Source organism: Frigidibacter sp. ROC022 (genome assembly GCF_024723735.1).
GTDB lineage: Bacteria > Pseudomonadota > Alphaproteobacteria > Rhodobacterales > Rhodobacteraceae > SLM-1.
Map to the genome: position 1 here is coordinate 450,734 of NZ_JANQDU010000004.1, position 43,852 is coordinate 494,585.

General features: G+C 66.4%; 51 protein-coding genes (1 of these 51 only partly in view). 31 read left to right on the forward strand and 20 right to left on the reverse strand.

The genetic code is table 11. The features are described from left to right. The 3 genes in view from oppB to NUW50_RS18115 are tightly spaced (at most 13 nt apart) and all read left to right on the forward strand, a layout consistent with a single transcriptional unit that may run on beyond the window. Positions 1-57, forward strand: the 3' end of a protein-coding gene (gene oppB, locus NUW50_RS18105; protein WP_258290568.1) for an oligopeptide ABC transporter permease OppB. Its footprint begins 867 nt before the window's first position; the window shows 57 of its 924 coding nt (coding positions 868-924); its start codon lies beyond the left edge, outside the window; it ends in the stop codon at positions 55-57. Positions 58-70: 13 nt separating this feature from the next. Next, positions 71-1,018 carry an ABC transporter permease subunit gene (locus tag NUW50_RS18110; RefSeq protein ID WP_258290569.1) on the forward strand — a complete coding sequence of 316 codons (948 nt, stop codon included), beginning with the start codon at positions 71-73 and terminating at the stop codon, positions 1,016-1,018. Position 1,019: 1 nt separating this feature from the next. Further along, the gene (locus NUW50_RS18115; protein WP_258290570.1) at positions 1,020-2,834 is read left to right on the forward strand and encodes an ABC transporter ATP-binding protein; all 1,815 of its coding nucleotides are present in this window, start codon (positions 1,020-1,022) and stop codon (positions 2,832-2,834) included. Between the two features lie 139 nt (positions 2,835-2,973). On the opposite strand, the gene cobF is transcribed toward NUW50_RS18115, so the two are convergent. Continuing rightward, positions 2,974-3,753 (reverse strand): precorrin-6A synthase (deacetylating), encoded by a 780-nt coding sequence (cobF, locus tag NUW50_RS18120; RefSeq protein WP_258290632.1) that lies wholly within the window; start codon positions 3,751-3,753, stop codon positions 2,974-2,976. Positions 3,754-3,877: 124 nt separating this feature from the next. Between cobF and NUW50_RS18125 the strand changes: the two genes are divergently transcribed. The 3 genes from NUW50_RS18125 (at position 3,878) to NUW50_RS18135 (ending at position 5,297) form a co-directional block, all read left to right on the forward strand. Then, positions 3,878-4,453 (forward strand): nitroreductase family protein, encoded by a 576-nt coding sequence (locus NUW50_RS18125; RefSeq protein WP_258290571.1) that lies wholly within the window; start codon positions 3,878-3,880, stop codon positions 4,451-4,453. Between the two features lie 236 nt (positions 4,454-4,689). Continuing rightward, entirely contained in the window at positions 4,690-4,833 is a 144-nt protein-coding gene (locus NUW50_RS18130; RefSeq protein ID WP_258290572.1) for a hypothetical protein, read from the forward strand. Between the two features lie 77 nt (positions 4,834-4,910). Next, a complete protein-coding gene (locus NUW50_RS18135) occupies positions 4,911-5,297 on the forward strand; it encodes an IS66 family transposase (protein ID WP_258290573.1) in 387 nt (128 codons plus the stop codon). Positions 5,298-5,352: 55 nt separating this feature from the next. On the opposite strand, the gene NUW50_RS18140 is transcribed toward NUW50_RS18135, so the two are convergent. Beyond that, positions 5,353-6,237, reverse strand: a complete 885-nt coding sequence (locus NUW50_RS18140; protein WP_258290574.1) for an HAD-IIA family hydrolase — start codon at positions 6,235-6,237, stop codon at positions 5,353-5,355. A gap of 236 nt (positions 6,238-6,473) precedes the next feature. Between NUW50_RS18140 and NUW50_RS18145 the strand changes: the two genes are divergently transcribed. From NUW50_RS18145 to NUW50_RS18175, 7 genes are all read left to right on the forward strand, one after another. After that, positions 6,474-7,253: a DeoR/GlpR family DNA-binding transcription regulator gene (locus NUW50_RS18145; protein ID WP_258290575.1), complete on the forward strand. Its 780-nt coding sequence runs from the start codon at positions 6,474-6,476 to the stop codon at positions 7,251-7,253. After that, a complete protein-coding gene (locus NUW50_RS18150; protein ID WP_258290576.1) occupies positions 7,250-8,269 on the forward strand; it encodes an ABC transporter ATP-binding protein in 1,020 nt (339 codons plus the stop codon). Before NUW50_RS18145 ends, NUW50_RS18150 begins: the two co-directional genes overlap by 4 nt. A gap of 47 nt (positions 8,270-8,316) precedes the next feature. Continuing rightward, positions 8,317-9,588 (forward strand): ABC transporter substrate-binding protein, encoded by a 1,272-nt coding sequence (locus tag NUW50_RS18155; RefSeq protein WP_258290577.1) that lies wholly within the window; start codon positions 8,317-8,319, stop codon positions 9,586-9,588. Positions 9,589-9,651: 63 nt separating this feature from the next. Beyond that, positions 9,652-10,545, forward strand: coding sequence for a carbohydrate ABC transporter permease (locus NUW50_RS18160; RefSeq protein WP_258290578.1), 894 nt, complete (start codon positions 9,652-9,654; stop codon positions 10,543-10,545). Then, positions 10,542-11,351, forward strand: coding sequence for a carbohydrate ABC transporter permease (locus NUW50_RS18165; protein ID WP_258290579.1), 810 nt, complete (start codon positions 10,542-10,544; stop codon positions 11,349-11,351). The genes NUW50_RS18160 and NUW50_RS18165 overlap by 4 nt, the downstream gene beginning before the upstream one ends. Continuing rightward, positions 11,348-12,139 (forward strand): phosphodiesterase, encoded by a 792-nt coding sequence (locus NUW50_RS18170; protein WP_258290580.1) that lies wholly within the window; start codon positions 11,348-11,350, stop codon positions 12,137-12,139. The genes NUW50_RS18165 and NUW50_RS18170 overlap by 4 nt, the downstream gene beginning before the upstream one ends. A 27-nt stretch (positions 12,140-12,166) precedes the next feature. Further along, entirely contained in the window at positions 12,167-12,319 is a 153-nt protein-coding gene (locus NUW50_RS18175) for a hypothetical protein (protein ID WP_258290581.1), read from the forward strand. Positions 12,320-12,330: 11 nt separating this feature from the next. On the opposite strand, the gene NUW50_RS18180 is transcribed toward NUW50_RS18175, so the two are convergent. Both NUW50_RS18180 and mce read right to left on the reverse strand, forming a co-directional pair. Continuing rightward, positions 12,331-12,609 carry a DUF1467 family protein gene (locus NUW50_RS18180; RefSeq protein WP_258290582.1) on the reverse strand — a complete coding sequence of 93 codons (279 nt, stop codon included), beginning with the start codon at positions 12,607-12,609 and terminating at the stop codon, positions 12,331-12,333. Next, positions 12,606-13,010 (reverse strand): methylmalonyl-CoA epimerase, encoded by a 405-nt coding sequence (gene mce / locus NUW50_RS18185; RefSeq protein WP_258290583.1) that lies wholly within the window; start codon positions 13,008-13,010, stop codon positions 12,606-12,608. Before mce ends, NUW50_RS18180 begins: the two co-directional genes overlap by 4 nt. A gap of 166 nt (positions 13,011-13,176) precedes the next feature. On the opposite strand from mce, the gene NUW50_RS18190 reads away from it, so the two are divergent. Then, positions 13,177-13,893, forward strand: a complete 717-nt coding sequence (locus tag NUW50_RS18190) for a response regulator (protein WP_258290584.1) — start codon at positions 13,177-13,179, stop codon at positions 13,891-13,893. Between the two features lie 19 nt (positions 13,894-13,912). Here NUW50_RS18190 and NUW50_RS18195 read toward each other — a convergent pair whose 3' ends face one another. Continuing rightward, complete coding sequence (locus NUW50_RS18195) at positions 13,913-14,635, reverse strand: GNAT family N-acetyltransferase (protein WP_258290585.1); 723 nt, start codon at positions 14,633-14,635, stop codon at positions 13,913-13,915. 146 nt (positions 14,636-14,781) lie between these two features. On the opposite strand from NUW50_RS18195, the gene NUW50_RS18200 reads away from it, so the two are divergent. Both NUW50_RS18200 and NUW50_RS18205 read left to right on the forward strand, forming a co-directional pair. Beyond that, on the forward strand, positions 14,782-14,973 hold the full coding sequence (locus NUW50_RS18200) for a hypothetical protein (RefSeq protein WP_258290586.1): 192 nt from the start codon (positions 14,782-14,784) through the stop codon (positions 14,971-14,973). Between the two features lie 149 nt (positions 14,974-15,122). After that, positions 15,123-15,755 (forward strand): MT-A70 family methyltransferase, encoded by a 633-nt coding sequence (locus NUW50_RS18205; RefSeq protein WP_258290633.1) that lies wholly within the window; start codon positions 15,123-15,125, stop codon positions 15,753-15,755. On the opposite strand, the gene NUW50_RS18210 is transcribed toward NUW50_RS18205, so the two are convergent. Both NUW50_RS18210 and aspS read right to left on the reverse strand, forming a co-directional pair. Continuing rightward, positions 15,728-16,501 (reverse strand): BglII/BstYI family type II restriction endonuclease, encoded by a 774-nt coding sequence (locus tag NUW50_RS18210; protein ID WP_258290587.1) that lies wholly within the window; start codon positions 16,499-16,501, stop codon positions 15,728-15,730. The two genes, NUW50_RS18205 and NUW50_RS18210, sit on opposite strands and share 28 nt — an antisense overlap. Continuing rightward, on the reverse strand, positions 16,501-18,279 hold the full coding sequence (aspS, locus tag NUW50_RS18215; RefSeq protein WP_258290588.1) for an aspartate--tRNA ligase: 1,779 nt from the start codon (positions 18,277-18,279) through the stop codon (positions 16,501-16,503). Before aspS ends, NUW50_RS18210 begins: the two co-directional genes overlap by 1 nt. Before the next feature lie 252 nt (positions 18,280-18,531). Between aspS and NUW50_RS18220 the strand changes: the two genes are divergently transcribed. The 6 genes from NUW50_RS18220 (at position 18,532) to NUW50_RS18245 (ending at position 27,409) form a co-directional block, all read left to right on the forward strand. Further along, a complete protein-coding gene (locus tag NUW50_RS18220; protein ID WP_258290589.1) occupies positions 18,532-19,764 on the forward strand; it encodes an SAM-dependent methyltransferase in 1,233 nt (410 codons plus the stop codon). Between the two features lie 120 nt (positions 19,765-19,884). Further along, positions 19,885-21,207: a glycosyltransferase 87 family protein gene (locus NUW50_RS18225; RefSeq protein WP_258290590.1), complete on the forward strand. Its 1,323-nt coding sequence runs from the start codon at positions 19,885-19,887 to the stop codon at positions 21,205-21,207. A 30-nt stretch (positions 21,208-21,237) separates the two neighbouring features. Then, positions 21,238-24,582 (forward strand): carbamoyl-phosphate synthase large subunit, encoded by a 3,345-nt coding sequence (carB, locus tag NUW50_RS18230; protein WP_258290591.1) that lies wholly within the window; start codon positions 21,238-21,240, stop codon positions 24,580-24,582. 138 nt (positions 24,583-24,720) lie between these two features. Beyond that, complete coding sequence (locus NUW50_RS18235; protein ID WP_258290592.1) at positions 24,721-26,076, forward strand: sulfatase-like hydrolase/transferase; 1,356 nt, start codon at positions 24,721-24,723, stop codon at positions 26,074-26,076. Between the two features lie 290 nt (positions 26,077-26,366). After that, positions 26,367-26,726, forward strand: coding sequence for an LIC10280 family protein (gene lfb1, locus NUW50_RS18240; protein ID WP_258290593.1), 360 nt, complete (start codon positions 26,367-26,369; stop codon positions 26,724-26,726). Positions 26,727-26,830: 104 nt separating this feature from the next. Beyond that, positions 26,831-27,409 carry a thymidine kinase gene (locus tag NUW50_RS18245; protein WP_258290594.1) on the forward strand — a complete coding sequence of 193 codons (579 nt, stop codon included), beginning with the start codon at positions 26,831-26,833 and terminating at the stop codon, positions 27,407-27,409. Between the two features lie 6 nt (positions 27,410-27,415). On the opposite strand, the gene NUW50_RS18250 is transcribed toward NUW50_RS18245, so the two are convergent. The 4 genes from NUW50_RS18250 to NUW50_RS18265 all read right to left on the reverse strand — a co-directional run bounded on the left by NUW50_RS18250 (position 27,416) and on the right by NUW50_RS18265 (position 29,670). After that, entirely contained in the window at positions 27,416-27,766 is a 351-nt protein-coding gene (locus NUW50_RS18250) for a tRNA-binding protein (protein WP_258290595.1), read from the reverse strand. Further along, positions 27,763-28,575, reverse strand: a complete 813-nt coding sequence (gene proC / locus NUW50_RS18255; RefSeq protein ID WP_258290596.1) for a pyrroline-5-carboxylate reductase — start codon at positions 28,573-28,575, stop codon at positions 27,763-27,765. The genes NUW50_RS18250 and proC overlap by 4 nt, the downstream gene beginning before the upstream one ends. Before the next feature lie 78 nt (positions 28,576-28,653). Continuing rightward, entirely contained in the window at positions 28,654-29,157 is a 504-nt protein-coding gene (locus NUW50_RS18260; RefSeq protein ID WP_258290597.1) for a YbjN domain-containing protein, read from the reverse strand. 252 nt (positions 29,158-29,409) lie between these two features. After that, the gene (locus NUW50_RS18265) at positions 29,410-29,670 is read right to left on the reverse strand and encodes an accessory factor UbiK family protein (protein ID WP_258290598.1); all 261 of its coding nucleotides are present in this window, start codon (positions 29,668-29,670) and stop codon (positions 29,410-29,412) included. A 106-nt stretch (positions 29,671-29,776) separates the two neighbouring features. Between NUW50_RS18265 and lgt the strand changes: the two genes are divergently transcribed. From lgt to NUW50_RS18285, 4 genes are all read left to right on the forward strand, one after another. After that, positions 29,777-30,667, forward strand: coding sequence for a prolipoprotein diacylglyceryl transferase (lgt, locus tag NUW50_RS18270; RefSeq protein ID WP_258290599.1), 891 nt, complete (start codon positions 29,777-29,779; stop codon positions 30,665-30,667). Further along, positions 30,664-31,737, forward strand: a complete 1,074-nt coding sequence (locus NUW50_RS18275) for a class I SAM-dependent methyltransferase (protein WP_258290600.1) — start codon at positions 30,664-30,666, stop codon at positions 31,735-31,737. The genes lgt and NUW50_RS18275 overlap by 4 nt, the downstream gene beginning before the upstream one ends. Beyond that, on the forward strand, positions 31,727-32,485 hold the full coding sequence (gene pgeF, locus NUW50_RS18280) for a peptidoglycan editing factor PgeF (RefSeq protein WP_258290601.1): 759 nt from the start codon (positions 31,727-31,729) through the stop codon (positions 32,483-32,485). Before NUW50_RS18275 ends, pgeF begins: the two co-directional genes overlap by 11 nt. A 264-nt stretch (positions 32,486-32,749) precedes the next feature. Beyond that, positions 32,750-32,896: a hypothetical protein gene (locus tag NUW50_RS18285; RefSeq protein WP_258290602.1), complete on the forward strand. Its 147-nt coding sequence runs from the start codon at positions 32,750-32,752 to the stop codon at positions 32,894-32,896. Positions 32,897-32,968: 72 nt separating this feature from the next. On the opposite strand, the gene NUW50_RS18290 is transcribed toward NUW50_RS18285, so the two are convergent. Next, on the reverse strand, positions 32,969-33,202 hold the full coding sequence (locus NUW50_RS18290) for a hypothetical protein (RefSeq protein ID WP_258290603.1): 234 nt from the start codon (positions 33,200-33,202) through the stop codon (positions 32,969-32,971). A 169-nt stretch (positions 33,203-33,371) separates the two neighbouring features. On the opposite strand from NUW50_RS18290, the gene NUW50_RS18295 reads away from it, so the two are divergent. The 3 genes from NUW50_RS18295 to NUW50_RS18305 all read left to right on the forward strand — a co-directional run bounded on the left by NUW50_RS18295 (position 33,372) and on the right by NUW50_RS18305 (position 34,887). Next, on the forward strand, positions 33,372-34,103 hold the full coding sequence (locus NUW50_RS18295; protein ID WP_258290604.1) for a M48 family metallopeptidase: 732 nt from the start codon (positions 33,372-33,374) through the stop codon (positions 34,101-34,103). A 95-nt stretch (positions 34,104-34,198) separates the two neighbouring features. Continuing rightward, entirely contained in the window at positions 34,199-34,456 is a 258-nt protein-coding gene (locus NUW50_RS18300; RefSeq protein ID WP_258290605.1) for a DUF6455 family protein, read from the forward strand. Between the two features lie 68 nt (positions 34,457-34,524). Beyond that, positions 34,525-34,887 (forward strand): diacylglycerol kinase, encoded by a 363-nt coding sequence (locus NUW50_RS18305; protein WP_258290606.1) that lies wholly within the window; start codon positions 34,525-34,527, stop codon positions 34,885-34,887. 14 nt (positions 34,888-34,901) lie between these two features. Here the strand turns inward: NUW50_RS18305 and efp are convergent, their stop codons facing one another. Continuing rightward, on the reverse strand, positions 34,902-35,468 hold the full coding sequence (gene efp / locus NUW50_RS18310) for an elongation factor P (protein WP_258290607.1): 567 nt from the start codon (positions 35,466-35,468) through the stop codon (positions 34,902-34,904). Positions 35,469-35,564: 96 nt separating this feature from the next. Here efp and epmA point away from each other — a divergent pair, with 96 nt between their 5' ends. Beyond that, a complete protein-coding gene (epmA, locus tag NUW50_RS18315) occupies positions 35,565-36,608 on the forward strand; it encodes an EF-P lysine aminoacylase EpmA (protein WP_258290608.1) in 1,044 nt (347 codons plus the stop codon). A 3-nt stretch (positions 36,609-36,611) separates the two neighbouring features. Here the strand turns inward: epmA and NUW50_RS18320 are convergent, their stop codons facing one another. From NUW50_RS18320 to NUW50_RS18340, 5 genes are all read right to left on the reverse strand, one after another. After that, positions 36,612-36,854: a CDGSH iron-sulfur domain-containing protein gene (locus NUW50_RS18320; protein ID WP_258290609.1), complete on the reverse strand. Its 243-nt coding sequence runs from the start codon at positions 36,852-36,854 to the stop codon at positions 36,612-36,614. Between the two features lie 81 nt (positions 36,855-36,935). Then, on the reverse strand, positions 36,936-38,312 hold the full coding sequence (gene rimO, locus NUW50_RS18325) for a 30S ribosomal protein S12 methylthiotransferase RimO (RefSeq protein WP_258290634.1): 1,377 nt from the start codon (positions 38,310-38,312) through the stop codon (positions 36,936-36,938). 78 nt (positions 38,313-38,390) lie between these two features. Then, on the reverse strand, positions 38,391-39,803 hold the full coding sequence (gene gndA, locus NUW50_RS18330) for an NADP-dependent phosphogluconate dehydrogenase (RefSeq protein WP_258290610.1): 1,413 nt from the start codon (positions 39,801-39,803) through the stop codon (positions 38,391-38,393). 170 nt (positions 39,804-39,973) lie between these two features. Continuing rightward, entirely contained in the window at positions 39,974-40,903 is a 930-nt protein-coding gene (gene argF, locus NUW50_RS18335; RefSeq protein WP_258290611.1) for an ornithine carbamoyltransferase, read from the reverse strand. A gap of 73 nt (positions 40,904-40,976) precedes the next feature. Next, on the reverse strand, positions 40,977-42,158 hold the full coding sequence (locus NUW50_RS18340; RefSeq protein ID WP_258290612.1) for an aspartate aminotransferase family protein: 1,182 nt from the start codon (positions 42,156-42,158) through the stop codon (positions 40,977-40,979). Between the two features lie 369 nt (positions 42,159-42,527). Here NUW50_RS18340 and NUW50_RS18345 point away from each other — a divergent pair, with 369 nt between their 5' ends. After that, positions 42,528-43,094 (forward strand): GcrA family cell cycle regulator, encoded by a 567-nt coding sequence (locus tag NUW50_RS18345; RefSeq protein WP_258290613.1) that lies wholly within the window; start codon positions 42,528-42,530, stop codon positions 43,092-43,094. A gap of 21 nt (positions 43,095-43,115) precedes the next feature. On the opposite strand, the gene NUW50_RS18350 is transcribed toward NUW50_RS18345, so the two are convergent. Beyond that, a complete protein-coding gene (locus tag NUW50_RS18350) occupies positions 43,116-43,262 on the reverse strand; it encodes a hypothetical protein (protein WP_258290614.1) in 147 nt (48 codons plus the stop codon). 25 nt (positions 43,263-43,287) lie between these two features. Next, positions 43,288-43,773: an ureidoglycolate lyase gene (locus NUW50_RS18355; RefSeq protein WP_258290615.1), complete on the reverse strand. Its 486-nt coding sequence runs from the start codon at positions 43,771-43,773 to the stop codon at positions 43,288-43,290. Positions 43,774-43,852: the final 79 nt, after the last annotated feature.

Consider the following 43,852-nt stretch of genomic DNA (forward strand, 5'->3'; position numbering starts at 1 on the left):
TTCTCGCTGGTTGTCGACGTGGCCTATGCCTGGGTCGATCCGAAGATCCGGTATTGAGGGGAGCGGTCAGATGGCAGTCACGCAATATTCGAAATCGCTCGAGGATACCGCCGAGCGCCTGACCGAGAGGCTGAGCCAGGCCGAGGCGATCCGGGGCCGCTCGCTGTGGTTCGACGCAAGGGTCCGGTTCTTCGGCAACAAGGCCGCCGTCGGGGCGCTGGTGGTGCTGATACTGGTCATCGCCTTCGTGCTGATCGGCCCCAGCTTCGCGGTCTGGTCGAACGAGGAGATCGACTGGGGCCGGATGGGCGACATCGCCACCGCCGGCCGGCCCTCGATCGAGACCGGGCATTACTTCGGTCTGGACGATCTCGGCCGCGATCTCTATTCGCGGACCATCCAGGCCACCGGAACCTCGCTGCTGGTCGGGCTGGTCGGGGCCTTCGTCGCGGTGGTGATCGGCACGCTCTACGGCGCCGTGTCGGGCTATGTCGGCGGCTGGGTCGATGGCGCGATGATGCGCGCCGTCGATATCCTGATCGCGGTGCCCTACATGTTCATCATCATCCTTCTGATGGTGATGTTCGACCGCTCCTTCTACATGCTCTTCATCGGCATCGGGGCCACCTCGTGGCTGGCGATGTCGCGGATCGTGCGCGGCCAGACGCTGAGCCTGCGGCACCGCGAATTCGTCGAGGCGGCCCAGGCCGGCGGCGTCGGCGGCTTCACCATCATCATCCGCCACATCCTGCCCAACCTGCTGGGCGTGGTGGTGGTCTATGCCACCCTGCTGGTGCCCGAGATGATCCTGGTCGAAAGCTTCATCTCCTTCCTCGGTCTCGGCGTTCAGGAACCGGCCACCTCGCTGGGCCGGCTGATCTCGGAAGGTGCCGGCACCATCGCCTATGGCACGATCTGGCAGCTTCTGGTGCCGCTGACCTTCTTCCTTCTCACCATCATCTCGCTGTTCTTCATCGGCGACGGTCTGCGCGATGCGCTCGACCCCAAGGATCGCTGACATGGCCTTGCTTTCCATCCAGGACCTTCGGGTCGATTTCACCACCGCCGACGGGGTGATCCCCGCCGTCAAGGGACTGAACTGCGAGATCGCGGCGGGCGAATGCCTGGGCGTGGTCGGCGAAAGCGGCTCGGGCAAGTCGCAGAGCTTCCTGGCGGCGCTCGGCCTGCTGGCCGACAACGGCACCGCCCGGGGCCGGGTGCTGTTCGACGGGCAGGACCTGCTGACGCTGGGCCAGGCCGAACAGAACAGGATTCGCGGCAACGTGATCTCGATGATCTTTCAGGACCCGCTGACCGCGCTGACCCCGCATCTGCGGATCGGCGACCAGATGGCCGAGGTGCTGTCGCAGCATCGCGGCATCTCCGGGGCCGAGGCGCAGAAGGCCTGTCTCGACTGGCTCGACCGGGTCCGGATCCCCGAGGCGAAACGCCGGCTGCGGCAATATCCGCACGAGCTTTCGGGCGGGATGCGGCAAAGGGTGATGGTCGCCCAGGCGATGCTCCTGTCGCCGCGGCTGCTGATCGCCGACGAGCCGACGACGGCGCTGGACGTGACCGTGCAGGCCGAGATCCTCGACCTGATCGCCGGGCTGCAGAAGGAGGAAGGCACCGCGGTGGCGCTGATCACCCATGACATGGGCGTCGTGGCGCGGATGTGCGACCGGATGCTGGTGATGCGGCTGGGCGAGGTGGTGGAAGAGGGCGCCACCGACGCGATCTTCCACGCGCCGCAGCACGACTATACCCGGCTGCTGATCGACGCGATGCCGCGGCTCGACCGGCCCGACCGGACCCGGCCGCTGACCCCGGTGCCCGAGGCGGCGGAGGTGGTGCTGGAAGCCCGCGACGTGAAGGTCCATTTCGACATGCGGGTTCCGGGCGGGCTGTTCGGCCGCACGGTGGCGCTGCGCGCCGTCGATGGTGTCTCGCTGACGCTGCATCAGGGCGAGACCCTGGGGATCGTCGGGGAAAGCGGCTGCGGCAAGAGCACCCTGGCCCGGGCGGTGCTGGAACTGATCCCGCCGACCCATGGCTCGGTCGCCTGGCTGGGGCAATCGGTGGACGGGCTGAGCAAGCGCCAGCTGGTGCCGCGCCGCAAGGATCTGCAGATCGTCTTCCAGGACCCGCTGGCCAGCCTCAACCCGCGGATGACGATCTCGGCCTCGATCGCCGAACCGCTGAAGACCTTCCAGCCCGGCCTGACCTCGAAGGAGCGCAAGCTCCGGGTGGTCGAGATCATGGAGCGGGTCGGGCTGGAACCGGCGCTGTTCAACCGCTACCCGCACGAGCTGTCCGGCGGCCAGAACCAGCGGGTCGGCATCGCGCGGGCCATGGTCAACCGGCCCCGGCTGGTGATCTGCGACGAGGCGGTGAGCGCGCTGGACGTCTCGATCCAGGCCCAGGTGATCGGGCTGCTGAAGGACCTGCAGGCCGATCTGGGCATGGCGATGGTCTTCATCAGCCATGACCTCTCGGTGGTGCGCGAGATTTCGCACCGGATCATGGTGCTCTATCTGGGCCGGGTGGTTGAACTGGCCGACCGCGACGCGATCTACGGCGCGCCGCAGCATCCCTATACCAAGTCGCTGATCTCGGCGGTGCCGATCCCCGACCCGCGGCTGGAACGGACAAGGCAACGGCTGCGGCTGCCGGGCGAACTGCCCTCGCCGCTGGACCCCGGCGCCGGTCTGCGCTTCCTGCCGTCGCGGCTGGCCTCGGGCCAGCGCGACTATGTCCCCCGGCTCGACCAGGTGGCGCCGGGCCATTGGGTGGCCGAGCATGACCCGCTGGAGGCGATCCTCGCCGCCGGCTGAACCGGGCACGCCCGGCCTCGGGCCGGCCGGGGCCGGGCGTCGTCATGTGCATTCCGGGGAGTGAGACCGGGCCCGCGGCGCGGGTGGTGCCGGCGGGTGCCTCCGGCGGGAGTATTTGCCAGGCAAAGAGCCGGGGCGGTCAGTCGCCGGTCCGGCGCAGCAGGTAGAGATCCATGATCCAGCCGTGCCGGGCCCGGGCCGCGGCGCGGGCGCTGAGTATCCGCGGCCCGGCCTCGGCCAGCGGGCCATGGTCGAGCAGTTCCTGCGCCATGCCGACATAGGCGCCCCACCAGATCCGGATGCCCTCGGGCGGCAGGTGCCGGAAGGCGCCGTCGGCATCGACGAAGACCGCGACGCTGTCGGCCTCGCCGGGCCAGCCCCGTTCGCGCAGCCGGCGGCCGGTGGTGATGACCACCGGCTGGCCGGTGGTGTTGAGCGGGATCGCATGTGCCGCGGTCAGCGCATGCAGCGCCGAAATGCCGGGCAGGGCGCGAATCCTGGGCGCCGGGGTCAGGCGCCTGGCGACGCGCAGGCTGGAATCGAACAGCGACGGGTCGCCCCAGACCAGCAGCGCCACCCGGACCGGCACCCGCGGCGCCGGACCGGCCCCGCGCAGGGCCCCGGCCCAGGCCTCGGCGATCTGGTCGTGCCAGAGCCCGACGCCGCCGGCATAATCGGCATGGCCGGTGGCGCGCGCGGGCAGGTCGAATTCCACCACCCGGGTGGCCGGATTGGTCAGGCAGGCGCCCAGGATCACCCGGCGCAATTCGGCCAGATCGTCCTTGGCCGCGCCCTTGCGGGGCAGCAGGATCAGATCGGCCGCGTTGATCGCGGCGACGGCCTGCCGGGTGACATGATCGGGATTGCCCGAGCCGATGCCGATCAGGTCCAGTTCGATGGGAAAGGGCAGTGCGGTCATCCCGGCGATGTGCCCGCGCCGGGCGCCGAGGTCAAGCGCGGCGCGGGGGGCGGGCCCTTGCCGCCGTGCCATCTGGCATCGGCTCCGCGCTGGTATTAGGGTGCCGCGCGAACTGGAGGACCCCATGCCCGATCGGAACCGACCCGTGCTCGATTTCCTGGCCACGCGCCGCTCGACGCCGCCGAAACTGCTGACCGCCCCGGCGCCCGACCGCGCCGAGCTGACCGAGCTTCTGACCCTTGCCGCGCGGGTGCCCGACCACGGCATGCTGACGCCCTGGCGCTTCCTGGTGCTCGACGCCGCGGCGCTGCGGCATCTGGGCGCCGAGATCGCCCGGATCGGCGCCGCCGAGGGTCTGGAGTCCGAGCGCGTCGCCAAGGCCGGCGCCATCTATGCCACCAGCCCGCTGGCCGTTGCCGTCATCTGCGCCCCGAAAGCTTCCGAGAAAGCCCCGGAGATCGAGCAATCGCTCTCTGCCGGCGCCGTCTGCCTGGAACTGCTCCATGCCGCCCATGCCGCGGGCTGGAGCGCCGGCTGGGTGACCGGCTGGGCCGCGCATGATCGCCGCTTCTTGCCCGCGTTGCTGGACCTCGCCGAGACCGAGAGCATTGCCGGCCTGATCCATATCGGCACCGGCCCGATCCCGGCCGACCGGCCGCGCCCCGACGTCGCGGCGCTGACCAGTTGGCGCAGGGAGTGATCTTCGGCGCCTTGTTCCGCGCCCCGGGCCGGCTGGGCGACCCGCGCTTCGCCCGGGTGCCGGGGCTTGGCCTTGCCCTGACGGTGGCGCTGCTCTTCGCGGTCTGAGCCGGGGTCCTCTGGCGGACCGGCCTGCTGCAGCCCGAACAGCTGAGCCTGCCCGTCGTCGGCACCGTCACCCGGGTCGGAGACCCGCTGCACTGGGGCTCGATCCTGTTCCTGCTGGTGCTCTCGGCGGTGCTGATGGTGCCGGTCGCCTCGGCGATCACCTCGATGGTCCTCGACGATGTCGCCGATGCCGTCGCGGCGCGGCACTATCCCCGGCTGAAGCCGACGCCGCTGGTCGAGGCGGTGGCCGACAGGCTGCAAGGACGCGAATGATGGGTCTATCCCCGCGGGTGCGGGGGAACCGAGAACGCGCTTCTGAAGGCCCGCCTCGCCGGGGCCGAGGCTGCGCCGTGCATGCGCTTCGAGTCCTCGAGGGCTATCGCGGGCGGTGCGTGCAATGCGACGGCCATGAAGCCTATGACAAGCTCGCCAAGACCGTGCGGCCTGCGGGCCCATGGAGCCTCGTCCATTGCCGGCCCCATGTGCGTCGGCGGTTCGTGAAGCGCCAGGAAAAGGACGGCTCACCGATTGTCGGGGAAGCCCTGCGCCGGATTGCCGGGCACGAGGTCGGCGCAGAAAACCGGGCATTGCTCGCCAGCCTGATCGCGAACTGCAGGATGTGCGACGTCGATCGGGTCAGCTGCCTCTCCGACGCGTTGCGCGCGTTGCTCGACAATCATCCCGGAAGCCGCATCGACGATCTCATGCCCTGGAACTGCGCCGTCGCGCGGCGATGAGCGCTGTATGCGTCTCACGCCGGCCGACACGATCAACCGCACCGGCCGATGTCTTTCAGATCCGTTTGAGGCGCCAATCAGCGAAGAGCCGTGCCTGTTGCGAGAAAGGCTCGGGATCAAAGCCCGCGAACAATCCGTCCTGCGTGACAAGCACGGTTCGCCAACCGCGCGCGGCCGCGCCGAGGATATCGGTATGCAGCGTGTCCCCGCACATGGCGATACGGTCTGCGGGCACACCCGGCAGCGACGCTTCGACCAGATTATAGACCTCGGGAAAGGGCTTGCCGAAGAAACGGACATGCTCTGGGAAACGGTCAGCGATCTCGTGACCGAAATGGCCGGGTTCCAGCGAGAACCCTTCATCACGGGGCGCCGCCAGATCGGCATTCCCGACGAACAACTTGCGCGGCCGCCTCTGCATGGCTTCCATCAGCAGGCCCTGACGTGCCCGCGTCCAGTCGGCAGAGGACAGGAAAAGGAAGTGATCGACACGATCATAGGCGGCGGGGTCATCCTTCAGCCGCGTCGCAGGCACGGGCAGATCGTTCAGATCATCGGAATCCGCCGCGATGATGCCCCAATGCCCGCCCTCCACATGCAACAGCGCGGCCTCTCTGCTGGTGATGATTTCCTCATCCTCGACATGCAGGCCGAGGCGTTTGAACTTGGCAATGGCACCGCGGCGATCATAGCTCGCCGCATTCGTCAGAATACGAATGGCATGGCCGCGTTCCCGCAACTGGTCCAGCCGAATATCCGCGCCCGGAATCCGCGTCTCGCCCACGTTCAACACGCCAAAGGCATCGAAAACAAAGGCATCCACCTCGCCGGATATGTCCAGAAGCGATCCGATATCGGTCGAACCAACGCGGGGGGCGACTTTGGGAAAGCGAGCTCGAACTTCTTGGTACCGATCGAAAATCGATTGCGTGGTCAGCATGTGGTCTCGCTGCAACTCTGGTTCTCAACGGTCAGGCCTCTAGTGGCAAAACGCCTTTTGTGAAAGCCAAAACAACAAAACAACACAAACCGGCGCTGATCGTTCCGTTTACGCCCCGATTATGGCAATAACAGTGAGATCGAAGCGCGGTTTGTGTGCAAACTGGTGCAACTTGTGTTGTTTTTGGCGTTTTCCGTCGCTAATCTCACAAGGGAATCAACGCCTGGGGGAGGCGCATGGCATCGAGGAAACAGCAACGGCGCGACGCTATTGCTGCCCTTGTGATGGAACAGGGAGTTGTAACCGTCGGGGCGCTGGCCGAGCGCTTCAACGTCTCCATGCAGACGATCCGGCGCGATGTGGACGTTCTGTGCAAGGACAAGATGATGCGCCGCATGCATGGGCGTATCGAACTCAGCGAGGAATTCCTGAACATCCCCTTCGACCTGCGCGCAGGCACGAACCAGACCGGGAAACGCGCGATCGGAGAAGCGGCGGCCAAGCTGATCCCGAACGGCGCCACGCTGTTCATTTCCATCGGCTCGACACCTCTGAGCGTGGCGCAGGCGCTAGGTCGCCGCAAGGGATTGACCGTGATTACCAACAACCTGAGCGCGGCGATGGCGCTCAGCGAGGAGGTCTCGAACCGGATCATCCTGCCCGGCGGCGAGGTGCGGCTGCCGGATCGTGACATTCTGGGCAACGATGTTCTGGACTTCTTCGGCCGGTTTCGCGCCGATTTTGCTGTCTTTGGTGCCGCCGGCATCGCGGAGGACGGTGGCTTGCTCGAATTTCACACTTCTGAAGTTTGCGTGAGACAAAAGATTTGCAAGAACGCGCGACACTCTCTTCTCGTTGCCGACTGGTCCAAGTTCGGACGTATGGCGCCCGCCCTGGGCGACAATATTGCCAACATGGATCATGTCATCATCGACCGACGGCCGGATGATCGTTTTGCACCACTGCTGACCAGTATCGAAGAACGACTACTTGTGGCTGAAGGACAACCAAGATGACAACACCCCCCTTTGTGAAGCTCGACGGCGTTGCCAAGCGCTGGAACGGTCAGTTGGGTGTCGAAGGCATCACGCTGGATATTCCGGCCGGCAGCTTTACCGCGCTTCTGGGGCCGTCCGGCTGCGGCAAGTCCACGACGCTTCGGCTTCTGGCGGGGCTCGAAGAGCCCGACGAGGGAAGGATTGTCATAGACGGCAAGGATGTGACGACCGCCGCCGCCTCGGAACGGAACCTGTCGATGGTGTTCCAGTCCTACGCGTTGTTTCCGCATCTGTCCGTTGCCGAAAATGTCGTCTTTGGTCTCAAGGTTCGCCGTGTCCCCAAGGCGGAGCGGCAGGAGAAACTGGCGCGCGCCCTGGAAATTACCGGACTGCTGGGTCTCGAAAACCGCAAGCCCGGCGAATTGTCCGGTGGCCAGCGCCAGCGCGTAGCGCTCGCCCGCGCCATTATCGCGGGGCAAAAGCTGTGCCTGATGGACGAACCCCTGTCCAACCTCGACGCGAAGCTGCGCAACGCTGTGCGCAAGGACATCAAGAAGCTGCAACGGGATCTGGGGATCACGGTCATCTATGTCACCCATGACCAGACCGAAGCCATGAGCATGGCCGATACCGTCGTGCTGATGCGGGACGGCCATATCCAGCAGGTGGGCGCGCCCGACGACCTGTACAGCAAGCCTGCCAATACCTTCGTGGCCGAATTTGTCGGGGCGCCGCCGATGGCCTTGCTCCAATCGTCTGTCCTGGATGGCTTCGGCGACGACAGGACCATCGGGATCCGGGCCGAGGATATCCGCATCGTTCCAAAGGGCGAAGGGCGGCTGCGTTGCACTGTCAACGAAAGCGAATTCCTGGGCGCCGAAACACTGATCGGGCTGACCCATGAGGGCGCATCGGGGCTTTGCGTGCTCAAGCCGGGGCTTTCGCTCGTGCCCGAGGGCACGGAAATCGACATCACATTCGACGACGAAAACCTGCACGTCTTTGACGCTGCGGGACAGAGGCTGGCGGGATAGGTGATCGCCCGCCGCTACACCGGGACCCAACATCAAGGGAGAGAGAGATGAGACTTTATTCGACAACAGCAGGACTGGGACTCGCCGCCGCGATGGCGGTTGGCCTCGCGACTTCGGCGAGTGCCGAAACCGAACTGACCATGTACTACCCGATTGCCGTCGGGGGCGCATTGACCGAGGTGGTTGACGGGATCGTTGCCGATTTCGAAGCCGAGAACCCCGATATCAAGGTGAACGCCATCTATTCGGGCAACTATGACGACACGCGCGTGCGCGCCCTGTCCGCGCTGGCCTCGGGCGAGCCCGCTCAGCTGGCGGTGATGTTCTCGATCGACGCCTATGACCTGATCGAACAGGATATCATCATCCCGTTCGACGATGTCGCCACCACCGAGGCCGACAAGGAGTGGCTGGACAGCTTCTATCCGGCGCTGATGGCCAACGGCCGGATCGAAGGCAAGACATGGGGCATCCCGTTCCAGCGTTCGACGATCGTCGCCTATTACAACAAGGACATGTTCCGCGCCGCGGGTCTCGACCCGGAATCTCCGCCCAAGACGTGGGACGAATTGGTCGAAATGGGCAAGGCCCTGACGACCGACGACACCTATGGGCTGATGATCCCTTCGACGGGGTATCCCTACTGGATGTTCCAGGCGCTGGCGATCCAGAACGGCAAGGAGCTTATGTCGGGTGACGGTCTGACCACCTATTTCGACGATCCGGCTGTCGTGGAAGCGTTGGAATTCTGGAAATCGCTTTCGACCGAACACGGCATCATGCCCAAGGGCACGGTCGAATGGGGCACCCTGCGTCAGGCATTCCTCGAAGGCCAGACCGCGATGATGTGGCATTCCACCGGCAACCTCACGGCGGTCAAGAATGCCGCGACATTCGATTTCGGTGTCGCCATGCTGCCCGCGAATGTGCGCCCCGGCTCGCCGACGGGTGGCGGCAACTTCTACATCTTCAAGGACACGACCGACGAGGAACGCGCTGCCGCACTGAAGCTGATCCAGTTCATGACCTCGCCTGAACGGGCGGCCGAATGGTCGATCGCGACGGGTTACATGGGCGTGTCGCCCGCGGCATACGAGACCGAGGCGCTCAAGGCCTACACCGAGGAATTCCCGCCTGCCCTCGTGGCGCGCGACCAGCTTGAAGTCGCTGTCGCGGAATTCTCGACCTTTGAGACCGCCCGCGTGCGCGAAGGTCTGAACAACGCGATCCAGGCCGCGCTGACCGGCGCCAAGGAACCGGCCGAGGCGCTCGCCGAGGCTCAGGCAGCGGCAGAACGTCTGCTGCGCGCCTACCAGTAACCACATGAACGGGCCGGTGCGCACTCCGCGCCGGCCCGTCTGCCCACCCGCCGGAGACGCGCCATGTCAGCCAATGCCAAGCTCAAACGCCGCAGGCAGGCCATTTACGGATGGCTCATGCTGTCGCCCGCGGCCGTTTTGTTGACCTTGTTTGCGTTTTATCCGTCCGTCGCGACCCTGTGGTCGAGCCTGTTTTCCCGAGGCACGCGCCGCAACCCGTCCGAATTCGTCGGCTTCGAAAACTATTCCTATCTGTTCGAGGATCCGACCTTCTGGACCGTGGTGAAGAACAACCTTCTCTACGCAGGCGTCACGATCCCGGTGTCGATCTTCATCGCGCTGGCCATGGCTCTCTGGGCAAACGGAAAAATCCGCGCCCGCAGCTTCGTGCGCACGGCCTATTTCACGCCGACCGTTCTGCCGATGATCGCCGCCGCGAATCTGTGGCTGTTCTTCTACACTCCCGGTCTTGGCGTATTCGATCAGATCGGCAGCCTGTTCGGCCTGCCCTCGGTCAACTGGCTGGGCCAGCCGGAAACGGCGCTGTGGGCCATCATCATCGTGACCATCTGGAAGGAATCGGGCTTCTTCATGATCTTCTATCTCGCGGCACTGCAAACGATCCCCGAGGATCTGAAGGAAGCCGCGGATATCGAGGGCGCCAGCCGCTGGACCTATACCCGACGCATCGTGCTGCCCCTGTTGATGCCCACGACGCTGTTCATCGCCGTGAACGCGATGATCAACTCGGTCAAGCTGATCGACCACCTGTTCATCCTGACCAAGGGCGGACCTTCGGACGCCTCCAAGCTGATCCTCTACTACATCTGGGAATTGGCCTTCGCCTTCTTCGATTCGCCGAGCGCAGCTGCCCTGACGATCCTCGTGATCGCGGTCCTGGGCATCGTGGCCGCAATCCAGTTCCTCTACCTCGACAGAAGGACGCATTACCAATGAAGGGCCTGACCAAATTCCTGGACAGTTTCGGCGCGATCCTGCTGGCGATCATCTGGGTTGCACCGCTTCTGTTTGCCTTCTGGGCGGCCACGCATTCCACGTCCGATGCCGTCAATCTGAAACTGTTCTCGCCGTGGACCTTCGACAATTTCCGCGTTGCATGGGCCGGTGCGCCATGGCTGCAATATTTCGTCAACACGTTCCTGCTGGTAACAGTGATCCTGGTCGGGCAGTTCATCCTCACGACCCTCGCAGGCTTTGCCTTTGCGCAGATGGATTTTCCCGGCAAGGACTTCGTTTTCATTCTGGTCCTGATGCAGTTGTTCATCCTGCCGGAAGTGCTGATCGTGGAAAACTATGCCATGGTTTCGCGGCTGGGATTGTTCGACTCGATCCTCGGCGTCGGTATGCCCTACATGGCCAGTGCGTTCGGCATTTTCCTGATGCGACAATCGTTCAAGAGCGTGCCCATCGAATTGCATGAAGCCGCGCGGATCGAAGGCTGCGGCTTGCTCGGCATCCTGTGGCGGGTCTATGTGCCGCTGGCCAAGCCCACCTATATTGCCTATGGGCTGGTGTCGGTATCGACGCACTGGAACAACTTCCTTTGGCCGCTGATCGTCACCAATTCGCCCGATACGCGCCCCCTGACGGTTGGCCTGTCGATTTTCGGCGCGCCGGAAAACGGAGTTGATATCAGCATCATTTCGGCGGCAACGATGATGTCCATTGCGCCGCTGCTGATTGCCTTTCTGATCTTCCAGCGGCAGTTCGTGCAGGCGTTCCTGCGGGCAGGGATCAAGTGACCGCGATCCTTCAGCTATCCGACACCCATGTCGTGCCCCGGGGCGAACTGGTTTCGGGTCGGCTGGATACCGTTGCGGCGCTTTCGCGGCTAGTCGAGCGGATCACGGACATCCGCGACCAGATCGGGCCGGTTGACGCCTTGCTGGTGACAGGGGATCTGACCGATGACGGGCGCGACAAGAGCTACGAGCAATTCAAGTCGCTCGTCGCGCCGCTGGGCCTGCCAACCCATGTCCTGACCGGCAACCACGACGCGCGCGAACCAATGCGGGCCGCCTTTGCCGAGACGATGCCGGAATTCGGTCCGCTGAACTGGACGCACCGTGTCGGTGACGTCCAGATGATCGGGCTGGATACGCTGGTCGAAGGACAGGGCGCCGGACGGTTGGGCGAGGAGAGCCTCGACTTTCTCAGGGAAACACTGTCGCAGGCAGCTGGCGCTCCGGTTCTCTTGGGGCTGCATCATCCGCCCTTCTTCACCGGCATCGGCTTCATGGACAAGATCGGGCTGACCGACCGTGACGCCCTGTGTGAAATCCTCTCGGATTACCGCGGTCCGCTGCGCATCCTGTGCGGCCATATCCACCGGATGATGGTCAGCGACCTGGCGGGCCATGTTGCCATCTCGGCGCCGGCACCCGCCAGCTTGTTCGCCTTTGACCGGCGGCCAGAGGCGCCCGTGGGTTTCCTGCGGCAGGAAGGTGGCTGCCTGTTGCACCGATGGAACGGGCAATTCCAGACGGTCACGATCGAGCCGGTGGCCGGATCAGGGCCTTTCCCGTTCTGATCCCCGACCAACGGATAGACAACAACGTTGAGCGAACCACACGCGCTCCGGATCCTGATTCACATTGCCGGGGCCGCTGCCCTCCTCATCTGGGCTGTTCGCCTGGGCCGGGCCGGCGCCGCGACCTTCACCCATATCTACCACCGGCTCGACGCGGCCGACCGGGCAAGCCCCGGCTGACCGGCTGCGGCTCAGCCCTTCGGCGGGTCCATGCGGTGGAAGAAGTCGATGTCATGCACCGAGACATCGGTGAAGAGCAGCATGTAGACGATCAGCGCCCAGATCACCGTGGCGACGATGGTCACCCTCAGGAACATGCGGCGGAACCGGTAGTTGGCCGGGGCGCCGGCATGGGTGCCGGGCACGATGCTGCCGTCATCGCCCTGTGTGCGCAGGCCGATCGGCAGCACCACGAAGACGGTCAGGAACCAGATGCCCAGGTAGAGCAGGGTGGCGGTAAAGGGGTTCATGTTTGCTCCAGTTCGATCAGGCAGCCGTTGAAATCCTTCGGGTGCAGGAACAGCACCGGCTTGCCATGGGCGCCGATCTTCGGCTCTGCCGGGCCCAGCACCCGGGCGCCGCTGGCCAGAAGCCGGTCGCGCGCCGCCAGGATGTCATCGACCTCGTAGCAGATGTGGTGGATGCCGCCCGAGGGCTGCTTGTCCAGGAATCCCTGGATCGGCGAGGCATCGCCCAGCGGGTGCAGAAGCTCGATCTTGGTGTTGGGCAGTTCGATGAACACCACCGTCACCCCGTGCTCGGGCTCGTCCTGCGGTGCGCCCACCCTGGCGCCCAGCGTGTCGCGGTATTGCGCCGCGGCGGCCTGAAGATCGGGCACGGCGATGGCAACATGATTGAGGCGACCGATCATCGGCAGGGCTCCCGGGCCGGGGTGGCTCCTCCCGCTTATCCCGCGGGACGGCGCGGGCTTCAAGCGCACTGTCGTCGCAGGGCCGGGCAGGGCGCTGCGGGGCGCGGTTAACCGCCGGTTTACCGTTTCGCGCTCTGATGGGGGCGCGACAGGGAAGGGCATGAGCATGAGCGATGATGAACTCTTTTCGGCCATGGTCCGCGCCACGGCCGATCGGCCGCTGACCGGGCTGACCGTCCTGGTTGTGGAAGACAGCCGCTTTGCCTGCGAGGCGCTGCGCCTGCTCTGCCTGCGCTCGGGCGCCCGCATTCGCCGCGCCGACAGCCTGCGCGCCGCGCGGCGGCACCTGTCGCTCTACCGTCCCGGCGCGGTGCTGATCGATCTCGGCCTGCCGGACGGATCGGGGCTCGACCTGATCGCCAAACTCGCCCGGGCGCATCCCAAGGTCGATGTGATCCTCGGCATCAGCGGCGATCCCGACGCCGGGGCGGCGGCGGAACGGGCCGGGGCGGACGGCTTCATCGTCAAGCCGATCCTGTCGCTGGACCAGTTCCAGCATGCCATCCTGTCGCGGATGCCGCAGGACGCGCCGCCCCTGGGGCCGCGCGCCCTGGGCGGGGAGACGGTGCAGCCCGACGAGGCCGCCTTCCACGACGATCTGGCGCAGATCGCCGATCTGCTGACCGCCACCGCGGCCGAGGATCGGCTGGGCTACATCACCCAGTTTCTCGAGGTGCTGGCGGTGCAGGCGGGGGACAAGGCCCTGCGCCACGCCGCCGACCGGCTGCGCCGGGCGCGCGAGACCGGGCAGCCCTGGGGCCCCGATCTGGCCAGGCTGGCCGGGTTGGTGCAGGAGCGGCTCGACCGCCGCCAGGTGGTCTGAGACCCGGCGCGGACCGGCCTCAACCCGCCAGGGCCGGGTCGCGGCTGACCAGGATCGGCGCCGTCAGGGCCGAAAGCGCCTGCCGCTGCCGACCCTCGGCATCGAAATTCCCGGGTGCCAGCCAGCTGTCGAAGGCTGCCTTCAGCCTCGGCCACTCGGCGTCGATCATCGCGAACCAGGCGGTATCCCGGTTCCGACCCTTCGAGACCACCGCCTGCCGGAACACGCCTTCGTAGGAAAACCCATAGCGTTGTGCGGCGCGCCGGGACGGCAGGTTCAGGGCATTGCATTTCCACTCATAGCGCCGATAGCCCAGCCCGAAGACCCGCGCCATCATCAGCGCCATCGCCTCGGTCGCGGCCGGGGTGCGCTGCAGGGTCGGAGAGAAATTGATGTGCCCGACCTCGATCACCCCGTTGGCCGGGTCGATCCGCAGCCAGCTGGCCACCCCCAGGGCGCGGCCCGAGGCCGGGTCGATGACCGCGAAGAACATCGGGTCGGGCTTGCCGGCCATGCTTTCGACCCAGGCGGCATATTCGGCCTCGCTGCCGAAGGGCCCATAGCCCATGTAGTCCCAGATCGCATCGTCGATCCGGTTGGCCTCATGCAGATCGGCGGCATGGGCCGGGGTCAGCGGCTCGACCCGGCAGAACCGGCCCTGCATAACCGACCAGTCGGGGCGGGGCGGCGGCGTCCATCGCTGCAGCCGGACCCCCAGCCGCTTGTCGTCTTCCGAGTCCATCGACCCATCCCCGATTCTTCCGATTCTTGCCGCGAAGCTGCGCGACCCTTGTCCAATTTCTGCCCGGTTCCGCGGCCAGTCTGCAAGCGAAACCAGCCATCAGGGGACGGCGCCATTCCGCGCCGGGGCCAAAGGGGAGTGCCGAGATGAGTGCATTGATTCAGGGTATTCGCAGCGACCGCGCACAGCGCATGATTGATCTGAGCGTTTTCTTCGCAGGGGCGTCCTCGCTGGCGCTCGCCCTGGTCCTGACACTCGGCGGCCTGTTGTTTGCCCAGCCGCCCGGCGCCACGGCTTCGACCCAGCCCGCAATTCAGGCCGACCCGCAGGCGATCTGATCGGCAGGTCCGGTCGGGCCCTTTCCGAAACCGCAGCACGATCCGCCCGGGCGCCGCAGCGCACGGGCCTTTCGTCCCGGGCTCTGTTCTGGTATTGTTCCCGTATCATGGGATGGACAGCCGGGCAGAGGTTTGACTATATGTTGGATATGACGGGGACCGCTGCGCAAGAATTTGCCGAATTTACCGAAGGCGGCCGATTCGGCACCGTTCTGGCCGATCCGCCTTGGCGATTCACCAACCGCACCGGCAAGGTCGCGCCCGAGCACAAGCGCCTGGCCCGCTATCCGACCCTGACGCTGGAAGAGATCTGCGCGATCCCGGTGGCCGAGCGTCTGGCCGACACCGCGCATTGCTACATGTGGGTGCCCAATGCCCTGCTGCCCGAGGGGTTGCAGGTGCTGGCGGCCTGGGGCTTCGAATACAAGTCGAACATCATCTGGCACAAGATCCGCAAGGATGGCGGCTCGGACGGGCGCGGCGTCGGCTTCTATTTCCGCAACGTGACCGAGATCCTGCTGTTCGGCACCCGTGGCAAGAATGCCCGCACCCTGGCGCCGGGCCGGCGCCAGGTGAATATGCTGCAGACCCGCAAGCGCGAGCATTCGCGCAAGCCGGATGAACAGTACGACCTGATCGAGAGCTGCTCGAAAGGGCCCTATCTGGAACTGTTCGGACGCGGGCTGCGCGACGGCTGGACGGTCTGGGGCAATCAGGCCGACGAAGACTACAAGCCGGACTGGAAGACCTATTCCTACAATTCCGGGCTGGCCGCCGAATAGGGCGTCGCCGGCCCCGGCGTGACCGTCGTTGCCGGCAATCCGATCAACAGCAGCGGGCAGGGGTTGCCGACGCCGCGCGCGATGCGGTCGGCGAGCTTGCTCCAATGCGTCGTCGCCATGCCGAACTTGTCCTGGACGAAATAGCGCGCAAAGGCCGAGGCAAAGCTTTCGCCTGCCGCCACCGCCTTGGCCACATAGTTCCGCTGCCGTGCGGTGCGCTCCTTCATGCCCAGATCGTAAAGCTGCGCCTCCGAGCTGATCCCGGCCTGGTCGAGATAGCTCTGGATCGTCGCCGTCATCCCGCCCTGCAGCGCCGCGCCCCTTGTGACGATCATCCCGACGCTGATCACCGATTGCGCGTGCAGGCGCTGGAAATTCTCCAAGTCGCGGTCGAAGAAGGGATCCTTGTTGTTCCACTCGATTTCCAGCGCCAGGGTGCCCTTCGGGCCGCGCAGGATATGGTCGATCTCATGCGTGGTGCCATCGCCGCGCGGCACCCCGTCCACCGTGGTCTCTATCCGGAAGTTGTGCTTGACCCAGCCCGCCGCGCTCAGCCGGTGCCGCATCCGCTGTGTCGATTGCGCCTCGCCGCCGCCCGAGCCGATCAGCTCGGCCACCGGGATCCGCACCTCGGTCAGCGCCGCGACAAGCCCGGCCAGCTCGTCGGGAAACTCATAGGCCAGGATCGCCTCGGCATGGTTCTTGGCGACAACGTCAAAGCCTTGGCTGCGCAGCGCCGAGAGCATCAGTCCTCCTTCGGCACCACCCTGAGACCCAGCTCGCGCAGCTGCTCGTTGGTCGGCGCAGAGGGGGCGTTCATCATCAGGTCCTCGGCGCGCTGGTTCATCGGGAACAGGATGACCTCGCGAATGTTGCTCTCGTCCGCCAGCAGCATCACGATCCGGTCGATCCCGGCCGCGCAGCCGCCGTGCGGCGGGGCGCCATAGCGGAAGGCGTTGACCATGCCGCCAAAGCGGGCCTCGACCTCCGAAGCCGGGTAGCCGGCGATCTCGAAGGCTTTGAACATGATGTCCGGGCGGTGGTTCCGGATCCCGCCCGACAGCAGCTCATAGCCGTTGCAGGACAGGTCGTACTGATAGGCATGAACCTTGAGCGGATCACCCTGCAAGGCTTCCAGCCCGCCCTGCGGCATCGAGAACGGGTTGTGCGAGAAATCGATCCGGCCCTCGTCGTCCTTCTCGTACATCGGGAAATCGACGATCCAGGCGAAGGCGAAGCGGTTCATGTCGGTCAGGCCGAGTTCCTCGCCGATCACGGTGCGCGCCTTGCCCGCCACCCGTTCGAAGGCTTCCGGCTTGCCGCCCAGGAAGAAGGCCGCGTCGCCCTTGCCGAGGCCAAGCTGCACCCGGATCGCCTCGGTCCGTTCCGGTCCGATGTTCTTGGCCAGCGGTCCGGCCGCTTCCACGCCGCCGCCTTCGGCCTCGCGCCAGAAGATATAGCCCATCCCCGGCAGGCCCTCTTTCTGGGCAAAGGCGTTCATCCGGTCGCAGAACTTGCGCGAGCCGCCGCCCGGCGCCGGAATCGCGCGGATCTGCGTGCCTTCCTGCTCCAGCAGCTTGGCAAAGATCGCGAAACCCGAGCCGCGGAAATGGTCGCTCACCACCTGCATCTTGATCGGGCAGCGCAGGTCGGGCTTGTCGGTGCCGTACCAGAGCGCGGCATCGGCATGGCTGATCTGCGGCCAGACCGCATCGACCGTGCGGCCGCCGCCGAATTCCTCGAACACGCCCTTGATGACCGGTTGCACGGCGGCAAAGACATCCTCCTGCGAGACGAAGCTCATCTCGACATCGAGCTGGTAGAAATCGGTCGGCGAACGATCGGCGCGCGGGTCTTCGTCGCGGAAACAGGGCGCGATCTGGAAATACCTGTCGAAGCCCGAGACCATCAGCAGCTGCTTGAACTGCTGCGGTGCCTGCGGCAGCGCGTAGAACTTGCCCGGGTGCAGCCGCGACGGCACCAGGAAATCGCGCGCGCCCTCCGGGCTGGACGCGGTGATGATCGGGGTCTGGAACTCGTTGAACCCGGCCTCCCACATCCGGCGCCGGATCGACTGCACCACCTGCGAGCGCAGCATCATGTTGTCATGCAGCTTCTGCCGGCGCAGGTCGAGGAAGCGATAGCGCAGCCGGGTTTCCTCGGGGTATTCCTGGTCGCCGAAGACCTGCAGCGGCAATTCCTCGGACGCGCCCAGAACCTCGACCCCGCGCACGAAGACCTCGATCTCGCCGGTCGGCAGTTTCGGGTTCACCAGTTCGGGATCGCGCGCCTTGACCGTGCCGTCGATGCGGATGCAGGTCTCGGCCCGCAGCTTCTCGACCTCTCCGAAGGCGGGGCTGTCGGGGTCGCAGAGCACCTGCGTCACGCCGTAATGGTCGCGCAGGTCGATGAACAGGATGCCGCCGTGGTCGCGGATCCGGTGGACCCAGCCGGACAGACGGACCTCGGCCCCGACGTCCTTGGATGTCAGATCGGCGCAGGTGTGGCTTCGGTAGGGGTGCATGTCGGCCTCGGGGAGTTGATCGGAAGCGGTCAAAGCCCGCCCCGCCCCGGATGTCAAGCCGGAGCCTGCCCGCACCGCCTCGCCACCCCGCCCGGCACGGGAATTCTTCCGGCCGATCCGGCGGCAGGCTCAGGGTCTTTACATATGGGATGCAAGTATTAACTTGCCGACCCGGATGCGGCTGAAACACCGCCCGGGGCAGACGCAGGCAGGCAATCCAGGCGCGGGTGGAACCGCTAATTGGGGGTTGGCATGTGGGAGACACTACTCGACCGAATGCTCGGTCATCTGTTTCAGACCGGTCGCATCGAGGTGACATTGCCCTCGGGCCGGGTCCTGTCCGCCGGACAGGGCGATGCCGAGCCGGTGCGGGTAAGGGTGCATGATCCGAACCTGCCCCGCCGGGTGATCGCAAAGCCCGACCTCGCCGTCGGCGAGGCCTATATGGACGGCACGCTGACCATCGAGAATGACGACCTGCGCGGCTTCCTGGCGCTGGCGACGCGCAATCTGCAAAACCGGGGCGCGTTCTGGACCAGCAAGCCCTATGTCCTGGCCAGCGCCGCCCTGCGCCGCATCGCCCAGCACAACCCGATCGGCCGGGCGCAGCGCAACGTGGCGCATCACTACGACCTGTCGGGCGAACTCTACGACCTGTTCCTCGATGCCGACCGGCAATATTCCTGCGCCTATTTCCGGCACCCCGGGGACACGCTGGAACAGGCCCAGGCGCAGAAGAAGGCCCATATCGCCGGCAAGCTGCTGCTGGAACCGGGGATGAGGGTGCTCGACATCGGCTGTGGCTGGGGCGGCATGGCGCTGACCCTGGCGCGGGACTACGGGGCCGAGGTGCTGGGCGTGACCCTCTCGCGCGAGCAGCATGCCGTGGCGACCGAGCGTGCCAGGGCCGAGGGGCTGGCCGACCGGGTCCAGTTCCGGCTCCAGGACTACCGCGAGGTGCAGGGCAGCTTCGACCGCATCGTCTCGGTCGGCATGTTCGAACATGTCGGCGTGCCGCACTACCGCGAGTATTTCCGCCATGTCCGGCGGCTGCTGACCGGCGAGGGCGTGGCCCTGATCCACTCGATCGGCCGCTTCGGCCCGCCCGGCGCCACCGGCGGCTTCATCGACAAGTACATCTTCCCCGGCGGCTATGTCCCGGCGATGTCGGAAATGGCCGCTGCGATCGAGCGTGAAGAGCTCTGCCCCACCGATCTCGAGGTCTGGCGCCTGCATTACGCCGAGACCCTGCGGCACTGGTACAACCGCTTCATGGCCAATATCGACAAGGCGCGGGCGATCTATGACGAGCGCTTCTGCCGGATGTGGCGGTTCTACCTTGCCGCCTCGGAAATGACGTTCCGGGCCGGATCGCAGGGGGTCTTCCAGGTCCAGCTGGCCAAGAACCAGGAGGCGGTGCCGCTGACGCGCGAGTATCTCTACACCGAACCGCTCGAACACGGCCGCCGCCACGCTGCGGAATAGGGCGGGGCGCCCCTGTTGTGAATTTGCAAGGCAGGGCGCCCGGCATGGCCCCGAGTGTTGTCGCCGGAGTAGAGCCTGAGTAGCCTGCCCCGAACGACCTGCGTTTCGGTGGCGGTGCGGATGAACCTTGGCAAGGACGACAGTTTCAGGGTTCCGGTCGTCCTGCTCCTGCTGGCCGTGGCCGCCGGCGCGGTGCTGCTGTCCTATCTGGCATTTTCCGAGGCCCTGTCAGCCGATCTTCTGGCCGTCTGGGCGGCTGGCCGGAATTTCGCGGAGGGCAATCTCGACCAGATCTATCCGGTTTCGACGGGCATCTTCACCATGCTGCCTCCGGACGGCTGGTCTGCGCAATTTCTGGCGGACGGTTATGAAGAGAGCATCTATCCCTTCATCTACCCGCCGCTCTGGGCCGTTGTCGGTTCGGTCCTCTACCGGCTGGCCGACTTCTCCACCATTGTTCAGGTCGCCAGCTTCCTGAACCCGCTGATGCTGGTCGCCACCCTTTGGATCGCATTGCGCAACAGTGTTCCCGCGGCATGGATGCCGGTCTGCTTCCTGCTGGGACTTGGCCTTCTCGCCACCGGGCTGAGCGCAAGGATCGCCCTCGAACAGAACCAGCCGCAGATTCTGGTGGCTTTCCTGACCGTGCTGGCGATCGACCGGCAACGCAATTGTGCCCCTCTCGGTGCCGGGGCGGCCCTGGCCCTGGCCGCCTCGCTGAAGATCTATCCGGCGCTCTATGCCCTGTTCTGGCTCGCCAGGGGCCAGAACCGCGCGGCTGCCGCCTTCGCCCTCGCAGGGGGGGCATTGGGGCTCACGTCCCTGCTCCTCGGCGGAATTCAGTTGCACCTGGAGTTCCTGCAGCAGCTTTCCGACATCTCCGGTACCGCGCTGGTGACCTATTTCACCTGGTCCGTCGACCCGACGGTCGCCCAGCTCTTCATGGCCGATCGGCTCGACAGCGTGCTTGAGCTGAGAAATGTCGCCGCGGACGAGGTCGCCACGGGCTGGTGGATACTGAAGAAGTCGGCACTCTGGCGCGGGCTTGATCTTGCGCTCCTGCTTGCGGTTCTGGCGGTGCTGGTCTTCGTTGCGCGCCGCACCCGCAGCATCCTGTTCTGGCCGGTTGCCTTCACGGCCCTGTCACTGGTCAGCCCGTTGAGCTGGGGCTACCATTATCTTGCGCCTCTTGTCTTTGCGCCGGCACTGCTCGTGCACCTCGGGATGCGGCGCGGCCTCGTGGCGCTGACCCTGGTCTTCGTGCCGCAAATGACCTTTCTTCTGGATTTCGACGTGGTCATGCAGTTCTGGAAATATGTCGCATTGCCTGCCGGAACGGCGTCGATGCTGTGCTACATGGCTTTTCTGGTTGTCGCGATGCGACGCGAGGATCGTGAATCCTTGGTGTCGCTCCCCTTGCGCCCCGGAACCCGCCAGCTATAACCCCGCCAGTTTGCCGCCCGGGGGATGACTATGCCGAAACGCACCGATATCAGTTCGATCATGATCATCGGGGCCGGTCCCATCGTCATCGGGCAGGCCTGCGAGTTCGACTATTCCGGGGCCCAGGCCTGCAAGGCGCTGCGCGAGGAAGGCTACCGGGTCATCCTGGTCAATTCGAACCCGGCGACGATCATGACCGACCCGGGCCTGGCCGACGCCACCTATATCGAGCCGATCACCCCCGAGGTCGTCGCCAGGATCATCGAGAAGGAACGCCCCGACGCGCTGCTGCCGACCATGGGCGGGCAGACCGGGCTGAACACCAGCCTCGCGCTGGCCGACATGGGCGTGCTGGAGAAGTTCGGCGTCCAGCTGATCGGCGCCAACCGGCAGGCCATCGAGATGGCCGAGGACCGCAAGCTGTTCCGCGAGGCAATGGACCGGATCGGGCTCGAGAATCCCAAGGCCACGATCATCGCGGCGCCGAAGCTGGCGGACGGGAAATACGACATCAACGCCGGTCTGGCCCAGGCCATGGAAGCCATCGAGTATGTCGGCCTGCCGGCCATCATCCGCCCCGCCTTCACGCTCGGCGGCACCGGCGGCGGCATTGCCTACAACCGCGACGACTACCTCGGCATCTGCCGCGCCGGTCTGGAAGCCTCGCCGATGGCGCAGATCCTGATCGACGAAAGCCTTCTTGGCTGGAAGGAATTCGAGATGGAGGTGGTCCGCGACAAGGCGGACAACGCGATCATCGTCTGCGCCATCGAGAACGTCGATCCGATGGGCGTGCATACCGGCGACAGCATCACCGTCGCTCCGGCTCTGACGCTGACCGACAAGGAATACCAGATCATGCGCAACGGCTCGATCGCCGTGCTGCGCGAGATCGGGGTCGAGACCGGCGGCTCGAACGTGCAATGGGCGATCAACCCGGCGGACGGCCGCATGGTGGTGATCGAGATGAACCCGCGGGTCAGCCGCTCCTCGGCGCTGGCCTCCAAGGCGACCGGCTTCCCGATCGCCAAGATCGCCGCCAAGCTGGCGGTCGGCTACACGCTGGACGAGCTCGACAACGACATCACCAAGGTCACGCCCGCCAGTTTCGAGCCGACCATCGACTATGTCGTCACCAAGATTCCCCGCTTCGCCTTCGAGAAATTTCCCGGCTCGAAGCCGGAACTCACCACCGCGATGAAATCGGTGGGCGAGGTCATGGCGATCGGCCGGACCTTCCACGAATCGATGCAGAAGGCGCTGGCCGGGCTGGAAACCGGGCTGACCGGATTCGACGAGATCGAGATTCCCGGTGCCGACGATCCCGCCTCGGGCCGCGCCGCGATCACCAAGGCGCTCTCGGCCAAGACCCCGGACCGACTGCGCACCGTGGCCCAGGCCATGCGGCACGGGCTGAGCGATGACGAGATCAACCGCGTCACCGGCCACGACCCCTGGTTCCTTGCCCGGATTCGCGAAATCGTCGAGACCGAGGCCCGGATCCGCGCCGAAGGTCTGCCGCTGACCGAGGAGGGGCTGCGCGCGCTCAAGATGCTGGGCTTCACCGACGCCCGGCTCGGCAAGCTGACCGGCCGCGACGAGGACAACGTCCGCCGCGCCCGGATCAACCTCGGCGTTCAGGCGGTGTTCAAGCGCATCGACACCTGCGGCGCCGAGTTCGAGGCGCAGACCCCCTACATGTATTCGACCTACGAGCATCCGGTGATGGGCGAGGTCGAGGACGAGGCACGGCCCTCGGACCGCAAGAAGGTGGTCATCCTCGGCGGCGGCCCGAACCGGATCGGCCAGGGGATCGAGTTCGACTACTGCTGTTGTCACGCCTGTTTCTCGCTGACCGACGCCGGTTACGAGACCATCATGATCAACTGCAACCCCGAGACGGTCTCGACCGATTACGACACCTCCGACCGGCTGTATTTCGAGCCGGTGACCTTCGAGCATGTGATGGAGATCCTCCGGGTCGAACAGTCGCGGGGCAGCCTGCACGGGGTCATCGTCCAGTTCGGCGGCCAGACGCCGCTGAAGATCGCCCAGGCGCTGCAGGACGCGGGGATTCCGATCCTCGGCACCACGCCCGACATGATCGATCTTGCCGAGGACCGCGAGCGGTTCCAGCAGCTGCTGAACAAGCTGGGGCTGAAGCAGCCGGTCAACGGCCTCGCCCGCTCGGATGCCGAGGCCTTCGAGGTCGCCGAACGGGTCGGCTTCCCGCTGGTGATCCGGCCGTCCTACGTCCTTGGCGGCCGCGCGATGGAGATCGTCCGCGACATGGACCACCTGCGCCGCTACATCCGCGACGCGGTCAATGTCTCGGGCAAGAACCCGGTGCTGCTCGACAGCTACCTGACCAATGCGACCGAGGTCGATGTCGATGCGCTCTGCGACGGCAAGACGGTGCATGTCGCCGGGATCATGCAGCATATCGAGGAAGCCGGCGTGCATTCGGGCGATTCCGCCTGCTCGCTGCCGCCGCATTCGCTGGACGCCGCCACGGTGGACGAGCTGAAGCGCCAGACCGAGAAACTGGCCCTGGGCCTGAATGTCGTCGGGCTGATGAACGTCCAGTTCGCGATCAAGGACGGGGTGATCTACGTTCTGGAGGTGAACCCGCGCGCCAGCCGCACCGTGCCCTTCGTCGCCAAGGCCACCGACAGCGCCATCGCCTCGATCGCGGCCCGCCTGATGGCCGGAGAATCGCTCTCCGGCTTCGCGCAGCGCCCCGCCTATCCCGAGGCCGCCTCGATCGACACCGTGCTGCCGCTGGCCGATCCGCTGACCCTGGCCGATCCGATCACGCCCTGGTTCTCGGTCAAGGAGGCGGTGCTGCCCTTCGCCCGCTTCCCAGGCGTCGATACGCTGCTGGGGCCTGAAATGCGCTCGACCGGAGAGGTGATGGGCTGGGATCGCAGCTTTGCCCGGGCCTTCCTCAAGGCCCAGCTGGGCGCCGGCACGGTGCTGCCGACCGAGGGCAGGGTGTTTCTCTCGATCAAGGACTCCGACAAGGGCCCGATGCTGCTGGAAACGGCGCGGATCCTGGTCGATCTGGGCCTGACCCTGATCGCGACCCGCGGCACCGCGGCCTTCCTGTCCGAGGCCGGCGTGCCTTCGGAAGTGGTCAACAAGGCCTATGAGGGCGGCCGGACCGTGGTGGACGTGATGAAGGACGGGCTGATCCAGCTGGTGATGAACACCACCGAGGGGGTGCAGTCGATCGACGACTCGCGGTCGATGCGCAATGTCGCGCTGATGGACAAGATCCCCTATTTCACCACCCTGGCCGCCTCGCACAGCGCCGCCCTGGCGATGAAGGCGATGCGGGAAGGAGAGCTGGGCGTGCGCCCGTTGCAGGGTTAGGGCGCAACACTCCTCGCCGCGGTCGTATGCGCCGGCCACAAGAAGCTACTGGATCGACCCGCCCCATGCGATGATGCGCCCACCCATGGAATGGCCATGCCGTCCGTGAAGAGGGATACAGGGATAGGGAAGACCAGTTTGGGCCGCACCGCCGCGATGAATGTCATCTTGATCAGTCTGGATGATGCCGTCGCCTTCTGGAACTATAAGTCGATCTTCGGCGAAGCCCTGCAAACGCCCAACCTCGATCGCATCTGCGCACAATCGACCGCCTTTCATGCCGCCTATTGCCAGGCGCCGGTTTGCAGCCCCTCGCGCGCCAGTTTCATGTCGGGAAAATCCCCGCATCAAACCGGGGTCACGGCGTCGGACAAGAACTACTTCGACAAGATCCCGCCCGAGTCGATGTGGCCGTATCTACTCAAGCAGAATGGCTATTTCTGCTCGTCCGGCGGCAAGGTGATGCGCGGCTTCGCTCCCTTGCCCGGCGACATCCACGATACGCTCTACTCGGACCGGCGCCGGCGGTTCAAATCGGCCCGCCGCAAGAGATTTTACGATTCCGAAACCATGCCGGGCCCCGACAAGCAGGTAGAGCTTGGCGGCTTTCGCGGCGGTCTGGCGACAGTCAACGAAGAAGAAGATCAGGATTACTACGATTATCAGGTCGCAGACTCGGCCGAACTGTTTCTGGGCCGATACTCGCGCGACGCCCCCTTCTATCGCGAAGTCGGATTTGCCGGAACCCATGGCCCCTGGATGACACCCCTGCGTTTCAAGGAGATGTACAGGGTCAAGAGCATTCAAAAGCCGGAGGCCTGGAAAGCGGGTTTCGGCGAAAGCGCGTTCATGGAGCTGAATTACCCCGGCAACATCGACAATAGCCGCCTCAAGTTTTGGAAGAACAGCGTCCGCAACTATTTTTCGGCGTTGACCCACACCGACCTTCATTTGGGGCGCGTCTGGGACGCGATCAAGGCTTCACCCCATGCCGACAACACACTGGTTGTCATCTTGTCCGATCATCGCCTGCATCTCGGAGAACGGAACCGCTTTCGCAAGCACACGCTGTGGGAGCAGGTCGCGAACGTCCCATTGATCATTCACGACCCGAGAAGGCCCCGGGAACAGGTAGTCAACGATCCGGTTGCGTTGATGGATATCGGCCCGACGGTCATGGAGTATCTTGGCCTGCCGCCGCTGGCCGATTGCGTCGGACGTTCCCTGGTTCCGCAGATGGAGGGAGAGAGCGTACCGGATCGGGCGGTGCCGACCTTCCTCGAGCAAAGCGCCGGCATTCGGAAAGGCAAATTCCGATTCATCCGCTACGGCGATGGAACGACCCAGCTTTACGATCTTTCCGCAGACTGGTGGCAGACAAAGGAACTCGGCCCCGACCATCCCGACCATGCGGCCATGCGTGCGGCCCATGCCGCCTGCTGCAAGGAATACGGGTTTGACGTTGAACGGGCTGAAAAACAGGGCCGCCCGTAGGGTGCACCTCGGCGCACCACTCAACGCCGCCACGCCGGCCACTTCTTCGCCCGCTCTGCAAGGGCTTCCGCGGCCCGATTGCCCCCAACCTGTTCGGCCAAAGCCGACACGACATCCGGGTTTGCCGCCATCCCCAGTCGCGTGAACGCCTCTGCTGCCGTTTTCGGTCCCGCAGGCTGCCTGCTCGTACGTACGACCCGACATTTGCCATACTGGTGAGGTGCATGCTTCCCCTTGCCAACACGCCCCCCATCCCGCACCCTCCTTACCCAACGGAAAGGACACCGCCCATGCTCGCCCGCCGCCACATCCTCGCCCTGCTCCTCGGTCTTGCCGCCACGCCAACCGTCGCGCAGAACGTCCAGCCCGGCCCGGTGCTGCAGGTTGCCGGCAGCTATACCGCGCAGGGGCTCTATCCGGACGGGACGATCTATTCCGGCCTGGTCGAGATCGCGCAGAACGGCGGCCGGGTGGCGATGACCTGGAACATCGAGGGCGAGACCTATCAGGGCACCGGGCTGATCGACGGCCGGGTGATGGCGGTGGACTGGGGCGATGCCACGCCGATCGTCTACATCATCATGCCGGACCACGAGCTGCACGGCACCTGGAATGACGGGCTGGCGCTCGAAAAACTGACCCCGCGCTAGGGTTAAGCCGAATTAACCAGAATTTTCCCAATGAATTCAAACCGTCCCCATGGGGACGCCGGCGGGCCCTTGCCCGGGCCCCCGGCTTTGGCTAATCGGCGGGCATGGCCAAGCTCTATTTCCACTACTCCACCATGAACGCCGGGAAATCGACCCTGCTGCTGCAGGCGGCGCATAACTATGTCGAGATGGGGATGGAGCCCTACCTGCTCACCTTCGCCTTCGACGACCGCGCCGGCAAGGGCCGGATCGGCAGCCGGATCGGGATCGCGAAAGACGCCGACACGCTGGTGCAGGGCGAGGACCTGTTCGACAAGATCGCGGCGCGGCAGGCCCGCGGCCCGGTCGCCTGCGTCTTCATCGACGAGGCGCAATGGCTCTCGAAGGAGCAGGTCTGGCAACTGGCCCGGGCGGTGGACGACCTGAACGTGCCGGTGATGTGCTACGGGCTGCGGGTCGATTTTCAGGGCAACCTGTTTCCGGGATCCGCCGCGCTGCTGGCCTGGGCCGACGAGATGCGCGAGGCGCGGACGATCTGCCACTGCGGGCGCAAGGCGACGATGGTGGTGCGGCTCGGCCCCGACGGCAAGGCGCAGCGCGAAGGCGAACAGATCCAGGTCGGCGGCAACGAGACCTACCGCTCGCTCTGCCGCCGCCACTGGCGCGAGGCGGTCGAGCGCTGAGTCCGTCTAGAACAGCCGTCCGCCCAGGGGCACCTCCTGTCCCGGTTCCAGCAGCACCACCTCGCCTTCGGCATCCGGCACGCCGAGCACCAGCACTTCCGACATGAACTTGCCGATCTGCCGCGGCGGGAAATTCACCACGGCGATGACCTGCCGCCCGACCAGGGCTTCGGGTGTATAGTGCCGGGTGATCTGTGCCGAGGACTTCTTCTCGCCGATCTCGGGCCCGAAATCGACGCGCAGCTTGATCGCCGGCTTGCGGGCCTCGGGATAGGGTTCGGCGGCGGTGATGACGCCGACCCGGATATCGACCTTCAGGAAATCGTCGAAGCTGATCTGCGGGCTGGTCTTGCTCATGCGCCCAGTTCCTTTCCGCGATCGGCGGCCGCCTTGACGGCCCGGGGCAGCAGGGCGGGAAAGCCGGTCTCGGGGTTCATCAGCACCTCGAGCGCCGCCGCGGTCGTGCCGCCGGGAGAGGTGACGTTGACCCGCAGCTGGCCGGGGTCCTCGGACGACTGTTCGGCCAGCGCACCGGCGCCGCCGACGGTGGCCTTGGCGAGCGTCATCGCAAGATCGGCGGGCAGGCCCTGGGCCTCACCGGCGGCAGCCAGTGTCTCGATCAGGTGGAAGACATAGGCCGGACCCGATCCCGAGACCGCCGTCACCGCGTCCATCTGATGTTCGCCGTCCAGTCGGACGGTCTGGCCGACCGCCGAGAGCAGCGCCTCGGCCATGGCCATGTGCGCTTCGGTCGCATGGGCATTGCCGGTCAGCGCGGTGATGCCGCGCCCGATGGCGGCCGGGGTATTCGGCATCGCACGGATCAGCGGCGTCTCGGCGCCGAGAACCGCCTCGTAGGCGGCGATCCGGATTCCGGCGGCGACGGTCAGGAACAGGGTCGTGCCATTGCCCAGGGCGGCCAGGACCGGCAGGGCATCGCCCATCATCTGCGGCTTCACGGCGATCAGCACGATGGCCGGATCGGGCGGCAGTTCGGCGTTCAGATGCACGCCGGTGCCTTTCAGCCAGTCCGAGGGCGCCGGGTCCAGCACCCAGACCGCATCCGGCGACAGCCCGCCGGCCAGCCAGCCGGCCAGCATGGCCGATCCCATCTTGCCGCAGCCGAGCAGCACCAGCCCGCGACGTTCGATTTCCGAATGGTCCATGTATTCCCCGTGTTTCAGAGCGTTTCGCGGCCGGCGCCTGCGGCCCGGTCCGGCAATCCGCTGTCAGCGGGGCAGAGCTTAGGCGCGGCCGTAGGCCTCGGCAATGGCGACCTGCATCGACTCCTCGATCGAGCGGTTGCCCCAGGTGGCCAGCTGGAACGCGGGATAATAGCGCTCGGCGGCAAGAACGGCGGTGGCGATCATCGTGTCGATCTGCTCCAGCGTCGCCAGTTGTCCGCCGGTCAGGACCAGCCCGTAGCGGAACACCATCAGGCGTTGCTCTTCCCACCAGGTGAAGGCGCCGGCCCAGCAGGAATCGTTGATCCGGTTCAGCAGTTCGTAGAGCTCGGCGTGCTTGTCTTCGGGAGGCTCCATCTCGAAGGTGCAGATCAGCCGCAGGGTCTCGTCATGAGAGGACCAGGCGAGGGTGATCGAATAGGTCCGCCACTGGCCTTCCACGGCCATCGCGATCTGGTCGTCGGCAACGCGGTCGAACTCCCATTCGTGGTGCTCGGCGATGCTTTCGACGATGTCGATGGGGTGAAGATCTTCCGTCTGGAGATAATTCTCGGAAAGCGACATGCCCGGCCTCTTTGATTTATGGCCCTGTGCTTTCATTGACCCAAGGCCTTGGTGCCTGCTCAAGGTGAGGGAAGATCTTGCCCCTCGCCTACGAGATATAGTGGGCGTTGCTCGGAATCCTGTAAAGCGCTTTCTTGGGGATAACTCCGCTTTCCCGGCGGCATCGGGAAATCAGCTGTGGAGAACAGCGGGCGCGGACCCGCCGCGCATCGGCATCGGGGAGAGAGCGGGCCGGGCGGCCGTGGCCCTGTCTCAGGCCTTGGTCTTGGGGGCGGAACCGGCTTCGAGCGCGTCGAGCCTTGCGCGCAGTTCCTCGTTCTCTTCGCGGGCCTTCACCGCCATTGCCCGGACGGCTTCGAACTCATCCCGGGTGACGAAATCGCGATCGGCCATCCAGCGGTCGATGAAGCCGCGCATCGCGGTCTCGGCCTCGGTCTTGGCGCCCTGGGCGACGCCCATCGCGTTGGACATCAGCCTGGAGATATCCTCGAACATCTTGTTGCTGGTCTGCATCCGGGCCTCCGCCGCCGCTGTGGTTCATGAGCCAGATATGGGATGTCGGGACGGCAAGGGCAACCCCGGTTGACTTCCCGCCGCCCCCCGGCAAGGAATGCCAGCCATGCTGGCGGTCATTCAATTCCCCAATATCTCGCCAGAGGTCTTTCCCTGGCCGATCTTCGGTTATGTGCTGCCGCTGCGCTGGTATGCCCTGGCCTATATCGCCGGAATCCTGATCGGCTGGCGAATCCTGATCGGGCTGGCCAGGCGCCCCCGGCTGTGGGGCGGCGAGTCGGCCCCGTTCAGTGTCCGGCAGGCCGAGGATTTCATGACCTGGGCGATCCTCGGGATCATTCTGGGGGGCAGGCTGGGTTTCGTGCTGTTCTATCAACCGGGCCATTACCTGAGCCATCCGTTGGACATTCCCAAGGTCTGGCAGGGCGGGATGTCGTTTCACGGCGGCTTTCTGGGCGTGGTGACGGCGGTGCTGCTCTATGCCCGCAAGGAGGGTATCCGGCTGTCGGCGCTGGCGGACGGGATCGCGGTTTCGACGCCGGTCGGCCTGATGCTGGGACGGATCGCGAATTTCATCAATGCCGAGCTTTGGGGGCGCCCCTCCGATCTGCCCTGGGCGGTGGTGTTCCCGGGACAGGCGGCGCAGGATTGCCCCGGCGTGATCGGCCCCTGTGCCCGGCATCCGTCGCAATTGTACGAGGCCGGGCTCGAAGGCGTGCTTCTGGGGCTGGTGCTGTGGCTGGCCGTGACCCGGTTCCGCAGCCTGAGCCGGCCCTGGATGACCACGGGCCTCTTCGTCATGGGCTATGGTATGGCGCGGTTCGTGGTCGAGTTCTTCCGGCTGGCGGATGCCGAGTTCATCACCCCCGACAATCCCTATGGCCATGTGCTGCGGATGGGGGAATACGGGCTGACCATGGGCCAGCTGCTGTCGCTGCCGATGATCGCGGTCGGCCTGGCGCTGGCGCTCTGGGCGGCGCGGCGGCCGCCACGATGACCCCGCTGGCCGGTCAGCTTCTGCGCCGGATCGCGGCCTCGGGGCCGCTGACGGTGGCCGAGTACATGGCCGAATGCCTGCTGCATCCCGAGCATGGGTATTACGCCACCCGCGACCCGTTCGGGGTGGGCGGCGATTTCACCACCGCGCCCGAGATCAGCCAGATGTTCGGAGAGTTGCTGGGGCTGTGCCTGGCGCAGAGCTGGATGGATCAGGGGAGCCCGGCGCCTTTCGCGCTGGCCGAACTGGGCCCGGGGCGAGGCACGTTGATGGCCGACATCCTGCGCGCCACGGCGCGGGTGCCGGGCTTTGCCGAGGCGGTGCAGGTCTGGCTGGTCGAGGCCTCGGCGCATCTCAGGCTGAAGCAGCAGGCGGCGCTGCCCGACCATGCGCCACACTGGGTGGACAAGACCGCCGACCTGCCGCAATTGCCGCTGTTCCTGGTGGCCAACGAGTTCTTCGACGCCCTGCCGATCCGCCAGTTCGTCCGCCAGGGGGACTGCTGGCGCGAGCGGGTGATCGGCAGCACGCCCGAGGGGACCGGCCTGGCCTGGGGCCTGACCGAGCCGGTGCCGGTGGCGGCCCTGGCGCATCGGCTGGCGGACACGCGCGACGGTGATCTGGTCGAGGTCTGCCCCAGTGCCGCGCCGATCCTGCGCGAGGTGACGGCCCGGATCGCGGCGCATGGCGGCGCGGCGCTGGTGTTCGATTACGGCGACTGGCGCTCGCTCGGCGATACCCTGCAGGCGCTGCGGGCCCACGCGCCTGCCGATCCGCTGGACGAACCGGGCGAGGCCGACCTGACCGCGCATGTCGATTTCGAATCGCTGGCCCGGGCGGCGCCGGAACTGGGTGTCAGCGCGATGCAGACCCAGGGGGCGGTGTTGCAGTCGCTGGGGATCGAGGCCCGGACCGCCGCGCTGGCCCGCGGGCTGGAGGGGGCGGCACTGGAAAGTCACCTTGCCGCGCATCGCCGCTTGACCGCCCCCTCGGAAATGGGAACCTTGTTCAAGACTCTGGCCTTCGCTCCAAAGGACGCGGCGCTTCCACCCGGGTATCATGGCACTTGAGATCATCACCTCTGACAGCCTGCTGCCTTTCCGCCATGGCTTCTTTACCCGTGCCGGCGGGGCATCGTCGGGGATTTTCCAGGGGCTGAACTGCGGCCAGGGCTCCACCGACCAGCGCGAGGCGGTCGAGATCAACCGTGCCCGGGTGGCCCGGGCCATGGGGGTGAAGAGCGCCGATCTTGCCCTGGTGCATCAGGTCCATTCGGCCCGGGTCATCACCGTCACCGAAGCCCCCGAGATGCCGCGCCCGCAGGCCGACGGGCTGGTCACCGCGACCCCCGGCCTGGCACTGGCGGTGATGAGTGCCGATTGCCAGCCGGTGCTGTTCGCCGATGCCGAGGCGGGGGTGATCGGCGCCACCCATGCCGGCTGGAAAGGCACCCTGGCCGGGGTGCTGGAGGCGACGCTGGACGCGATGGAGACCCTGGGCGCCGATCGGGGCCGGACCAATGTGGTGATCGGCCCGACGATCAGCCAGCGCGCCTATGAGGTCGGGCCCGAGTTCCTGGACCGCTTCCTGGCCGAGGACGAGGCTTCGGCGCGGTTCTTTGCCCAGGGGAAGGGCGATCGGGTGCAGTTCGACCTTCCGGGCTACAGCCTCGACCGGCTGCGCCGGGCCGGGGTGGCCGATGCGCTCTGGACCCGGCATTGCACCTATTCCGACCCGGAGCGATTCTTTTCCTACCGGCGCTCGGTGCATCAGGCCGAGGCGGATTACGGTCGATTGATCTCGGTGATCCGAATCTAGGCGGAATTTGTCGGCACCAATCGGGCGTTTCGGCCCGGATTCGCCCCATTTCAGCAACAATCGGCGGGGCGGACCTGGACCATCCCCTTGTTTTGACAGGGATTCGCCGCCGCCGGGCTGGAATCGGCACCGACCAGCCCTGCCATACAGCTTCCCAAAAATGCCCCGTTTACCGCCCTTGGGCCGCCGCAAACGGGGGGCAGATTGTCCTCAACGCGGCAATGAGGCCGCACCAGAGACGCAACGCGACAAGGGGTGACGACCATGGCCAAGAAACGCTGGATGGAATCGGTTCTCAAAGCCTCGGCAGAGACCAAGGTGACGATGCCCTGGGCCCGTGGCACCAACCGGCTGCACATGATCGCCCGTCGCAACAAGGAACTGGCGAAGGCAAAGCTCGCCGAGGCCTGACGGCCCATCAGCTTTCCATCTCCCTGCTCAGACTGGCCCCCTTCGGGGGGCCATTTTTTATGCGTGAGAAGCCTAGGAACGCTTGAGCCGGTAGACGCCTTCCGGCAGGTTCAGCGCCGCCGAGAGGTCGCGGAGCTGGGTCATCGACAGGGTGATCTTCTGCACCACGTCGCTGCGCGGATCCAGTTGTTCGACCGTCACGCAATCCTCGAAGGACTGGATGGTCACGTCTTCCTGCAAATGCTGTGCGCCTTCATCGACCAGGGTGATGACGGTCGCGTCGAATTCGTGCTCGATGGTGAACATGCGGCCTCCGTTCTCGGGACTGATCGACTTCCTCGCAGGAAAGGCCGGGGCCGTAAACCCGGGAGCGCCCCTGGTCGCGGAGCGGTGCCTGGATGGCTGGCTGCGACACTGTTGGACTGGCCCGGCGCCGCATGTCTGCTAGGGTTGGGCCGAGCAGAGGGACAGGGTGATGATCGGAAGATTCCTGCGGATATGCTGGCTGATCCTGCTGGTAGGCTGCACCGTGCCTTCGACCCTTCCGGGGCCGGCCCCGACCGCGCCGCCGCAGGTGCAGGACCAGACCGGCGTGCTGCCTTCGCCGGAAGTGGCGGCACGCAATTTCGTCACCGTGGTGGATCGGGTCGAACCGGTGGCCGAGGCGTTCTGCCGCCGGGCCCGGCGCGACGGCAATTGCGACTATGGCATCTACGTCGCCAGCGACGTCGACCTGCCGCCCAATGCCTTTCAGACCGTCGATGCCGATGGCAGCCCGGTGATCGTCTTTACGATCTCGCTGATCGCCATGGCGCGCAATCAGGACGAACTGGCTTTCATCCTGGGCCATGAGGCGGCGCATCACATCGCGGGCCATATCGACAAGGCGCAGGCCGAGGCACTGAAGGGTGCCCTGATCCTGGGGACGGCAGCGGCCCTGGGCGGCGCCGATCAGGCCCGGGTCACGGAAGCGCAGCGTATCGGGGCGGCCTTCGGGGCGCGGCGGTTCTCGAAGGAGCACGAGCTGGAGGCCGATGCCCTGGGTGCCCGAATCGCCTATCGCGCAGGCTACGACCCGATGCTCGGGGCGGCCTATTTCGACCGGCTGCCGGACCCGGGCGACGCCTTCCTGGGGACCCATCCGCCCAATGCCGCGCGACTGGCGACCGTTGCGCGGGTGACCGAGGCACTGCGGGCGGGCGGCTAGGGCCGGGCCGGGACTTGATTCACATCAATGTTAACGCTGCGGCATCTGCCTAGGCTGGGCGCAGAACGTGCGGACCGGCCCGGAAGGAGAGACCGATGTCCTATACCACGAGACTGAATCGACATGCCGCGCTGGTCGGCAAGATGGCCGATACGCTGAACATCGACCTGGCCGAGAAGGCGATGCGCGGCGAACTCTGCGAGGGCAGCTTCCGCGGCCTGCTGATGAACTGCCTGGCCTGCGAAAAGCCCGGAGAATGTCAGCAGTTCCTGGACGCGCATCCGGCCGGTGCCGAGGCGGCCCCGGACTATTGCCGCAACCGCGAGACCTTCGAACGGCTCGCCACCGGCTGACCGACCCCGGGGCTTGGCGCGGCACGGCCGCCTGACTATCCTTCCCGCCGGACCGGGGGAGGGATGCCATGGCTGCCTGGCTGAAGGCCGAAACGCAACGATTCTGGAAGACCTGCTGCTGGTCGCTGGCCGGCTGGCGCGCGGCCTGGGCCAGCGAGAAGTCGCTTCGGCAATGGAGCCTGGCCAATCTGCTTTCGGCCGCGCTGGCCTTTGCGGTGGAGATGAGCCCGGGCGAACGGGCGCTGATCCTGGCTCTGGGCGTTCTGGTGCTGGCCGCCGAAGTGCTGAACACCGCCATCGAGGAAATCGTCGACATGGTCAGCCCGGGCATCGATGCGCGGGCCGGGAAGGCCAAGGATTGCGGCAGCGCGGCGGTGGCGCTGTGCGCCATCGCGGCGGGCATCGCCTGGGTCGTGGTGCTGCTGGGCTGATCCCGCTGCCGGGATCAGTCCTTGGCGCGTTCCTGATACGAAGCGTCCTCGGTCGAGACGACCACACGGGTGCCGACACCGATATGCGGCGGAACGGTGGTCTTCACGCCGTTCGACAGCACCGCCGGCTTGTAGGAGGAGGAGGCGGTCTGGCCCTTGGTCACCGGCTCGGTCTCGACCACTTCCAGCGTCACCTTCTGCGGCAGTTCGATCGAGATCGCGATGCCTTCATGGGTCTTGAGCGAGACCCGCATCCCGTCCGCCAGCCAGACCTTGTCGTCGCCGATGACGTCCGGCGAGACCGCGACCTGATCATAGGTGTTCGGCTCCATGAAGTGATAGCCTTCGGCATCTTCATAGAGGAAATCGTAGTCTCGGTCGTCGACATTGGCCTTCTCGACCTGCTCGGTGGTTTTCCAGCGGTCGGTGACCTTCACGCCGTCCGAGATCCGGCGCATGTCGACCGAGGTGGTCGGCGTGCCCTTGCCGGGGTGGAAGTTGGTGGCATTCAGCACGACATAGAGCCGGCCGTCGATGTCCACGACATTGCCCTTGCGGAGTGACGAGGCGATGACTTTCAAAGGTTCGGTCCTTGCGATCTTCTGGGGGGCGCCCTAGTCAGGCGCAGTTTTCAACGCCAGCCCCTAACCGATATTCAGGCAATTCGCCAGCCCCGCATGACCAGAGCCGCTTCCCCATGGTGGTCGCCTTCGCGCCACGCCGATCGCCGCCCGGCCCTGCTGGCGCGGGGCCGCATCCAGTCGGCCCTGCGCGGCTGGCTGGCGGGGGAGGGCTTTGTCGAGGTCGATCCCTCGGCGCTTCAGGTCTCGCCGGGGAACGAGGCGCATCTGCATGCCTTTGCCACCGAGGCGATCGGCAATGACGGGCAGGGCCGGCCGATGTATCTGCATACCTCGCCGGAATTCGCGATGAAGAAGCTGCTGGCGGCGGGCGAGACAAGGATTGCGGCCTTCGCGCATGTGTTCCGCAATCGCGAGCGGGGGCCGACCCACAGCCCGGAATTCACCATGCTGGAGTGGTATCGGGCGGGTGAGGACTATTCGGTGCTGATGCGGGACTGCGCCGCGATGCTGGGTCTGGCGGCGCGGGCGGCGGGCAGCGATCTGCTGCGCTTCGGCGCGGCCAGCTGCGATCCTTTCGCCGAGCCCGAGCGGGTCTCGGTGGCCGAGGCGTTCCGGCGTCATGCCGGGATCGACCTGCTGGCGACCCTGGACGCCGACGGCACCCCCGACGCCGCGGCGCTGGCGGCGCAGCTGACCGCCCGGGGCCTGCGCTTCGGCGGCGATGACAGCTGGTCCGACATGCTGAGCCGGGTGCTGGTCGAGAAGGTCGAGCCGCATCTGGGCCACGGTCGCGCCACGGTGCTCGACCGTTACCCGGCCGCCGAGGCGGCGCTGGCCCGGCGAGCGCCCGACGATCCCCGGGTGGCCGAGCGGTTTGAGCTCTATGCCTGCGGGGTGGAACTGGCGAACGGCTTTGGAGAACTGACCGACGCGGAGGAACAGCGGCGGAGGTTCGAGGCCGAGATGGCCGAGAAGGCCCGCGTCTATGGCGAGCGCTATCCGCTGGACGAGGATTTCCTGGCGGCGCTGGAGATCATGCCCCCGGCATCCGGCATCGCCCTGGGCTTTGACCGGCTGGTGATGCTGGCCACCGGCGCACCGAGGATCGACGACGTGATCTGGGCGCCGGTGGGCTAGGGATCAGAGGGACTTGTGGGTGCCGTCGCAGAGCGGCTTGTTGGCCGACTGCTTGCAGCCGCAGAAGAACACCCGGCGGCTCTCGGTCGCCACGTATTTTACCGGGGTGAACGGCCCGGACTTGTGGCTGCCGTCGCAGAAGGGTTGCTTTTCGGACAGGCCGCACTGACACCAGAAATAGGTCTTTCCGGCTTCGACCTCGACGGGATAGGGGGCTTTCTGGGCGATCTTCGGGGTTTCCGTCATCGGTGCTCCTTCCTGGCTTTGGGGTCGACTCATGGCTGAGGCCGCCCAATCCCTTGTCACCAGGCGCGGATTGTCAACGCGTCAATGTGAACCGATCTTCCCCCAAAGATCATACTCCCCGGCTTCGTCCACCTCGACCGTCACCAGGTCGCCCGGGGTCAGCCCTTCGAAACCTTCGTCGATGAACAGGTTGCCGTCGATCTCGGGCGCGTCGGCCTTGGTGCGGCAGGTCGCGCCCTCGGCGTCCACCTCATCGACGATCACCTGCATCTGCTGCCCGACCTTCGCCGCCAGTTTCGCCTCGGAAATCGCCTGCGCCCTGGCCATGAAGCGGTTCCAGCGGTCCTGCTTGACCTCGTCGGGGACATGGTCGGGCAGGGCGTTCGAGCGGGCGCCCTTCACGTCTTCGTATTGAAAGCAGCCGACCCGGTCCAGCTGCGCCTCGTCCAGCCAGTCGAGCAGCACCTGGAACTCGGCCTCGGTCTCGCCCGGATAGCCGACGATGAAGGTCGAGCGCAGGGCGATTTCGGGGCAGATGGCGCGCCAGGCGGCGATTTCGTCCAGCGTCTTCGCGGCGGCGGCGGGCCGGGCCATGCGGCGCAGCACGCCGGGGTCGGCGTGCTGGAACGGGATGTCGAGATAGGGCAGCACCAGCCCCTCGGCCATCAGCGGCACGAGGTCGCGCACATGCGGGTAGGGATAGACGTAGTGCAGCCGGACCCAGGCGCCGAGCCGGCCCAGGTCGCGGGCCAGGTCGGTGATATGGGCGCGGTGGCCCCGCTCGGTTGCGTGCTTCAGATCGACGCCATAGGCCGAGGTGTCCTGCGAGATCACCAGCAGTTCCCGGACCCCGGCCTCGACCAGCCGCTCGGCTTCGCGCAGGACCGCATGGGCGGGGCGCGAGACCAGGCGGCCGCGCATGTCGGGGATGATGCAGAACCTGCATTTGTGGTTACAGCCTTCCGATATCTTCAGATAGCTGTAGTGGCGCGGGGTCAGGCTGACGCCGCTGGCCGGCAGCAGATCGACAAAGGGATCGGGCGCCGGCGGCACGGCGGCATGGACGGCGTCGAGCACCGCCTCGTATTGATGCGGCCCGGTGACGGCCAGCACCTTCGGATGCGCCCCGGTGATGTACTCGGGTTCGGCGCCGAGGCAGCCGGTGACGATGACCCGGCCGTTTTCCTGCAGCGCCTCGCCGATGGCTTGCAGGCTTTCCGCCTTGGCCGAGTCGAGAAAGCCGCAGGTATTGACGATCACCGCATCGGCGCCCTGGTAATCGGGGCTGATCGCATAGCCCTCGGCCCTGAGCCGGGTCAGGATCCGCTCGCTGTCCACCAACGCCTTGGGACAGCCGAGCGAGACCATGCCGATCATCGGCTGGCCGTCGCGGCGGTCGTCGTTCAGCGTCAGGCGCGGCGCAAGGTCGGGGCGGAGGTCAGGCGGGTTGATCGGCATCGCCGGCATATAGCGCCCGGGCAGGGGCGAGGGAAGGGGCGTCCGGCATGGGACGTGGCGCAAGTCGGCGCCTTCGAGTCAGCCGCCAAGGCCCATGGCCCAGGGCCCGTGGTGCCCGGAGCCGCCATCCACCCGCTCGAACCCATGCGCGCCGAAATAGTCGCGCTGCCCCTGGATCAGGTCGGTGGTGCCGCGCGCCTGGCGCATCGAGTCGAAATAGGCCAGCGCCGCCGAGAAGGCCGGAACCGGCAGGCCGGCCCCCGCCGCCGCGGCGACCACCCGGCGCAGCTCTGCCGTCGCCGGGGCCAGCAGCTTCACGAAATCGGGCGCGAAGATCAGCATGCCTTCGGGCATCCCGGCCCGCGCCGCTGCGGCCATGTCGTCGAGCATCGCCGAGCGGATGATGCAGCCCTCGCGCCAGATCTCGGCGATCCGGCCCATGTCCAGCGCCCAGTCGAAATGCGCCGAGGCCGCCGCCAGCAGCGAGAAGCCTTGGCTGTAGGCAATGATCTTGGCCGCCAGCAGCGCGTTTTCCAGCACCTCGTCGGGCAGGTCCAGCGGGGCCGTGGCCTGCCGCGGATAGAGCCGCTCTCCGGCGATCCGCGCCTCGCGGGTCGAGGACCAGGAACGGGCGCCGACCGCCGCCTCGATGGTCGAGGCCGACTGGCCCAGCCCCAGGGCCTCGATCACCGTCCAGCGCCCGGTGCCCTTCTGCCCGGCGCGGTCGAGGATCATCTCGACCATCGGTTTGCCGGTCTTCGGGTCTGCGGCCGCAAGGACGGTTGCGGAAATCTCGACCAGATAGCTTTTCAGCCGGCCCGCGTTCCAGCCCTCGAAGAGTTTCGATGCCTGCGCCGGGCTGCGGCCCATGCCGTCGCGCAGCAGGCCCCAGACCTCGGCGATCATCTGCATGTCGCCGTATTCGATGCCGTTGTGCACCGTCTTGACGAAATGCCCGGCCCCGTCCGGGCCCAGATGCGCGGCGCAGGGGGCGCCCTGGTATTTCGCCGCGATCGCCTCGACGATGTCGCGGATATGGGCGTAGCTCTCGGCCTTGCCGCCGACCATGATCGAAGGACCGTGCCGGGCGCCTTCCTCGCCGCCCGAAACGCCCATGCCGATGAAGGACAGGCCCTTGGCGCGAAGTTCGGCCTCGCGCCGCCGCGTGTCGTGGAAATTGGCGTTGCCGGCATCGATGATCATGTCGCCGGGGGCCAGCAGCGGCACCAGATCACCGATCACCTGATCGACCGGGTCGCCGGCCTGCACCATGATGATGATCGCCCGCGGGCTGGTCAGGGCGCCGACCAGTTCGGCATAGCTGGCGGTCGGCGTGAGCTTCGGGGCCAGGGAGCCGGCCTCGGCCATGAATGCATCGGTCCGGGCCTTGGTGCGGTTGTAGACCGCCACCGGAAAGCCCTTTTCCGCGATGTTGAGCGCCAGATTGGCGCCCATGACGGCGAGGCCGATCAGCCCGATCCGAGATGCCATGGTTCTGTCCTTCGTCGAAATGTCGGGCGAGAGTATCAGCCGGGGTGGCGAGGGCAAGCCACGAGCCGGGTTCCCGGCCGCCCGCGCGGCCGGCGCCGGCGAGGATCAGCCCGCGCGGGCCGGCCCTGACGGGGCCGCCGCGCCCGGGGCCGGGCGCTGTCTTCCCCCTGTCAGACGCCGAGACACCAGCGCAGCACCGCCTTCTGCGCGTGCAGCCGGTTCTCGGCTTCATCGAAGATCACCGAATGCGGGCCGTCCATCACCGCGCTGGTCACCTCGTCGTCGCGATGCGCGGGCAGGCAATGCATGAACAGCGCGTCGGGCTTGGCCTTGGCCATCAGCGCCTCGTTGACCTGATAGGGCCGAAGCTGGTTGTGCCGCCGCTCGCGCGAGGACTGGCTGTCATGCATCGAGACCCAGGTATCGGCGATCACCAGATCGGCGCCTTCGACGGCTTTGTCGGGGTCGCGCTCGATCGTGATCGTGGCGCCCTTGCTCCGGGCCAGCCCGACGAATTCATCCTCGGGGTCCAGTGTCGGCGGCCCGGTGAAGGTCAGATCAAAGCCGAACTCGCCGGCCGCATGCAGCCAGGAGGCGCAGACATTGTTGCCGTCGCCGCACCAGACCACCTTGCGCCCGGCGATCGGGCCGCGATGTTCCTCGAAGGTCAGCACGTCGGCCATGATCTGGCAGGGATGGGTGCGGTTGGTCAGCCCGTTGATCACCGGCACCGTGGCGTATTCCGCCATCTCCAGCAGGGTCTGTTCCTCGAAGGTCCGGATCATGATCAGATCGACGTAGCGGCTCAGCACCCGTGCGGTGTCGGCAATGGTCTCACCATGGCCCAGCTGCATTTCCGAACCCGAGAGCACCAGGGTCTCGCCGCCCATCTGCCGGACTCCGACATCGAAGGACACCCGGGTGCGGGTCGAGGGCTTCTCGAAGATCAGGGCGACGATCCGATCCTTGAGCGGCTGCTCGTCATCCGGTGCGCCCTTGGGCCGGCCGGCGCGGGCGGTCTTCATCGTCCGGGCCTGGTCGATCATCTGCCGCAGCGCCTGGGGGTCGGTCTTGTGGATGTCGAGGAAGTGGTTTGTCATGGGTCTCGCCTTTGACGGGCCGGGGCGCCGTTCGCCCCGGGTTCCCGGTAGATATTTCAGGATTGAGCGGGCATCAGCCGGCGGCGGCCTCGACACGGGCCGCGGCCCGGTCCAGGCGCGCGACGGCCTCGGCAATGTCCTCGTCGGGGATGTTGAGTGCCGGCAGCAGGCGCAACACGTTGTCGGCGGCGGGGACGGTGAGCACCTCCTCGTCGAAGCCCGCCTTGACCAGATCGGCGGCCGGGGCCCGGCATTTCAGCCCGAGCAACAGGCCGGTGCCGCGCACCGAGTCGAAGACCGTGGGATGCGCCGCGACCAGGGATTCGAGCTTTTGCCGGAACAGGCCGGCCTTGCGGTTGACCTCTTCCAGGAAGTCCGGCGCCGAGACCAGGTCGGTCACCGTCTTGCCGATGGCGCAGCCCAGCGGATTGCCGCCATAGGTCGATCCATGGGTGCCCGCGACCATGCCGCTGGCGGCATCCTCGGTGGCCAGGACCGCACCCAGCGGGAAGCCGCCGCCGATGCCCTTGGCGACCATCATGATGTCGGGGGTTATCCCGGCCCATTCATGGGCGAAGAGCCGCCCGGTGCGCCCCATGCCGCATTGCACCTCGTCGAGGATCAGCAGGGTGCCCGAGGCGTCGCAGATGTCGCGCATGCCTTTCAGGCAGGCGTCGGGCAGCACCCGGATGCCGCCCTCGCCCTGGATCGGCTCGACCAGGATGGCGGCGGTGTTGGGGGTGACGGCGGCCTGCAACGCCTCGTGATCGCCGAAGGGCAGATGCACGAAACCCGGCAGCAGCGGGCCGAAGCCCTTGACCATCTTCTCGGCCCCCGCAGCGGCGATGGCTGCCGCGGACCGGCCATGGAAGGAGCCGTCGAAGGTGATGATGTCGGTCCGCTCGGGCTGGCCCTTGTCGTACCAGTACTTGCGCGCCATCTTCACCGCCAGTTCGCAGGACTCGGTGCCTGAATTGGTGAAGAAGACGGTATCGGCAAAGGTCAGCTCGACCAGCTTGTCGGCCAGCGCCTCCTGTTCCGGAATCTGGTAGAGGTTCGAGACATGCCAGAGCTTCGCCGCCTGATCCGAGATCGTCCTGACCAGCGCCGGATGGGCATGGCCGAGCGCGTTGACCGCGATCCCGGCACCGAGGTCGAGCATTCGGCGGCCATCGGTGGTGACAAGCCAGGAGCCTTCACCATGCTCGAAGGCAAACGGTGCGCGGGAATAGGTCGGCAGGACGGACGGGATCATGTGGGACTCTCGCAAGATGAAGCCCGGATAAGGCAACGGCCTTGGGGCGGTGTCAACGGAAAGCGGGGAGGGACTGGGCATCTGCCGGATCCGGGGACCGGGCAGCAGGACAGGACGTCAGGCGCAGCAGCGTCGGCGTCGGGGCAGGGCGGCAAGGGCAATGCGGATGTCCATGCGCGGCATGTAGCAACTCCCGCCCGGCCTGTCCAGCCGGCGGAGTGCCCCGCGCCGGGATCGGCACATCTGCTTGAAATCGTCGCAGCTGCCTTGTATCCACGTCCGTCCCCACTACAATAGGGGAAACAAATTCCCCGAGACCGCAGGCCCGCCCCGATGAGGTGGTGCCTGGTCAAGCCCGAAAGGCATCCGATGTCCTGGACCGATGAGCGTGTCGAGACGCTGAAACGCATGTGGAACGAAGGCCAGTCGGCCTCGCAGATCGCCAAGGAACTTGGCGGCGTGACCCGGAACGCGGTGATCGGCAAGGTTCACCGCCTGGGTCTGTCGAACCGGGTCGGCGCCAACGCGGCCGCCTCGACCCCGGCGCCCGCCGCCGCTGCCGCCGCCAAACCGGCGCGCGAAGCGGCGCCGGCCCCGGAACCCGAGTCCGGCGCCGCCGAGGCCCGGCCGGCCGAAAAGCCGGTGACCCCGCATCGCAAGCCGGTGATCACCGCCGGTCAGCCGCTGCCGCCGCAGCCCGCCGCCAACGAGATTTCGCCCGAGGCCCTGGCCTCGGTCCGCGAGGTCGAGAAGAAAGCGGCGCGGATCAGCCTGATGGAACTGACCGAGCGGACCTGCAAATGGCCGATCGGCGACCCGGCGACCGACAACTTCTGGTTCTGCGGCCTGGCCGCCCAGCCCGGCAAGCCCTATTGCGAGGCCCATGTCGGCGTCGCCTTCCAGCCGATGAGCTCGCGCCGGGATCGGCGCCGCTAGGATCGTTACCGGGCGCTGCCCTCAGGGCAGGGCCTGCAACAGCGCCGCGATGATGCCGGTGCCCGGCATCGGCAGGCTCAGGGCCAGCCCGACCCCGGCGATCCAGGCGGGGATTGACGGCAGGGCGGTGAAGAACGCCAGCAGACCGGAAATGCCGACGGCGGTCATCGGCGCTGCCCCTGTCGGGTTGGTGTCATGCGATGATCCTCCATGGCTCGGGATAGGTGACTTCCTCGAGATTCACGCACGGCCCGATCCGGTCCACCACCGCAAACAGCCCCGGCGCGTGCAGCGGTGTCAACACCCCGTGCCAGGTGCCCCGGTGCAGATTGATCCCCTGACCCGGTGCGGTCAGGAAGGCCAGCGGCCTGCCGGGACGGCCCCCGGCATCGGGCGCGACGCTGACCAGGAAGGGATGTTCGGTCATCGGCAGGAAGGCCTGCGAGCCCTTCGGGTGCCGCTCGACCAGGGTGAGCTCGTAGGGCAGGGCGCGCGGCTCGGCCCGGAAGATCGAGATCCCCGCCCGGCCCTCGCCGTCGAAGTCCAGCGTCGCGCGGTCGTGCCAACGCCCGCAGAGCCCCTGGTTGATCAGCTTGTCCGGCGCACCGGCAGCCTCCAGCACCTCGCCGAAAGGGGCGAAGGCGGCGGCGGTGAGCGGTTGGGCGGTGATCTGTTGCATGGGATGGGCGGCGGGGTCCGGGGGGGGGGGGGGGGGGGGGGGGGGGGGGGGGGGGGGGGGGGGGGGGGGGGGGGGGGGG

Coding starts and splice junctions, on each gene's coding strand:
- NUW50_RS18110 (WP_258290569.1), top strand. CDS start 71: ATGGCAGTCACGCAATATTCGAAATCGCTCGAGGATACCGCCGAGCGC.
- NUW50_RS18115 (WP_258290570.1), top strand. CDS start 1,020: ATGGCCTTGCTTTCCATCCAGGACCTTCGGGTCGATTTCACCACCGCC.
- cobF (WP_258290632.1), bottom strand. CDS start 3,753: ATGACCGCACTGCCCTTTCCCATCGAACTGGACCTGATCGGCATCGGC.
- NUW50_RS18125 (WP_258290571.1), top strand. CDS start 3,878: ATGCCCGATCGGAACCGACCCGTGCTCGATTTCCTGGCCACGCGCCGC.
- NUW50_RS18140 (WP_258290574.1), bottom strand. CDS start 6,237: ATGCTGACCACGCAATCGATTTTCGATCGGTACCAAGAAGTTCGAGCT.
- NUW50_RS18145 (WP_258290575.1), top strand. CDS start 6,474: ATGGCATCGAGGAAACAGCAACGGCGCGACGCTATTGCTGCCCTTGTG.
- NUW50_RS18150 (WP_258290576.1), top strand. CDS start 7,250: ATGACAACACCCCCCTTTGTGAAGCTCGACGGCGTTGCCAAGCGCTGG.
- NUW50_RS18155 (WP_258290577.1), top strand. CDS start 8,317: ATGAGACTTTATTCGACAACAGCAGGACTGGGACTCGCCGCCGCGATG.
- NUW50_RS18160 (WP_258290578.1), top strand. CDS start 9,652: ATGTCAGCCAATGCCAAGCTCAAACGCCGCAGGCAGGCCATTTACGGA.
- NUW50_RS18165 (WP_258290579.1), top strand. CDS start 10,542: ATGAAGGGCCTGACCAAATTCCTGGACAGTTTCGGCGCGATCCTGCTG.
- NUW50_RS18180 (WP_258290582.1), bottom strand. CDS start 12,609: ATGAACCCCTTTACCGCCACCCTGCTCTACCTGGGCATCTGGTTCCTG.
- mce (WP_258290583.1), bottom strand. CDS start 13,010: ATGATCGGTCGCCTCAATCATGTTGCCATCGCCGTGCCCGATCTTCAG.
- NUW50_RS18190 (WP_258290584.1), top strand. CDS start 13,177: ATGAGCGATGATGAACTCTTTTCGGCCATGGTCCGCGCCACGGCCGAT.
- NUW50_RS18195 (WP_258290585.1), bottom strand. CDS start 14,635: ATGGACTCGGAAGACGACAAGCGGCTGGGGGTCCGGCTGCAGCGATGG.
- NUW50_RS18200 (WP_258290586.1), top strand. CDS start 14,782: ATGAGTGCATTGATTCAGGGTATTCGCAGCGACCGCGCACAGCGCATG.
- NUW50_RS18205 (WP_258290633.1), top strand. CDS start 15,123: ATGACGGGGACCGCTGCGCAAGAATTTGCCGAATTTACCGAAGGCGGC.
- NUW50_RS18210 (WP_258290587.1), bottom strand. CDS start 16,501: ATGCTCTCGGCGCTGCGCAGCCAAGGCTTTGACGTTGTCGCCAAGAAC.
- aspS (WP_258290588.1), bottom strand. CDS start 18,279: ATGCACCCCTACCGAAGCCACACCTGCGCCGATCTGACATCCAAGGAC.
- NUW50_RS18220 (WP_258290589.1), top strand. CDS start 18,532: ATGTGGGAGACACTACTCGACCGAATGCTCGGTCATCTGTTTCAGACC.
- NUW50_RS18225 (WP_258290590.1), top strand. CDS start 19,885: ATGAACCTTGGCAAGGACGACAGTTTCAGGGTTCCGGTCGTCCTGCTC.
- carB (WP_258290591.1), top strand. CDS start 21,238: ATGCCGAAACGCACCGATATCAGTTCGATCATGATCATCGGGGCCGGT.
- lfb1 (WP_258290593.1), top strand. CDS start 26,367: ATGCTCGCCCGCCGCCACATCCTCGCCCTGCTCCTCGGTCTTGCCGCC.
- NUW50_RS18245 (WP_258290594.1), top strand. CDS start 26,831: ATGGCCAAGCTCTATTTCCACTACTCCACCATGAACGCCGGGAAATCG.
- NUW50_RS18250 (WP_258290595.1), bottom strand. CDS start 27,766: ATGAGCAAGACCAGCCCGCAGATCAGCTTCGACGATTTCCTGAAGGTC.
- proC (WP_258290596.1), bottom strand. CDS start 28,575: ATGGACCATTCGGAAATCGAACGTCGCGGGCTGGTGCTGCTCGGCTGC.
- NUW50_RS18260 (WP_258290597.1), bottom strand. CDS start 29,157: ATGTCGCTTTCCGAGAATTATCTCCAGACGGAAGATCTTCACCCCATC.
- NUW50_RS18265 (WP_258290598.1), bottom strand. CDS start 29,670: ATGCAGACCAGCAACAAGATGTTCGAGGATATCTCCAGGCTGATGTCC.
- lgt (WP_258290599.1), top strand. CDS start 29,777: ATGCTGGCGGTCATTCAATTCCCCAATATCTCGCCAGAGGTCTTTCCC.
- NUW50_RS18275 (WP_258290600.1), top strand. CDS start 30,664: ATGACCCCGCTGGCCGGTCAGCTTCTGCGCCGGATCGCGGCCTCGGGG.
- pgeF (WP_258290601.1), top strand. CDS start 31,727: ATGGCACTTGAGATCATCACCTCTGACAGCCTGCTGCCTTTCCGCCAT.
- NUW50_RS18285 (WP_258290602.1), top strand. CDS start 32,750: ATGGCCAAGAAACGCTGGATGGAATCGGTTCTCAAAGCCTCGGCAGAG.
- NUW50_RS18290 (WP_258290603.1), bottom strand. CDS start 33,202: ATGTTCACCATCGAGCACGAATTCGACGCGACCGTCATCACCCTGGTC.
- NUW50_RS18295 (WP_258290604.1), top strand. CDS start 33,372: ATGATCGGAAGATTCCTGCGGATATGCTGGCTGATCCTGCTGGTAGGC.
- NUW50_RS18300 (WP_258290605.1), top strand. CDS start 34,199: ATGTCCTATACCACGAGACTGAATCGACATGCCGCGCTGGTCGGCAAG.
- NUW50_RS18305 (WP_258290606.1), top strand. CDS start 34,525: ATGGCTGCCTGGCTGAAGGCCGAAACGCAACGATTCTGGAAGACCTGC.
- epmA (WP_258290608.1), top strand. CDS start 35,565: ATGACCAGAGCCGCTTCCCCATGGTGGTCGCCTTCGCGCCACGCCGAT.
- NUW50_RS18320 (WP_258290609.1), bottom strand. CDS start 36,854: ATGACGGAAACCCCGAAGATCGCCCAGAAAGCCCCCTATCCCGTCGAG.
- rimO (WP_258290634.1), bottom strand. CDS start 38,312: ATGCCGATCAACCCGCCTGACCTCCGCCCCGACCTTGCGCCGCGCCTG.
- gndA (WP_258290610.1), bottom strand. CDS start 39,803: ATGGCATCTCGGATCGGGCTGATCGGCCTCGCCGTCATGGGCGCCAAT.
- argF (WP_258290611.1), bottom strand. CDS start 40,903: ATGACAAACCACTTCCTCGACATCCACAAGACCGACCCCCAGGCGCTG.
- NUW50_RS18340 (WP_258290612.1), bottom strand. CDS start 42,158: ATGATCCCGTCCGTCCTGCCGACCTATTCCCGCGCACCGTTTGCCTTC.
- NUW50_RS18345 (WP_258290613.1), top strand. CDS start 42,528: ATGTCCTGGACCGATGAGCGTGTCGAGACGCTGAAACGCATGTGGAAC.
- NUW50_RS18350 (WP_258290614.1), bottom strand. CDS start 43,262: ATGACCGCCGTCGGCATTTCCGGTCTGCTGGCGTTCTTCACCGCCCTG.
- NUW50_RS18355 (WP_258290615.1), bottom strand. CDS start 43,773: ATGCAACAGATCACCGCCCAACCGCTCACCGCCGCCGCCTTCGCCCCT.